Annotated in this window: 66 protein-coding genes and 1 pseudogene (2 of these 67 only partly in view); 43 read left to right on the top strand and 24 right to left on the bottom strand. The window is 68.7% G+C overall.

Annotated elements, in window-relative coordinates; genetic code table 11:
• Window positions 1–233, top strand: the 3' portion of a protein-coding gene (locus tag BW733_RS12265; RefSeq protein ID WP_077350846.1) for a type III PLP-dependent enzyme domain-containing protein. 1,171 nt of this gene lie to the left of the window's left edge; 233 of the gene's 1,404 nt are visible here — the last part of the coding sequence; its start codon lies off the left edge, out of view; it ends in the stop codon at window positions 231–233.
• Window positions 234–239: 6 nt separating this feature from the next.
• Here BW733_RS12265 and BW733_RS12270 read toward each other — a convergent pair whose 3' ends face one another.
• Window positions 240–1,322 carry an NADH:flavin oxidoreductase/NADH oxidase gene (locus BW733_RS12270; protein WP_077350848.1) on the bottom strand — a complete coding sequence of 361 codons (1,083 nt, stop codon included), beginning with the start codon at window positions 1,320–1,322 and terminating at the stop codon, window positions 240–242.
• A gap of 210 nt (window positions 1,323–1,532) precedes the next feature.
• On the opposite strand from BW733_RS12270, the gene BW733_RS12275 reads away from it, so the two are divergent.
• Window positions 1,533–1,922, top strand: a complete 390-nt coding sequence (locus BW733_RS12275) for a hypothetical protein (protein WP_202970200.1) — start codon at window positions 1,533–1,535, stop codon at window positions 1,920–1,922.
• Between the two features lie 9 nt (window positions 1,923–1,931).
• Here the strand turns inward: BW733_RS12275 and BW733_RS12280 are convergent, their stop codons facing one another.
• Together BW733_RS12280 and BW733_RS12285 are read right to left on the bottom strand one after the other, a co-directional pair.
• Window positions 1,932–2,543 carry an NAD(P)-dependent oxidoreductase gene (locus BW733_RS12280; RefSeq protein WP_161490228.1) on the bottom strand — a complete coding sequence of 204 codons (612 nt, stop codon included), beginning with the start codon at window positions 2,541–2,543 and terminating at the stop codon, window positions 1,932–1,934.
• Window positions 2,544–2,589: 46 nt separating this feature from the next.
• On the bottom strand, window positions 2,590–2,853 hold the full coding sequence (locus BW733_RS12285; protein WP_152024697.1) for a hypothetical protein: 264 nt from the start codon (window positions 2,851–2,853) through the stop codon (window positions 2,590–2,592).
• A 194-nt stretch (window positions 2,854–3,047) separates the two neighbouring features.
• Between BW733_RS12285 and BW733_RS12290 the strand changes: the two genes are divergently transcribed.
• Both BW733_RS12290 and BW733_RS12295 read left to right on the top strand, forming a co-directional pair.
• Window positions 3,048–3,680 carry an MATE family efflux transporter gene (locus tag BW733_RS12290; RefSeq protein WP_161490229.1) on the top strand — a complete coding sequence of 211 codons (633 nt, stop codon included), beginning with the start codon at window positions 3,048–3,050 and terminating at the stop codon, window positions 3,678–3,680.
• Window positions 3,614–4,435, top strand: coding sequence for an MATE family efflux transporter (locus BW733_RS12295; RefSeq protein WP_077350856.1), 822 nt, complete (start codon window positions 3,614–3,616; stop codon window positions 4,433–4,435). Before BW733_RS12290 ends, BW733_RS12295 begins: the two co-directional genes overlap by 67 nt.
• A 368-nt stretch (window positions 4,436–4,803) precedes the next feature.
• Here the strand turns inward: BW733_RS12295 and BW733_RS12300 are convergent, their stop codons facing one another.
• A complete protein-coding gene (locus tag BW733_RS12300; protein WP_152024698.1) occupies window positions 4,804–5,124 on the bottom strand; it encodes a DUF6176 family protein in 321 nt (106 codons plus the stop codon).
• 180 nt (window positions 5,125–5,304) lie between these two features.
• Between BW733_RS12300 and BW733_RS12305 the strand changes: the two genes are divergently transcribed.
• Window positions 5,305–5,859, top strand: a complete 555-nt coding sequence (locus BW733_RS12305; protein WP_077350860.1) for a hypothetical protein — start codon at window positions 5,305–5,307, stop codon at window positions 5,857–5,859.
• Here the strand turns inward: BW733_RS12305 and nhaA are convergent, their stop codons facing one another.
• Window positions 5,860–7,098, bottom strand: a complete 1,239-nt coding sequence (gene nhaA, locus BW733_RS12310) for a Na+/H+ antiporter NhaA (protein WP_152024699.1) — start codon at window positions 7,096–7,098, stop codon at window positions 5,860–5,862.
• A 217-nt stretch (window positions 7,099–7,315) separates the two neighbouring features.
• On the opposite strand from nhaA, the gene BW733_RS12320 reads away from it, so the two are divergent.
• The 5 genes and pseudogenes from BW733_RS12320 (at window position 7,316) to BW733_RS12340 (ending at window position 12,199) form a co-directional block, all read left to right on the top strand.
• Window positions 7,316–8,572: an integrase catalytic domain-containing protein gene (locus tag BW733_RS12320; RefSeq protein WP_152024700.1), complete on the top strand. Its 1,257-nt coding sequence runs from the start codon at window positions 7,316–7,318 to the stop codon at window positions 8,570–8,572.
• A gap of 155 nt (window positions 8,573–8,727) precedes the next feature.
• Window positions 8,728–9,615: pseudogene (locus BW733_RS12325) on the top strand (ISL3 family transposase); the annotation flags it as partial.
• A gap of 60 nt (window positions 9,616–9,675) precedes the next feature.
• Entirely contained in the window at window positions 9,676–10,929 is a 1,254-nt protein-coding gene (gene istA, locus BW733_RS12330; RefSeq protein ID WP_077350864.1) for an IS21 family transposase, read from the top strand.
• Window positions 10,929–11,699 carry an IS21-like element helper ATPase IstB gene (gene istB / locus BW733_RS12335; protein ID WP_077350866.1) on the top strand — a complete coding sequence of 257 codons (771 nt, stop codon included), beginning with the start codon at window positions 10,929–10,931 and terminating at the stop codon, window positions 11,697–11,699. The genes istA and istB overlap by 1 nt, the downstream gene beginning before the upstream one ends.
• Window positions 11,700–11,767: 68 nt before the next feature.
• The gene (locus tag BW733_RS12340; protein WP_161490231.1) at window positions 11,768–12,199 is read left to right on the top strand and encodes a transposase; all 432 of its coding nucleotides are present in this window, start codon (window positions 11,768–11,770) and stop codon (window positions 12,197–12,199) included.
• A 68-nt stretch (window positions 12,200–12,267) separates the two neighbouring features.
• On the opposite strand, the gene BW733_RS12345 is transcribed toward BW733_RS12340, so the two are convergent.
• Window positions 12,268–13,281, bottom strand: a complete 1,014-nt coding sequence (locus BW733_RS12345; protein WP_077350747.1) for a tyrosine-type recombinase/integrase — start codon at window positions 13,279–13,281, stop codon at window positions 12,268–12,270.
• Between the two features lie 376 nt (window positions 13,282–13,657).
• Between BW733_RS12345 and BW733_RS12350 the strand changes: the two genes are divergently transcribed.
• A complete protein-coding gene (locus BW733_RS12350) occupies window positions 13,658–14,392 on the top strand; it encodes a class I SAM-dependent methyltransferase (RefSeq protein WP_077350870.1) in 735 nt (244 codons plus the stop codon).
• Here BW733_RS12350 and BW733_RS12355 read toward each other — a convergent pair.
• Both BW733_RS12355 and BW733_RS12360 read right to left on the bottom strand, forming a co-directional pair.
• Entirely contained in the window at window positions 14,389–14,982 is a 594-nt protein-coding gene (locus BW733_RS12355) for a hypothetical protein (RefSeq protein WP_077350872.1), read from the bottom strand. The two genes, BW733_RS12350 and BW733_RS12355, sit on opposite strands and share 4 nt — an antisense overlap.
• A gap of 3 nt (window positions 14,983–14,985) precedes the next feature.
• Entirely contained in the window at window positions 14,986–15,306 is a 321-nt protein-coding gene (locus tag BW733_RS12360; protein WP_077350874.1) for a putative quinol monooxygenase, read from the bottom strand.
• Window positions 15,307–15,435: 129 nt separating this feature from the next.
• Here BW733_RS12360 and BW733_RS12365 point away from each other — a divergent pair, with 129 nt between their 5' ends.
• Window positions 15,436–15,621: a DUF6191 domain-containing protein gene (locus tag BW733_RS12365; RefSeq protein WP_077350876.1), complete on the top strand. Its 186-nt coding sequence runs from the start codon at window positions 15,436–15,438 to the stop codon at window positions 15,619–15,621.
• Here the strand turns inward: BW733_RS12365 and BW733_RS12370 are convergent, their stop codons facing one another.
• Both BW733_RS12370 and BW733_RS18635 read right to left on the bottom strand, forming a co-directional pair.
• Complete coding sequence (locus BW733_RS12370; protein ID WP_077350878.1) at window positions 15,622–17,565, bottom strand: DUF2207 family protein; 1,944 nt, start codon at window positions 17,563–17,565, stop codon at window positions 15,622–15,624.
• A 33-nt stretch (window positions 17,566–17,598) separates the two neighbouring features.
• On the bottom strand, window positions 17,599–18,057 hold the full coding sequence (locus tag BW733_RS18635; protein ID WP_179947116.1) for a hypothetical protein: 459 nt from the start codon (window positions 18,055–18,057) through the stop codon (window positions 17,599–17,601).
• Window positions 18,058–18,107: 50 nt separating this feature from the next.
• Between BW733_RS18635 and BW733_RS12385 the strand changes: the two genes are divergently transcribed.
• The 5 genes from BW733_RS12385 (at window position 18,108) to BW733_RS12410 (ending at window position 24,763) form a co-directional block, all read left to right on the top strand.
• Window positions 18,108–18,986 (top strand): ParA family protein, encoded by an 879-nt coding sequence (locus BW733_RS12385; protein ID WP_077350884.1) that lies wholly within the window; start codon window positions 18,108–18,110, stop codon window positions 18,984–18,986.
• A complete protein-coding gene (locus BW733_RS12390) occupies window positions 18,983–19,282 on the top strand; it encodes a hypothetical protein (protein WP_077350886.1) in 300 nt (99 codons plus the stop codon). The genes BW733_RS12385 and BW733_RS12390 overlap by 4 nt, the downstream gene beginning before the upstream one ends.
• Before the next feature lie 1,001 nt (window positions 19,283–20,283).
• Window positions 20,284–21,213 carry a glycosyltransferase 87 family protein gene (locus BW733_RS12400; protein WP_237268184.1) on the top strand — a complete coding sequence of 310 codons (930 nt, stop codon included), beginning with the start codon at window positions 20,284–20,286 and terminating at the stop codon, window positions 21,211–21,213.
• A 185-nt stretch (window positions 21,214–21,398) separates the two neighbouring features.
• Window positions 21,399–23,063: an ATP-binding cassette domain-containing protein gene (locus BW733_RS12405; protein ID WP_077350892.1), complete on the top strand. Its 1,665-nt coding sequence runs from the start codon at window positions 21,399–21,401 to the stop codon at window positions 23,061–23,063.
• Window positions 23,060–24,763, top strand: a complete 1,704-nt coding sequence (locus BW733_RS12410) for an amino acid ABC transporter ATP-binding/permease protein (protein ID WP_077350894.1) — start codon at window positions 23,060–23,062, stop codon at window positions 24,761–24,763. Before BW733_RS12405 ends, BW733_RS12410 begins: the two co-directional genes overlap by 4 nt.
• Before the next feature lie 3 nt (window positions 24,764–24,766).
• Here BW733_RS12410 and BW733_RS12415 read toward each other — a convergent pair whose 3' ends face one another.
• On the bottom strand, window positions 24,767–25,159 hold the full coding sequence (locus BW733_RS12415) for a hypothetical protein (RefSeq protein ID WP_077350896.1): 393 nt from the start codon (window positions 25,157–25,159) through the stop codon (window positions 24,767–24,769).
• Window positions 25,160–25,234: 75 nt separating this feature from the next.
• On the opposite strand from BW733_RS12415, the gene BW733_RS12420 reads away from it, so the two are divergent.
• The 5 genes from BW733_RS12420 to BW733_RS12440 all read left to right on the top strand — a co-directional run bounded on the left by BW733_RS12420 (window position 25,235) and on the right by BW733_RS12440 (window position 28,476).
• Window positions 25,235–25,591: an ArsR/SmtB family transcription factor gene (locus BW733_RS12420; protein WP_077350898.1), complete on the top strand. Its 357-nt coding sequence runs from the start codon at window positions 25,235–25,237 to the stop codon at window positions 25,589–25,591.
• A 2-nt stretch (window positions 25,592–25,593) separates the two neighbouring features.
• Complete coding sequence (locus BW733_RS12425; protein ID WP_077350900.1) at window positions 25,594–26,520, top strand: cation diffusion facilitator family transporter; 927 nt, start codon at window positions 25,594–25,596, stop codon at window positions 26,518–26,520.
• Between the two features lie 65 nt (window positions 26,521–26,585).
• Window positions 26,586–26,810 carry an AbrB/MazE/SpoVT family DNA-binding domain-containing protein gene (locus tag BW733_RS12430; RefSeq protein ID WP_077350902.1) on the top strand — a complete coding sequence of 75 codons (225 nt, stop codon included), beginning with the start codon at window positions 26,586–26,588 and terminating at the stop codon, window positions 26,808–26,810.
• Window positions 26,807–27,724 carry an ABC transporter ATP-binding protein gene (locus BW733_RS12435; RefSeq protein WP_077350904.1) on the top strand — a complete coding sequence of 306 codons (918 nt, stop codon included), beginning with the start codon at window positions 26,807–26,809 and terminating at the stop codon, window positions 27,722–27,724. The genes BW733_RS12430 and BW733_RS12435 overlap by 4 nt, the downstream gene beginning before the upstream one ends.
• Window positions 27,724–28,476 carry an ABC transporter permease gene (locus tag BW733_RS12440; RefSeq protein WP_077350906.1) on the top strand — a complete coding sequence of 251 codons (753 nt, stop codon included), beginning with the start codon at window positions 27,724–27,726 and terminating at the stop codon, window positions 28,474–28,476. Before BW733_RS12435 ends, BW733_RS12440 begins: the two co-directional genes overlap by 1 nt.
• Here the strand turns inward: BW733_RS12440 and BW733_RS19505 are convergent.
• Window positions 28,473–28,832, bottom strand: a complete 360-nt coding sequence (locus BW733_RS19505; RefSeq protein WP_237268185.1) for an ROK family protein — start codon at window positions 28,830–28,832, stop codon at window positions 28,473–28,475. The genes BW733_RS12440 and BW733_RS19505 overlap by 4 nt on opposite strands.
• Window positions 28,833–28,907: 75 nt before the next feature.
• Between BW733_RS19505 and BW733_RS20240 the strand changes: the two genes are divergently transcribed.
• The 8 genes from BW733_RS20240 (at window position 28,908) to BW733_RS12480 (ending at window position 33,275) form a co-directional block, all read left to right on the top strand.
• On the top strand, window positions 28,908–29,120 hold the full coding sequence (locus BW733_RS20240; RefSeq protein ID WP_335755080.1) for a DUF1905 domain-containing protein: 213 nt from the start codon (window positions 28,908–28,910) through the stop codon (window positions 29,118–29,120).
• 91 nt (window positions 29,121–29,211) lie between these two features.
• A complete protein-coding gene (locus BW733_RS19060; protein WP_202970201.1) occupies window positions 29,212–29,445 on the top strand; it encodes a DUF1905 domain-containing protein in 234 nt (77 codons plus the stop codon).
• The gene (locus BW733_RS19065) at window positions 29,433–29,654 is read left to right on the top strand and encodes a YdeI/OmpD-associated family protein (RefSeq protein ID WP_202970202.1); all 222 of its coding nucleotides are present in this window, start codon (window positions 29,433–29,435) and stop codon (window positions 29,652–29,654) included. The genes BW733_RS19060 and BW733_RS19065 overlap by 13 nt, the downstream gene beginning before the upstream one ends.
• Window positions 29,655–29,723: 69 nt before the next feature.
• A complete protein-coding gene (gene cysE, locus BW733_RS19845) occupies window positions 29,724–30,545 on the top strand; it encodes a serine O-acetyltransferase (protein ID WP_077350910.1) in 822 nt (273 codons plus the stop codon).
• The gene (locus BW733_RS12465; RefSeq protein ID WP_077350912.1) at window positions 30,536–31,342 is read left to right on the top strand and encodes a phosphotransferase; all 807 of its coding nucleotides are present in this window, start codon (window positions 30,536–30,538) and stop codon (window positions 31,340–31,342) included. Before cysE ends, BW733_RS12465 begins: the two co-directional genes overlap by 10 nt.
• Window positions 31,343–31,381: 39 nt before the next feature.
• A complete protein-coding gene (locus BW733_RS12470; RefSeq protein ID WP_202970203.1) occupies window positions 31,382–31,855 on the top strand; it encodes a CBS domain-containing protein in 474 nt (157 codons plus the stop codon).
• The gene (locus tag BW733_RS12475; protein ID WP_077350914.1) at window positions 31,852–32,790 is read left to right on the top strand and encodes a GNAT family N-acetyltransferase; all 939 of its coding nucleotides are present in this window, start codon (window positions 31,852–31,854) and stop codon (window positions 32,788–32,790) included. The genes BW733_RS12470 and BW733_RS12475 overlap by 4 nt, the downstream gene beginning before the upstream one ends.
• A 23-nt stretch (window positions 32,791–32,813) precedes the next feature.
• A complete protein-coding gene (locus BW733_RS12480; RefSeq protein ID WP_077350916.1) occupies window positions 32,814–33,275 on the top strand; it encodes a methyltransferase family protein in 462 nt (153 codons plus the stop codon).
• 93 nt (window positions 33,276–33,368) lie between these two features.
• Here the strand turns inward: BW733_RS12480 and BW733_RS12485 are convergent, their stop codons facing one another.
• The 3 genes from BW733_RS12485 to BW733_RS12495 all read right to left on the bottom strand — a co-directional run bounded on the left by BW733_RS12485 (window position 33,369) and on the right by BW733_RS12495 (window position 34,877).
• On the bottom strand, window positions 33,369–33,641 hold the full coding sequence (locus BW733_RS12485; protein ID WP_077350918.1) for a DUF7218 family protein: 273 nt from the start codon (window positions 33,639–33,641) through the stop codon (window positions 33,369–33,371).
• Window positions 33,642–33,924: 283 nt separating this feature from the next.
• The gene (locus tag BW733_RS12490) at window positions 33,925–34,185 is read right to left on the bottom strand and encodes a hypothetical protein (protein ID WP_152024701.1); all 261 of its coding nucleotides are present in this window, start codon (window positions 34,183–34,185) and stop codon (window positions 33,925–33,927) included.
• Between the two features lie 128 nt (window positions 34,186–34,313).
• Entirely contained in the window at window positions 34,314–34,877 is a 564-nt protein-coding gene (locus BW733_RS12495; RefSeq protein ID WP_077350922.1) for an isochorismatase family protein, read from the bottom strand.
• A gap of 91 nt (window positions 34,878–34,968) precedes the next feature.
• Here BW733_RS12495 and BW733_RS12500 point away from each other — a divergent pair, with 91 nt between their 5' ends.
• From BW733_RS12500 to BW733_RS12510, 3 genes are all read left to right on the top strand, one after another.
• Window positions 34,969–35,373 (top strand): NUDIX hydrolase, encoded by a 405-nt coding sequence (locus BW733_RS12500; RefSeq protein WP_237268186.1) that lies wholly within the window; start codon window positions 34,969–34,971, stop codon window positions 35,371–35,373.
• Window positions 35,374–35,474: 101 nt separating this feature from the next.
• Window positions 35,475–36,560, top strand: a complete 1,086-nt coding sequence (locus BW733_RS12505) for an S-(hydroxymethyl)mycothiol dehydrogenase (RefSeq protein WP_077350926.1) — start codon at window positions 35,475–35,477, stop codon at window positions 36,558–36,560.
• Entirely contained in the window at window positions 36,557–37,162 is a 606-nt protein-coding gene (locus tag BW733_RS12510) for an MBL fold metallo-hydrolase (protein WP_077350928.1), read from the top strand. Before BW733_RS12505 ends, BW733_RS12510 begins: the two co-directional genes overlap by 4 nt.
• 9 nt (window positions 37,163–37,171) lie before the next feature.
• Here BW733_RS12510 and BW733_RS12515 read toward each other — a convergent pair whose 3' ends face one another.
• Window positions 37,172–37,906 carry an aldose epimerase family protein gene (locus tag BW733_RS12515; protein WP_161490232.1) on the bottom strand — a complete coding sequence of 245 codons (735 nt, stop codon included), beginning with the start codon at window positions 37,904–37,906 and terminating at the stop codon, window positions 37,172–37,174.
• 237 nt (window positions 37,907–38,143) lie between these two features.
• Between BW733_RS12515 and BW733_RS12520 the strand changes: the two genes are divergently transcribed.
• The 8 genes from BW733_RS12520 (at window position 38,144) to dapC (ending at window position 46,634) form a co-directional block, all read left to right on the top strand.
• Window positions 38,144–38,638: a GNAT family N-acetyltransferase gene (locus BW733_RS12520; RefSeq protein ID WP_077350932.1), complete on the top strand. Its 495-nt coding sequence runs from the start codon at window positions 38,144–38,146 to the stop codon at window positions 38,636–38,638.
• A gap of 48 nt (window positions 38,639–38,686) precedes the next feature.
• Entirely contained in the window at window positions 38,687–39,190 is a 504-nt protein-coding gene (locus BW733_RS12525) for a phosphoribosyltransferase (protein ID WP_077350934.1), read from the top strand.
• Window positions 39,190–39,402, top strand: coding sequence for a hypothetical protein (locus BW733_RS12530; RefSeq protein WP_077350936.1), 213 nt, complete (start codon window positions 39,190–39,192; stop codon window positions 39,400–39,402). The genes BW733_RS12525 and BW733_RS12530 overlap by 1 nt, the downstream gene beginning before the upstream one ends.
• Window positions 39,403–39,481: 79 nt before the next feature.
• Entirely contained in the window at window positions 39,482–41,539 is a 2,058-nt protein-coding gene (gene tkt, locus BW733_RS12535) for a transketolase (RefSeq protein ID WP_077350938.1), read from the top strand.
• Between the two features lie 159 nt (window positions 41,540–41,698).
• Window positions 41,699–43,375 carry a signal peptide peptidase SppA gene (gene sppA / locus BW733_RS12540; protein ID WP_077350940.1) on the top strand — a complete coding sequence of 559 codons (1,677 nt, stop codon included), beginning with the start codon at window positions 41,699–41,701 and terminating at the stop codon, window positions 43,373–43,375.
• A 79-nt stretch (window positions 43,376–43,454) separates the two neighbouring features.
• Window positions 43,455–45,152 carry a VanW family protein gene (locus tag BW733_RS12545; protein ID WP_077350942.1) on the top strand — a complete coding sequence of 566 codons (1,698 nt, stop codon included), beginning with the start codon at window positions 43,455–43,457 and terminating at the stop codon, window positions 45,150–45,152.
• 68 nt (window positions 45,153–45,220) lie between these two features.
• Window positions 45,221–45,541 carry a ferredoxin gene (gene fdxA, locus BW733_RS12550; protein ID WP_077350944.1) on the top strand — a complete coding sequence of 107 codons (321 nt, stop codon included), beginning with the start codon at window positions 45,221–45,223 and terminating at the stop codon, window positions 45,539–45,541.
• Window position 45,542: 1 nt separating this feature from the next.
• Window positions 45,543–46,634, top strand: coding sequence for a succinyldiaminopimelate transaminase (gene dapC, locus BW733_RS12555; protein ID WP_077350946.1), 1,092 nt, complete (start codon window positions 45,543–45,545; stop codon window positions 46,632–46,634).
• 331 nt (window positions 46,635–46,965) lie between these two features.
• On the opposite strand, the gene BW733_RS18640 is transcribed toward dapC, so the two are convergent.
• The 8 genes from BW733_RS18640 to BW733_RS12590 form a co-directional block, all read right to left on the bottom strand.
• Window positions 46,966–47,286 (bottom strand): hypothetical protein, encoded by a 321-nt coding sequence (locus BW733_RS18640; RefSeq protein ID WP_161490233.1) that lies wholly within the window; start codon window positions 47,284–47,286, stop codon window positions 46,966–46,968.
• Window positions 47,287–47,438: 152 nt separating this feature from the next.
• Complete coding sequence (locus BW733_RS17945) at window positions 47,439–48,275, bottom strand: hypothetical protein (RefSeq protein ID WP_152024703.1); 837 nt, start codon at window positions 48,273–48,275, stop codon at window positions 47,439–47,441.
• On the bottom strand, window positions 48,275–49,207 hold the full coding sequence (gene dapD, locus BW733_RS12565) for a 2,3,4,5-tetrahydropyridine-2,6-dicarboxylate N-succinyltransferase (RefSeq protein ID WP_077350948.1): 933 nt from the start codon (window positions 49,205–49,207) through the stop codon (window positions 48,275–48,277). The genes BW733_RS17945 and dapD overlap by 1 nt, the downstream gene beginning before the upstream one ends.
• Before the next feature lie 20 nt (window positions 49,208–49,227).
• Window positions 49,228–49,719: a WXG100-like domain-containing protein gene (locus tag BW733_RS12570; protein WP_077350950.1), complete on the bottom strand. Its 492-nt coding sequence runs from the start codon at window positions 49,717–49,719 to the stop codon at window positions 49,228–49,230.
• A gap of 1 nt (window position 49,720) precedes the next feature.
• Complete coding sequence (locus tag BW733_RS12575) at window positions 49,721–50,044, bottom strand: hypothetical protein (protein WP_077350952.1); 324 nt, start codon at window positions 50,042–50,044, stop codon at window positions 49,721–49,723.
• A 1-nt stretch (window position 50,045) separates the two neighbouring features.
• Entirely contained in the window at window positions 50,046–50,441 is a 396-nt protein-coding gene (locus tag BW733_RS12580; protein WP_077350954.1) for a YbaB/EbfC family nucleoid-associated protein, read from the bottom strand.
• A gap of 11 nt (window positions 50,442–50,452) precedes the next feature.
• Window positions 50,453–50,884, bottom strand: coding sequence for a YrhA family protein (locus BW733_RS12585; RefSeq protein ID WP_152024704.1), 432 nt, complete (start codon window positions 50,882–50,884; stop codon window positions 50,453–50,455).
• 10 nt (window positions 50,885–50,894) lie between these two features.
• Window positions 50,895–51,734 carry a hypothetical protein gene (locus tag BW733_RS12590; RefSeq protein WP_152024705.1) on the bottom strand — a complete coding sequence of 280 codons (840 nt, stop codon included), beginning with the start codon at window positions 51,732–51,734 and terminating at the stop codon, window positions 50,895–50,897.
• A gap of 162 nt (window positions 51,735–51,896) precedes the next feature.
• Between BW733_RS12590 and trhO the strand changes: the two genes are divergently transcribed.
• Together trhO and BW733_RS12600 are read left to right on the top strand one after the other, a co-directional pair.
• Window positions 51,897–52,832: an oxygen-dependent tRNA uridine(34) hydroxylase TrhO gene (gene trhO, locus BW733_RS12595; protein ID WP_077350960.1), complete on the top strand. Its 936-nt coding sequence runs from the start codon at window positions 51,897–51,899 to the stop codon at window positions 52,830–52,832.
• On the top strand, window positions 52,829–53,937 hold the 5' portion of the coding sequence (locus BW733_RS12600; RefSeq protein WP_077350962.1) for a circularly permuted type 2 ATP-grasp protein. The gene runs 463 nt beyond the window's last position; only the first 1,109 of its 1,572 coding nucleotides appear in the window; the start codon lies at window positions 52,829–52,831; the stop codon falls past the right edge of the window. Before trhO ends, BW733_RS12600 begins: the two co-directional genes overlap by 4 nt.

Raw genomic sequence — 53,937 nt, forward strand, 5'->3', positions numbered from 1 at the left:
GGCAGGTCGACGACGCCTTCCTGGTCGGGGCCTACTGCATCGAGGAGGAGCTGCTGCTGCGCCGCAGGCTCAGCTTCCCGCAGGGCGTCTCGCGCAACGACACCGTCGCGTTCCTCAACACCGGCGGCTACCTGATGCACATCCTCGAGAGCGCCTCCCACCAGTTGCCGCTCGCCAGGAACCTGGTGCACACGGGCGAAGGTTGGAGGCTCGACGACATCGACGCGGGCTGATCCCGCTCAGTAGGCCCGTGCGTAGGCGGGCGGGATCGGGGGCTCGGGGTGACGGAGGATCTGCGCGGCGCGGATCGGGAAGTTCGGGTCGCGCATCGTCTGGCGGCCGAGCAGCACCACGTCTGCCTGGCCGGTCACCAAGATCTGCTCCGCCTGGAAGGGCTCGTTGATCATGCCGACCGCCGCAGTCGGGACCCCGGTGCGGTGCCGGATCTCCGACGCGAACGGCACCTGGTAGCCCGGCCCGGAGGGAATCTGGGCGATCACGTTGCCTCCGGTGGTGACGTCGATCAGGTCGACGCCACGCTCCTTCAGCCACGAGACGAACTGGACGGTGTCGTCGATGGTGAGGCCGCCGTCGGTCCAGTCGGTCGCCGACAGCCGGACAAGGACGGGAACCGCGTCGCCGACCTCTGATCGGACCGCGTCGGTGACCTCGAGCAGCAGGCGCGCCCGGTTCTCCAGCGAGCCGCCGTACGAGTCGGTGCGCTGGTTGCTCAGCGGGGAGAGGAACTCGTGCAGCAGGTAGCCGTGGGCGCCGTGCACCTCAACCATGTCGAAGCCGGCCTCGATGGCGCGGCGGGCCGCCGCGCGGAAGGCGGCGACGACGCCGTCGATCCCCGCCTGATCGAGGGCCCGGGGCACGGCGAGGCCAGGGAAGGCGATCGCGGACGGGGCGACGGTCTCCCAGCCGCCGTCTTCCGGCGCGAGGCTGCCGTGGCGGTCCGTTCCCCATGGTCCCCACTCGGGCCAGACGCCGCCCTTGCGGCCAGCGTGGGCGAGCTGGATCGCCGCCTTCGCCCCCATGGAGTGCATGAACGAGACGATCGGCGCGAGCGCGTCGCGCTGCTCGTCGTTCCAGAGGCCGAGGTCCTTGGGGGAGATCCGCCCCTCGGGCGTCACGCCGGTGGCCTCGACGATGACCACGCCCGCGCCGCCACGGGCAAGGCCCCCGAGATGGACCATGTGCCAGTCGGTGGCCACGCCGTCGTGCTTGAGGACCGAGTACTGGCACATGGGTGGAATCCAGATCCGGTTGCGCGCCGTCACGCCACGCAGCGTGATGGGCTCGAACAGCTTCTGGGTCATGTCTTTTCTCCCGTCGTCGGTACGGCCGAAACCGTACTGCGCTCGACGGCGGACAACAAGAACGGTCCGTGCAGGACAGAGTCACCCATCCTCGGGCAGCGACGTGGTGCCAAGAGTGTGCCGGTACGCGTCGGCCCGCCTGGGTGGCGTAGCGCGTGGACATGTCCACCCCGACCGGTAACCTCCCACGATCCGCGGATCGGTGGTGATGTGGTCACGCTGGGGGCCGACGATGCGGGCGAGATCATGACCCTGCAACGGGCCGCCTACGTGACCGAGGCGATCCTGCACGACGACCTCGCGCTGCCGCCACTCACCCAGACCCTCGATGAGCGGAGCGACGAACTGGCGGATCCGGCCGTGACCGCGCTCGGGAGGCTGGTGGTCGCGCCCGACCTGCAGGGCCGGGGCTCGGCACACGGCTCCAGGGCGCTGTCGAAGAACACCTGCCCGGGTCGGTCACGACGGTCGAGCTCTTCACGGGTGGGAGGCGCGAACCTGCGCCTCTACGCACGCCTTGACTACGCCGAGACGCACCGTCGCCCGGGCGGCGCCTACAGCCTTGTGTTCATGTCGGAGGCGAGGCGCGCGAGGCACTGACTCCGCGGATCAGTTGCTGATGCCGACGGCGCGGCCCACCATCGAGTCCTCGGTCAGCAGCTCCAGCAGGTAGGCGGCGAGGTCACGGCGGCTGACGGAGCCGCCGAGGCGTCCCTCCTCGCGCTTCTCGTAGGCCTTCCAGTTGCCCGTCGGTTCCTTGTCCGTCAGCCCGGTGGGCCGGACGACGGTCCAGTCGAGACCGGAGTCGAAGACGGCCCGTTCCTGCTCGTTGTGATCCGCGAGCGGCTTGGCGAGAAGGAGCTTCGTGATGAGGCCGAGCAGGCCGGGTAGCTGGGCGGCCGAGCCACCCGCTCCGAGCGAGGACTGCACGATCAGGCGCCGGGTCCCGGCCCCCTGCATGGCCTTGGTGACCGCCCGGGTGACGGCCGCCCGGTGGTTGCTGACGCCTTTCGCGCCTCCGACGGTCACGACGACGGCGTCGGCCCCGGTCACCGCATCAGCGGCGACGGTGGGGTCGGTCGCGTCGCCGGCGATGATCCGGTCCGCGCTCGGCGCGGTCCCTCCGCGGGTGACGACGGTGACGTGGTGGCCTGCCGCGCGGGCGAGCGACGCCAGTTCGGCGCCGCTGCCCTGCGAGCCGCCGATGAGGGTGATCTTCACGATGCTCCAGAGGTGTGAGGGTGGAACCTGGAAAGCCTAGCCACGATCAGGCCGCTTCGACAGGGGTGCCGGTGTCGGGCGTCGTCGTGCGACGCAGCCGTGGTCCGACGAACCAGAGGATCAGCCCAGCTAGGGCCCAGGCGCTCAACACGACGAGCGAGGTGCCACCGCCAGCCCCGCCGAAGTAGGCCGCCGACCGCACGAGCGTGCCCGCGGCGCCGGGCGGAAGCAGTTGGCCGACCATGGCGACGCCGGCAGGCAGCCACTGCGAGCCCGTGGCGATGCCTGCGAACGGGGTGCCGACGAACATCATGGTCTTCGCGGCGAGGAGCCGTCAGGCGCAGTCGAAGGCAGATGGTGGTGACCGGCCACGATCGACGGCGACCCCGAATTGCAGTCCGCGGGCAAAGGCGTAAGCTAATGGGTCGGTCCGCACCAAGATGCGGTGAACCGCACTTCCCCCACACATCACATCCAGCTTTGTCTGAGCGCGCGAGAAATCCCATGACCAACAACCTGACCGTCGGTTCGCCGACCCGCGTGATTGTCGCCTTCACCCTTCCCCTTCTCATCGGCAACCTGTTCCAGCAGGTGTACCAGTTCACCGACGCCGCCGTCGTCGGTCGCATGGTCGGAGTCGACGCCCTCGCGGCGGTGGGCGCCACCGGCAGCCTCATGTTCCTGCTCCTCGGGTTCACCTTCGGTGCCTCCGGTGGTCTCGCGATCCCGATCGCGAAGGCTTTCGGCGCGGGCGACATGGCGGCGCTTCGGCGCTACTTCGCCAACCCGATCGTGGTCGCCGCCGCCATCGCCGTGGTGATCACCGCGGTCGGCGTGTTCGGCGCCAGGTGGCTGCTCACCGTGATGCAGACGCCCGCCGAGCTGATGGCCGACGCCGAGGCCTTCCTGGTGATCTCCTTCTGGGGCACGCCGATCGTGATGGCCTACAACCTCCTCGCCGCCGTCATCCGCGCGCTCGGCGACAGCCGGACCCCGCTGTACTTCCTGATCCTCAGCTGCGTGCTCAACGTGATCCTCGTCGTGGCTTCATCGGCGGCTTCGGCTGGGGAGTGCCCGGCGCGGCGCTGGCCACCGTCCTGGCGCAGGCCGTCTCGGTCGCGCTGTGCATCGTGCTGATCTGGCGCCGGATGCCGCAGCTACGGCTGACCCGCGCCGACTGGCGCTCGCAGCCGGGCGAGATGGGCGAGACCGTGCGACCCGGCCTGGCCATGGGCTTCCAGATGTCGGTGATCGCCATCGGCGCCGTCGTGCTCCAGTACGCCATCAACGGGCTCGGCTCGGAGGCGGTTGCCGCGTTCACGGCCGCCATGCGGGTCGACCAGATCGCCGTCGCCCCGCTCAGCTCGTTCGGCGTCGCCCTGACCACCTACGTCGCGCAGAACCGCGGTGCGGGGCAGTGGGCGCGGATCAGGATCGGCGTGTGGCGCACCAGCGTCGTCACCTGGTTCCTGGCCATCGTGCTCGGCGGCGTGATCATCCTGCTCGGCAGCCCCATCGTGCGGCTGTTTGTCGGGGACGGAGAGCCCGGCGTCGTCGCCTATGCCCACGACTACCTGATCGTGCAGGGCGCGCTGTACCCGATCCTCGCGTCGCTTTTCGTGCTGCGCTACGCGATCCAGGGCCTCGGCGCGACCGCCGTGCCGACCTTCGCGGGTTTCATGGAGTTGGTCTTCCGCTCGGTCGCGGGCCTCGTGCTCGTCGCCCCGCTCGGCTTCCTCGGCATCGCGCTCGCGGCTCCGCTTGCCTGGGTGGGCGCCCTCATCCCGGTCGCGTTCTCGTGGTTCGCCTGGCGTCGGGCGCTGATGGGTGAGCCAGACGGCGCCCCGGAGCCGACGCCGGTCAGGCGCCTGCGCCTCGCCCGGGCCAGCTGATCCGGCGCCTGCGCCTCGCCCGGCCAGTTGACCCGGGCCCCGGTGTGGCTCGGGTTGGGTTCCGGGATGAGCACCTTTCCGGACTCGTTCTCCGCTGAGCGGTATCGACTGCAGACAACGCTGGACCCAGCGCATCGAACCCGGAAAAGTGCTCATCGCAGCAGCCCGGGCGCGCGACAGGGGCGGTTCGACGTGGGCTGTTAGCTTTGGCCGGGACGACAGGAGCATCCATGACGCAGAACCAGCCGGATCAGCCCAACGGCAACGGACGCATCACCTTGCTGATCATCCTCGGTGTGTGCCTGGTCACGGCCGTCGTCATGGTGGTCACGGCGCTCAGCCTCTGACCACGCTCAGCCGCAGTGGCATCAGATCGCCCAACGTCGCCTGGAGCCACGGATGATGTGCGCGGATCGACGAGATGAGCTCCAGCCGGGCAGACCCGCGGTGTCGACGTCGACGCGCTCAAGACAGCGACGGCGCGACGGCTTCCAGCGTGTCGGCCCCGCATGGATCTTCGCGGCCATCGCCGCGGCCTCCTGGTTCAGGAACGTGGCCTCGAAGGCCATCCCCTCCTGCGGCAGCGTTGCGAGGCACTCGTCGTAGCGGTCGTGCAGCATCCGCATACACTCGTCGAACGAGGCCTCCCGCCCGTCGAGGAGCCGCGCCCGACTCAACTGGAGCGACATCCCCTCCGGCACCGAGGCGGGATCGGCCAGCCAGGGAACGAGGAATCGACGGGTGTGAAGGGGATCTGCTCCATGAGGCTGGACGGTAGCGGATATGGCATCGCCGCGGTGAAGTGGCCGAATCCATGCCACGGTGGAGGGAAAGGCGTCGTCAGCGCCGCCGGATGGAAGGAGTCGACGATGCTCGCTGAGTTTCCCGCCAATCAGGCCTTCACGGTCGCGTGGTTCGGGCTGATGACACTGGTCTGGTTCGGGTGGGCGCAGGAGGACCCACCGACAAAGGCCCGGCTGTGGCTCGGGATCGGATCCGTGCTCGGGCTCGCGCTCGCCGGCTTCTTCGGCCCGGCCGTCGTCACCCGGTGGAGTGACGGGAACATCATCGACGGCGCCACCGGGCCGGTCTTCGCCGTGGTCACCGTCATCGAGGTGCTCGCCGCGCTGCTCGGATCGATCTGGCTGCACCGCACGGGAAAGGGCCGCTGGATCGCCTGGTGGATCGCCATGGTGGTTGCTCTCCACTTCATCCCGCTCGGCCTCATCGTGCTCGGCGACCTGTCCGTGGTCATCCTCGGCTGCGTCCAGGCCGCGATGCTGCTGGCCATCATCCCTTCGCTCAAGCGTCAGAGCGGCACGACGAGCCGGGTCGTCGGCCCCATGATGGGCGCGACGCTGCTGATCTTCGGGCTCGCCGGAGCCATGGCCTACGCGGCGCGCTGGGGCCTTCCGCCCTGGTGATCAGGGGATCGGCTCGATGTCGACGTCGGGGATGCCGTCCTCGTTCATGTCGGCGGAGCGCTTCAGCCTCGCCGACCAACGCAGCGCGATCGCGCCGAGCACCGCGGAGATCAGCGAACCGGCCAGGATCGCGAACTTCGCGGCCGCCGTGTGGGCGCCGTCGGGGAACGACAGTTCGGCGATCAGCAGCGACACCGTGAAGCCGATGCCGGTCAACAGGCCGACGGGCAGCAGGTCGCGCAACCCGATCGCGTCGGGCAGCCGCAGCGGGGTGAGCTTCGTGACAAGCGCCGTCGTGCCCATCACGCCGACGACCTTTCCGAAGACGAGCCCGAGGATGATCGCCAGCAGCACGGGCTGCCGCAGGACAGCGAGGGGCCCGTCACCGTCGACCAGATTCACCCCCGCCGCGAAGAAGGCGAAGATCGGGACCACGAGGCCCGACGAGAACGGCTGGATCTTCTCGACGAAGCTGTGCGTGCGCGAGTGCGCCTCGCCGTGCACGGGGCGGGCCGGGACGACAAGGCCGAGCAGCACACCCGCGATGGTGGCGTGCACGCCCGACTCGTGCATGAACGCCCACGCGACAAGCGCCACCGGGACGAGCAGCCACCAACGGGTGGTGCGCATGCGGGCAAGGACGGCGAACACGACAACACAGGCGACGGAGGCAAGCAGCCACAGCGGCGAGATGGAATCGGTGTAGAAGACCGCGATCACGACGATGGCCAGCAGGTCGTCGACGACGGCGAGGGTGAGCAGGAACACGCGCAGCGCCCGGGGGAGTCCACGCCCGAAGACGGCGAGCACCGCCACGGCGAAGGCGATGTCGGTCGCCGTCGGGATCGCCCAGCCATCGAGCGCGGCCGTGTCGCCGGACGCGGAGATCACCGCGAAGTAGACCAGTGCAGGAACGGCCATGCCACCGACCGCGGCGGACACCGGGACGGCCGCGAGCCGCGGGTTGCGCAGGCTGCCTGCGACGATCTCCTGCTTCAGTTCGAAACCCACGACGAGGAAGAAGATCGCGAGCAGCCCGTCGGCCGCCCACTGGCTGAGCGTCAGATCGAGGTGCAGCGGCGAAGACGGGCCGACCGTGAGCGCCGACAGGTCGGCATAGGCCCCGCGCCAGGGGGAGTTCGCCCAGATCAGCGCGATGGCCGCGGCGATCAGGAGCAGGACGCCGGCGACGGTCTCCCTTGACACGAAATCGCGCAGGCGGGTGAGAGGTGTGGTCATGGGTGCCTTTCTGGTCATCCCCATCGGTGTGTCGACGGGCGCCGACCAGACTTCCCGGCACACCGTCGGCCAGTTTACAGCTCAGACACGCCTGATCCCACATCCCGACGACACTCATACATAGTCCCCGCGAACGAAGGGGCCGTACCTCACATACTTTTCCCCGGGAAACAGTGACCGGCCACGATGGGGTGTGGAGGTTGGAGAGAAGCTGTCGATGGCAGCCCGAGTCGAGATCACGAAGAAGTACGCCAAGGCCTATGCCGCGGCCCCGAAGAAGGGCAAGTCCCAGATCCTCGACCACGTGGTCGAGATCACCGGCTGGAACCGTGACCATGCCCGCCAGCAGTTGGTGGCCCGGTTGAAACAGGCCCCGGGACGGGCCACCGCGACGGTCGCGGTGATCGATCGGCGCAAGACCAAGGCGTGTAAGTACTCCTACGACGCCAGGCTGATCCTGCAGCGGGTATGGGCGGCCTCGGGGGGCAGCTGCGGGCAGTACCTCGCCGCATCCATGAGCGATCTGATCGATGCGATGGAAGCCGAAGGCGAACTGGTGCCTAGCCAGGACCGTTACAGCGCCGAGGTCAGGGCCGAGCTGGAATCGATGTCGGCGGCCACGATCGACCGGTACCTCGCACCGGCGCGGGCGAAGGACCCGATCCGAGGAAAGACCGCCACCAAGCCCGGCAGCCTGCTACGAAACTCGATCACCGTGCGTAAAGCCGGTGACGAGGTCGAAGCCGAACCCGGGTTCTTCGAAGTCGACACCGTGGCCCACTGCGGCCCCACGCTGAAGGGCGAGTTCGCCCGCAGCGTGAACTTCACCGACATGCACATCGGCTGGAGCTTCACCTACTCCATCCGCAACAACGCCCACCTCCACATCCGGACCGCGTTCGACCACTTCATCGCCCAGGTCCCGTTCGCGGTCACCGGGATCGATTGTGACAACGGCTCGGAGTTCATCAACCACGACCTGATCGGCTGGGCCGGCCAACGAGAGGTGTTCTTCACCCGGTCGCGGCCTTACAAGAAAAACGATCAAGCCACCATCGAATCGAAGAACAACCATCTCGTGCGCCGCTACGGCTTCTACCACCGCTACGACACCGCCACCGAACTCGCGTTACTCAACCAGCTATGGCCGCTGGTCAACGACCGGCTCAACTTCTTCACCCCCACGAAGAAACCCGAAGGCTGGGCCACCGACACCGTAGGGCGCCGCAAACGCCTCTACGACAAGCCACGCTCCCCCTACCAGAGGCTCCTGGCCGCCGGGGTCCTCAACCCCGCCCAGGAAACAGAACTAGCCGCCTACAAGGCCACCCTCAAACCCGTCGCAATGCAACGACGCATCACCGAGATCCAACAGGAGCTCACCCGACTCGCAGGCCGAAAGACAGCCCGTCTCGAACAACACATCGCATGGAAGGCACCCGACCCCGCCGGCCTCAAAACCCGGGCCAGCTAACCCGGCTCTTCACAGAAGGCAGTGGGTTGAAGGGGAGCGTTTGAGCGACTGCTGACCCGGGGCCCTGCAGCGTTGGTGGGGCCGGGGTGGGGTGGGGGCCCTCGGGTTGGCAGGATGAAGGTGTCTACGCCTCATCTGATCACCCAAGGGCCCTTATGCGAAACGCTACCCCACCTTCCCTTGACATGTTCTGCCGGCTCGACCGTCTCGGGCTGACCGTGACCGCGCAACGGGTCGAACCCGACCACACGGTCCTGCGCTGCCGGCCCACCACCGCGCCCGCGCCATGCCTCGGCTGCGGCGAGCGCGGAATCCGCCACGACTCGGTACTACGGCGCCTGGCGCACGTGCCGTACGGCTGGAAGCCCACAATCCTGGAGATCGTCGTTCCCCGCTACCGCTGCCTGGAATGCCGCCGGATCTGGCGACACGACATCCGGGCCGCAGCTCCGTCGAAGGGGAAACTCTCCCGCGACGCGATCATGATGGCGGTCAAGTCCATCGTGGTTGACCGCATGTCGATCGCGAGGGTCGCAGCCAATCTCGCAGTGGCGTGGAACACGGCCTGCGACGCGATCCTGGCCGCCGGCGCCGAGCTGCTCATCGACACCCCAGGCCGGCTGGATGGGGTCACCGCGATCGGGGTGGATGAGCACGTGTGGCGCCATACCCGCCGCGGCGACAAGTACGTCACCGTGATCATCGATCTTACTCCGACAAGGACCGGAACCGGCCCTTCGCGGTTACTGGCCGTGATCGAGGGCCGATCCAAGCAGGTGTTCAAGGACTGGCTCGAGGCCCGGACGCAGGCGTTTCGAGACTCGGTGGAGGTGGTCGCGATGGACGGGTTCACCGGCTACAAGTCAGCCGCCGTCGAAGCGATCGACACCGTCGTCACCGTGATGGATCCCTACCATGTCGTGGCACTGGTCGGCGACAAACTCGACCAGTGCCGGCAACGCATCCAACAGGAGACCCTGGGGCATCGTGGCCGTTCCGGGGACCCGCTCTACGGCATCCGACGCGTCGCCCGTGTCGATGCCGCATGAATACTGACCCCCAGGTGCCGAGCGAAAGTTGACCCCCTCGGTCAGAGTGAGGGAGTGATCAGCGTGGAGGATTGGGCCGAGATCAGACGGCTCCACAAGTCGGAGAAGATGGCGATCAAGGCGATCGCCCGCCAGTTGGGGGTGGCGAGGAACACGGTGCGGGCGGCGTTGTCCTCGGATGGTCCCCCGAAGTATGAGCGTGCTCCTGCGGGGTCGGTGGTGGATGCGTTCGAGCCACAGATCCGGGCGTTGCTGTCGAGGACGCCGACGATGCCGGCCACGGTGATCGCGGAGCGGATCGGGTGGACGCGGTCGGCATCGGTGCTGCGGGCCAAGGTCGCCGAGCTGCGGCCGTTGTTCGCGCCGCCGGATCCGGCCGATCGGACCGAGTACCAGCCTGGAGAGATCGTGCAGTGTGATCTGTGGTTCCCACCCAAGATCGTGCGGGTCGCTGCGGATGTTTGGACCGCGCCGCCGGTGCTGACCATGGTGGCGGCGTGGTCGGGGTTCATCGCCGCGGTGCTGCTGCCGTCCCGGACCACTGGGGATCTGCTGGCGGGGATGTGGCAGCTTCTGTCTGGCAGCTTCGGTGGAGTGCCGAAGACGCTGGTGTGGGACAACGAGTCCGGTATCGGTCAGCATCGCCGCCTCACAGTGGCTGCGCGGGCGTTCGCTGGGACGTTGGGGACCCGCATCTTCCAGACCAGGCCCCGGGATCCGGAGGCCAAGGGGGTGGTGGAACGCGCCAACGGGTTCCTGCAGACCTCGTTCCTCCCGGGTCGCGAGTTCGGGTCCCCGGCCGAGTTCAACACCCAACTCGCAGCATGGTTGCCCAAAGCGAACCAGCGGTTGCTGCGTCGCACTGGCGCCAGACCCGCGGACCGGCTCGCTGCAGACGCAGCGGCGATGGGTGTGTTGCCGCCGGTGCCGCCTGCGGTCGGGTTCACCGACCGGATCAGGTTGGGGCGTGACTACTACGTGCGGGTGATGGGCAACGACTACTCCGTGGACCCGGCCGCCATCGGACGCTTCGTCGACATCACCTGCGATCTGGAGCACGTCACGGTCAGCTGCGCCGGGACCGTGGTGGCCGAGCATGAGCGGTGCTGGGACCTTCGGCGCACGATCACCGACCCAGCCCATGTCGCGGCCGCCAAGCAGCTGCGCGCAGCCTTCCAGTCCCGCAACACCCCGACCACCGGGAGGGTGGAGCCAAGCCATCAGGTCGGGATGCGGTCGCTGAGTGACTACGACGCACTGTTCAACCTGAACACTGCCCCCGCGCAGTCGGTGAAGGAGGTGGCGTGATGACCACCGGCAAGGACGTCGCAGCCGAGATCGCGTTCCTGGCGCGGGAGCTGAAGACCCCGGTGATCACCGAGACCTTCACCACGCTGGGTGACCAGGCACGCGAGGCCGGCTGGTCCCACGAGGAATACCTCGCCGCGGTCCTGGGCCGGCAGGTCGCATCCCGCACCGCCAACGGCACCAGGATGAGGATTTCGGCAGCCCACTTCCCGCAGGTCAAGACCATGCAGGACTTCGTCTTCGACCACATCCCCGCCGCCACGCGCGACGTGGTCGCGCACCTGGGAACCTGCACCTTCATCGCGAAACGGGAGAACGTGGTCCTGCTGGGACCACCCGGGACCGGCAAAACCCACCTGGCGATCGCATTGGGCATCAAGGCCGCCGAAGCGTCCTACCCAGTGTTGTTCGACTCCGCCACCGGCTGGATCCACCGGCTGGCCCAAGCCCACACCAAAGGCAGCCTCGAACGAGAACTACGACGACTGAACCGCTATCGACTGCTCATCATCGACGAAGTCGGATACCTGCCCCTGGACGCCGCCGCAGCAGCGTTGTTCTTCCAACTCGTCGCCTCCCGCTACGAGACCGGCTCGATCATCGTGACCTCGAACCTGCCCTTCAGCCGCTGGGGAGAGACCCTCGGCGACGACGTCGTCGCAGCAGCCACCATCGACCGGCTCGTCCACCACGCCCACGTCATCGGCCTGGACGGCGACTCCTACCGAACCCGCGCACACCGCGACACCATCAACCAGCAAACCAAGTAACCAACCAACAAACCCACCGAGAGGGGTCAATTTTCAATCAGCACAGGGGGGTCAGTTTTGGCCCGGCGTTGACAGCCCGGACCCGCGCCGCGCTGCTCACCGAGAAACAGCAGCACCGCCTCCTGAAAGTCCTCACCGACGAGCGTCACGCCGCCTTCGAAGCCACCTGGAGCGTCTATCAGGACGTCATCTCCGCCTACCAAGCCGACGACCCCACCGAGGGCAAGGCGATCATGACCCGGCTCATCGACAGCCTCCAGAGCGGAGTCCCAGCCGGCCTCAACGAGCTCAGATCACTGGGCAAAACCCTGTACCGCCGACGCGACGACATCCTCGCGATCTTCGACCACCCCGGCACGTCCAACGGCCCCAGCGAAGCGATCAACGGCCTGCTGGAACACCTCCGCGGGACAGCCAGAGGGTTCCGCAACATCGTCAACTACGTCGCTTATGCGGAATTCCGCATAAGCTATGGTATGTCGACCTCGGGGTTATGTTGACCGACGTCGTGGGGTGCCTGTTCCAGTGCGGGTTGGGGCCTGAGCCGATCAACATAACCGTGCGGGGTTCAGCGGTTCTTGAGGAACGCGATGAGAGCGTCCGAGGCTTGGTAGCGGGCCGGTGGCCGCTCATCGACGGCGGGGACGCGTTCCAGGGTTCGTCGTTTGAGTTCGAGGTCGGCGTGGAGGTAGATCTGCGTGGTCTGGATGTTCGAGTGCCCGAGCCAGAGCGCGATGCTCGCGGTGTCGATCCCGGCGTGCAGCAGGCTCATTGCGCAAGTGTGCCGCAGCGTGTGGGGCGTGACGTTCTTCTCGGCCAAGGAAGAACACCGTCCGACCGCGGCAGCGGTATGACGGGCGATGAGCTTGCCGACCGCAGCCCTGGTCAGTGGCGTCCCGGCGTGGGTCGGGAACAGTGGCCCGTCCGGTACGGGTGGAAGCTCGCCGAACCAGGCGTTGAGGAGTTGGACGGTGTTCTTCTGGAGTGGGATCACGCGTTGCTTGCGGCCCTTGCCGATGCATTCGAGCTGGCTGTGCGGGCCGATCTGGATGCTGTCGATGTGCAGGCTGGTCAGCTCGCTGACGCGGAGTCCGGTTTGGATGCCCAGGTGCAGCAGGAGCCGGTCTCGGCGCCCGAGCCAGGTGCCGGTGTCCGGGGCTGCGATGAGGGCTTCGGCTTCGGCAGCGGTCAGGAACGACACGAGGGTGGTCTTGGTGCGTTTCGCGGGGATCGCGAGGACTTGGCTGATCGTTGCGATCGCGTCGGGTGCCCGGTAGCTGGCGTAGCTGAAGAACGACCGCAGCGCGGCCCGGCGGGCGTTGCGGGTCGCGGCGGAGTTGCCGCGCTCGGTTTCCAGATGCTGGAGGAATCCGCCGATCAGGTCCGCGTCCAGATCGGCCAGGGTCAACGCCGACGGGGCGATCCCGGTGGCCTGCTGGGCGTAGGTCAGCAGGAGCCGGAACGTGTCGGCGTAGGCAGCAGCGGTGCCCTCTTGCGTGGACCGTTCCCGCAGCAGCCACGCTTCGAACTCGTCCAGCACGTCCCGCGCGTCAGCGCGGCACTGATCACGATGAATCACCATCTTGGTCCTCCTGACCCGAAGCCAGGCGATCCCAACGATCGCCCGGTCAGATCAAGCGAACCCCGACCCGAGCATTCATCGTTATGTTGACCGGATCAGGCCCCAACCCGCACTGGAACAGGCACCCCACGACGTCGGTCAACATAACCCCGAGGTCGACATACCACCGCCCGATGCCTACTCGACGCGGGCGGGTTCAAACCCATGATCCACTCACTTCTGTGAAGAGCCGCTAACCCTTGTTTTCGCGGGGAAAAATATCTGAGGTAAGGCCTACCATTTCGCGGGGACTTGACAGTGAGGTACCACGCATCCGAACGGTCCCCGCTGCGTGGCAGGCATCGACTCCGGCCCACCGGCTGACTAGCCTCGATCCATGCCCGATCCGATCTCCGACGACGCGAGGCTGGCCGCCGTCTACGACCCGCTCGACCCCGACCGCTCCGATCTCGACGCCTACGCCGCCATGGTCGAGGAGTTCGGGGCACGACGGGTGCTCGACATCGGCTGCGGAACCGGCACCTTCGCGACGCTGCTCGCCGGAGGAGGCCTCGAAGTGGTCGGCGTCGATCCTGCCGCGTCATCGCTGCAGGTCGCCCGAGGCAAGCCCGACGCTGAAAAGGTCCGCTGGGTGCACGGAGTCGCCGCTGACGCGCTCCCGCTCCGGGTGGACCTCGCGTTCATGACGGCCAACGTCGCACAGGTGTTCCTCACCGACGAGGAGTGGGACCACACGCTGCGGGCCGCCCGCGCGGCGCTGGTCCCGGGCGGTCGGCTGATCTTCGAGACAAGGGTTCCCGAGCGGCGCGCCTGGGAGTCGTGGACGCGGGAGAACACCAGGCAGGTCGTGGACGTCGCGCATGAGGGGCCCGTCGAGGACTGGGTCCAGGTGACGGGGGTCGACGGTGAGCTCGTCAGCTTCGAGTCGCCGACGATCTTCCACCGCGACGGCGTGCGCATCGACTCCACGAGCGTGCTGAGGTTCCGGCCGCGCGAGGCCGTCGAGGCGTCACTGACCGCCGCGGGGCTCGTCGTGGACGAGGTCAGGGATGCGCCCGACCGGCCGGGCCGGGAGCACGTCTTCATCGCGCGCCGCCCCTTCGACGCCTAGAGCGTGAACGTCGTGTCGGACTTCCGGGGCGAGTAGGCGAGGACGTAGTCGGAGTCCTCGCCAGGTTCCCGGCGGCCGATCACATGGAGGGAGCCCATCCGCACCGAGCGGGCGAAGGAGCGAAGGGCCTTCACCCCGAGGTCGACGTCGACCACCGGGCAGAACCAGTTGACCACGACGCCGTCGGGCAGCCCCGGCGGGGTGCCTCCGACGTCGTTGCCGTCGCACTCGCCGACCCCGCGCCACCGCAGGTACCCGTCGAGCGCGTCCCACATCCCCGTGAAGAGACGCTCATCCTCCGGGTGGGACAGGTCGGCGGTGAAGGCCCAGTGCTGCAGCACCACCCAGCCGCGTTCCTCGTCCGGGATCTCGCTGAAGCCGTCGGCACGGGCAGCTGCCTCGAACCGCTCCAGGACCTGCTGCGCGGTCGCTCCGTCGGCTGACTTCCTGCCGGTCGGCCGGACGGGTTGCCTGCCGGTGGTGCCGACCCGCCCGGAGTGCTCGATCACCCCACCACTGATGGTCCAGGCCTCCCGGTAGAGCAGCCTGTCCTCGTCGTCGCGGCGGTAGAGGGTGGGGGTCGCGGCCACGGCTCAGTCGACCCTGAACTCGCCGAGCTCGTCCCACTTGTCGCCCGCCATGACGACGTTGCGCACCTTCGGAGTCTCCGTCAGATACTGCGGCAGGTCGGCCTGGGCCTTGCGGAAGTGGTCGCTGGTGACGTGGGCCTCGGCGGCGTCCTCCTTGAACGCCTCGATCAGGACATAGGTGTCGGGCTCGTCAAGGCTGCGCGACCACTCGAAGAAGATGTTGCCCGGCTCTGCCCGTGTCGCCTCGGTGAACTCTCTCGTCAGCTCCGGCCACTGTTCGGCGTGCTCGGGCTTCACCTTCCACTTGACGCAGATGAAGATCATGGGGTGCTCCTCTCGTGGGTTTCGCCCAGCCTACCCGGGGTGGGGGTGGTGCGTGGTCGCTTCGACCCTGGCTGCGCCGGCGGCGGCCGAGGTAGGGTCGAAGGACCGGACGACACGAGGGGGAGTCACGTGAGCGACTTCATGTCCATCTTCCACGGCGGGATGGAACACGTCCGCAGGCAGCGCGACCTGGACAAGGTGTTGATCGTCGAGGCGGAGCGCGGGGGAGACGGCCCGAAGCCGCTCGACCTGGACTCCGGCGTGGTCGAACTCGTCATGCCCTCGAAGCAGGACGACCCGGAGGATCAGGGCTGATCACCAGCTGCGACCGCCACCGCCGCCGCGTCCTCCACCGCTCCTGCCGCCGCCCCGGGAACCGCCTCGCCGCGAACCGCCTGAGCGACGGCCGGACCCCGCGTTCTTCGCCATGGACTCGAGTCCCTTGCCCAGCGAGCGCCCCGCCCCGGAGAGCGTGTTGCGGCCGGACCACAGGGAGCGCCTGGTGGAGCGTCTCGTCGAAGAGAAGGAGGCGAGCAGCCGGCCGAGGTCGAGCGAGGCGTCCCTGAGGCTCCACACCGAGCCCTGAGCGCCGAGACCCGACGCCACCAACTCAGCCCAGGAGGCCTCCATGCCGAAGATCACCGCGTAGGGGAGCAGACGCTCGTACAGCGCGATCCTCGAGCCGTCACCGTGGCGCTCCCGCGGCGCGGTCCTGATGCCCTGCAGCCATGCGATCCGGTCCTGCTCCGCCATGGACATGAACCGCTCCAGCCCGCGCAGCTCGTCCCTGACCTGCCTGCCCTTCGGGGTCAGCTTTCCGAGACCGGGCAGCAGGAAGACCGAGGCGATGAGCAGGAGGGCGCCCGCAACAGGGGAGACCCAGATCAGCCAGCGCGGCAGCTCGCCGGGCAGGTAGAGCGCGAAGGTGGTGAAGAAGGTGAGCACGAGCAGCCCGAGGTAGGCGTTCAGGAACCACCTGCCCGACCCGCCCGTGGCACGCCGGAGCCCGAGTCGCGCGATGATGTTTCGCCGGTGCTGCTCGATCGCGTCGTCGGGCACGTGGAGGGGGTCGATCCTGCCCGAAGGGAAGTAGCCCATCAGGAAGGCCCTGCGGTCGGGGTCCGCGATCTCGCGCAGGCCCTGCACCTCGATCGACTCCCGGAATCTCCGCTCCTCCCGCTCAGACAGGCCGGTGTGTGGGCCGGCAGGTGCGTAGGAATCCTCGACGGCTCCGGTCGTCGCGATCACCGCCTGACGCTCGAGCACGGCGTCGAGCAGTTCAGCGGTCGGCCCACGCTCCGGCGTTCCCCAGACGTCGGCCGCGGCCATCGGCGAGATCCCTGCGGGCGGTTCGAAGCGCACCTCGACGGTGTCGCTCGCGGAACGCGGGCGGGCGGCCCGCCTCCGCAGGAGCGCGACGAGGAGGAAGACCAGCCCGTAGACCACGGGCAGCGCGAACCAGACCCAGGTCGAGGTGGAGACGGTGCGCGGGGTGTCGGCGTCGGCGAACGTGTCGGGGGCGAACCCGACGGCGTAGGTGAGGCCCTCGAACGCCTCGAGCGGCCGGGTAGCGGTGGCCGTGACCACCGTGGCCTCACCCGTCTCGTCCACGCGGAGTTCGCACGTCTGCTCGGAGTCCTGCCCGCCCTGGTAACACGCCGCGTCTCCGTTCAGGCGGTCGGCCAGGGACTGCGGGACGGTGACGCTCGCCTCGACCGAGTCGAAACTGGTCGCCCATTGATTGCCGTTGACGTTGATGTAGATCTCCTGGCCGCCTGCGATGTTGAGCGGCACGTCGGTCAGGACGTAGCTGATCCGGTAGGCGTGGGGGCCGGGCAGCAGGGCCGTGTACGCGTCGCCGATCCGGATCGAGGCCAGCCCCGCCTCCTCGGTGACCTCGTGGGGAACCTGGCCCCAGGCGGGCGGGTCGGTCGGCAGCGACAGATCGTCCGCCTCCACCTCGACCGCCTCGAGACGGCTCGAGTGGCCCGCGTGGTCCAGGGGGATGTCGCGGATGATGCCGTGCCGGTCGGAGCCCGAGAAGCTGACCACGATGGTCTCGGTGATCCGCAGGTCGGCGCCCCCGTCATCGGTGGGCACCACCTCGTGTTCGGCGGTGAAGCTGTGCCCCTCGAGTTGGCGGTCGACGCTGGCGTCCGGTTCGTCCGCGAGGAAGTTGCCGGCGAAGAGCGAGCAGCCGATCACGACGGCGAGCACGCCGAGGACCCATCCGATCCAACTCCAGACGTTTCGCCACATGGGACAGAGGGTAGGGCGAGGCCGGGCCAGGTGTCACCAGCTCGAGCCGCCGCCTCCGCCCATGCCGCCGCCGCTGCTTCCCCCTCCGCCGGAGCCGCCCGAGGACCAACCTCCGCCGCCCCCTCCACCGGACCAGCCGGATCCGCCGGAGCCGTCGTTGCTCCCGGAGAAGGTGTCGCTCAGCGCGGTACCCGCGCTGCTGAACCCGTCGGAGACGCGGTGGTTGACGTCCATCATCGTCTGCGTGCCGTCGATGGAGCGGTAGCCGTTGTGACTGAGCGACGCGGACAGGTCGCTGAGCGGCATCGCCGTCAGCAGCGCAGCCAGCGGGGCGGCCTCAGGCAGGCGCGCGTCGTGCACCTCGCCGATCACCTTCGTCCACCTGTCCTCCAAGCCGAAGATCAGCGCGTAGGGCAGCAGCGGTTCGTACAGCGTGACCAGCGTGGCGTCGCCATGCTCACGCGCGGCGCCGACTGGGCGTGCTGCAGCCACGCGATCCTGTCCTGCTCAGACATCGACATGAAGTTGTGCAGCCCTCGCAGATGCGGGTACTCCTGATCGACGCCGACCCGCAGGGCAACCTCACCTCCGTGGCGGCCGCCGAACCCGTCGAGGAAGACCAGGCCGGCCTGGCCGACGTCCTCAGCGACAAGACCACAGATCAGATCCGAGACGTAGCAGTGGCGGGGATCTGGCCCGGCATGGACCTAGTCCCGACCGCAGGCGCCACCCTGGGCGCCGTGCGAGACGAACTGATCATCGCCGGCGCAGGCAGAGAGTCCCGACTCAAGACCGCGCTCGCGGCCGTCGTCGACGACTACGACCTCGTGCTCCTCGACTGCGCACCAAGCCTCGATCAGCTCGCCGTGAACGCGCTGGTCGCCGCACACGGCGTGCTCGTGGTGACCGAGGCCAAGCTCTTTGCCGCCAATGGTCTGGGACAGCTGCTCACGACGATCGCGGCCGTGAGGGACTACTACAACCCTCAGCTGAAGGTGACCGGGGTTCTGGTCAACCGCCTCGAGGAGCGAACCGTTAGCAGCGCAGTCTGGCTCGACGAGCTCCACGAAGCAGCCACCACCAACGGACTCACGGTGCTGACTCCGATCCCCAAGCGAGTCGTGACCGCTGACGCGGCCGAAGCCGCCCGCGGTCTCGACGAGTGGGGAACAGCCGACGCCGTCACCATCGGCACGATCTACACCGACCACCTGCACGCCATCGAAGGAGCACTGTCGGTCAAGATGACCGTGGCGGCCGAGGTCGCGAAGGCGTTCAACGAGCGCCAGGAGCAGGAGGCGCAGGCGCCCGACATGCCGGCAGCGCGTTCGAGGCTCGGGCCGGCGCGATGTGGCGGGAGGCGTACACCCTGGCGCAGGCCCACTTCGCCGCCGAGCGAAAAGGGTGGGAGGGACAGGTGAAGGCGGCCCAGGGCGAGGCTGCGGAGTTGGCCGCCGACCTCGACGAGGTAGAGACTCAGCGCGACGCGGCACAGCAGGCAGGAGCCGAGGCTGCCCAGCGCGTCGACGAGCTGCGGGGTCGGCTCGACCGGACCGAGGGACAGGCCGAGGACCGCAAAGCAGAGGCCGAGCGGCTGCGCGATGAGCTGCGCGATCTGAGAGCCCAGCTGGACCAAGAGCGCACGCGCGCCGATCGTGCCGAGGCCCGCGCCGAAGCCCTGATCGAGCTGCGATCGCCAGAGCCAGAGCAGGAGTGACCGTGGGCTCATGACGTCATCTACGGGGCTCTAGTAGTAGCCGCCATCTGCCTGACACTTCTCGGCGCGGTTGCGCTGTCCGTGTCATTCCGCGCGAGCAGCTCGGCTGCCGTCGTTATCGCTACAACGCTCGCTGGTGTCGGAGCTACCAGCAGCCTCGTGCTGGCCGAGATGCTGACGTCCTACGACGACGACGCATCATATGCCGTTGGCGATCCGCAATCATGACGGGGACGTCCTGGCCTATGTGGGGAGGCAGTCACGGAGCAGACGATCTTCGGGCCCTTTGAACCCGTTCCCGGCGCGGACATGCGATCAGCTTGAGAAGACATGGCTGCCCACGAACTGGGCTGAGATGGCGACCCATGCAGTTCCCGAGAAGGAACAGGGCGGCACCGAGGGATCCGACGTGCCAGAGATCGGGTGCTACATCAGCACCTTCCCAGAGCCGATCATCGTCCCCGCCGAGGCCGTGGACGGTTCAGCTCGCGCTTGGCGGTCGCTTCGATCCGCAGCGCCATACCTAGCCGTGTCGGTGCTCGCGTCGCTCGCGCTCGGGATAGGTCTCGCGCGCAGAACGTGACGCTCACGACACGCCCATGCCATATCCGGCGACAGTCGCTCAATGATCCCGGGCTATCGTAGTTCCGGATGGCGCTGGGAGCCAGCATCCCTCGACATGTCACCATGATCAGCAGAGGAAGTGCAGGGAGTTCATGACGACAGAGGTTCCCACCCCCCATGCCGTGAGCCCGAGTAGCCATCCCGCACGTTCTGTTACAGGATGGCTCCTTGCTTTTGTCGTAACCGCGTTGATTCTCTGGCTTGCGGATCCAGTTGGACTCGATCTAAAGGTCTACCGTGAAGGAGCACGCACCCTCTTGGCCTCTGGGGACCTCTACGCACCAATCCTTGGTCCGGTAGGGGACCCGGGGTTGCCATTTACGTACCCACCGATTGCGGCTGTTCTCTTCGTTCCGCTTCTTGCTTTGCCGTTCACTGTGTCCTTCATTGTCTTGACTGCAGCAACCGTCGCGTTGACCCATTTTGTTGTATGTGACGTTGCAGTACGAGTTGGCTGGCTAGGTCAGTTCTCTAGATCGGCATGGCTCCTGACCCCCTTGGTTTTAGCCACGGCACCATTTCTCGACACGCTGACCTATGGCCAGATCAATGTCGTGCTTATGGCAGTGTGTTATTTGGCGTCGACCCGATGCAGGAATCAATGGGGGTTTGGACTCGCAGTTGGTTTAACAGCCGCGGTCAAACTCACGCCTCTGGCTTTGCTTCTGTTGCCTTTGGTGCTTTGGCGTTGGATCACCATCGTTGCGGCGGGCCTGTCATTCGTTGTGCCGCAAATCGTTACGCTGGTGACGTTGCCGAGGCTCACGACAGGGTACTGGGGAAGCGTTATCTGGGAGCCGTCACGGGTGGGCAATTTGGCCTACGTCGACAACCTTTCGCTTCGGGGCATTGTGGAGCGCGTAGGCGCGTCAGCATGGGTGTGGATCTTGGCAGTGGTTCTCACCGTCGGCTTAGCCGCCATGGCGATCCAACGACGACGGCACGCGAGGCCTGCCGCTCTTCTGGGGTTCGCTGCGGGGTGTATGGTGCTGATCTCACCCGTCACGTGGGTTCACCATCTCGTATGGTGGCCACACATCGCCGCTACATGGACTGCAGACACCCCGCGGCGGCCCATCACAGTCGTCACCGTGCTTTTCACGATGTATCTGGCCGTCAGCCCTAAACACATTCTCGACTGGCTTTCATTGTCCCCAGGCTCTGCCTTCGGTCAACTGCTAGCCTCTGCCCCTGGGATTCTGGTTTTGATCGGCACGATCCTAAGTGTTCTCTTGATCTCGCCGAACATGAGTCGCGCTGGTCTGACCAGTGAAGGTCAGACCAGCGCGACTCTGCAGAAGGGATAGACGACGATCAGGATCCACGAGCGCGTGGTGAGCCTGGGGGAGCGGGGAGTCAGCATCGTCTTCCATCGCAGGGGGTGAGGTCACGCCATCCTAGGGGGCACTCACAGGCGACACCGGCGCGATGGGTGGCCAAGGGGTGGCCCACCCGTTGGCCCTGCTCAGCGCGACCAGGGTAGGTTCGACCGGTGACGACAGGCAGAGGACACGGGGCACACGGGGCGAAGATCCCGCTGGATGATGAGGTCCGCGCTGCAGGTCCGTCGTGGCTCCCTGGTGCAGCGCTCGCGCTGGTCGAGGCTACCGCCGTCGCGCTGCTGATCATCCAGGCCGGCTGGGCGCTCGACGACGTGGCCTCCGGCCGCCTGATCGGCGGCCCCCGCATCGCTGGCCTCGTGGCCGCCTCGATCATCGCGACCCTCTGCGCAGGCGCGGCTCCCTGGCTCGCCCAGAGCTCCGCCGCCCGCACGGAGAAGGGGCTCCGCAGGCTCGTCGTCGCAGCTGCGTTCCGGCTCGGCGTCACCGGGACGAGGGGCAGGGCCGGTGAGCTGCTCTCGCTCGCGGGGCACGCCGTCGAGAAGGCGGCGCACTACCGGGCCGCCTTCATCGGGCCGATGGTCGGCGCGCTCGCCTCCCCGCTGCTCGTGCTGCTCATCATGGGGATCACCATCGACTGGCCGACCGCCGGATGGCTGACGCTCCTGCTGCTGATCGTGCCGCTCGCCGTCGGGGGATTCCGACGTGTCATGCGCCCCATCGGGGCCTCCTACCGGCGCACGCAGGGGCAGCTGACCGCTGGCTTCCTCGAGTCGATCCAGGCGCTCGGCACCCTCGTCTACGCCCGTGCGGCAGATCGGGCGGCCGCCGACCTGGCGCGCCGCGGCGAACGGCACCGGCGCTCCGTGATGCGGCTGCTCGCGGGCAACCAGCTCCTCATCCTCGTCGTCGACGCCGCCTTCTCGCTCGCGGTGACGGCGGCCTCGGCCGGGCTCGCGCTCACCCGACTGCGGGGCGGGGCGATCACGCTTGGCGAGGCGGTCGCCGTGGTGTTGCTGGCCGTGCTGGTCACCGGGCCCGCGGACGTGTTCGGCTCCTTCTTCTACATCGGCATCGGTGGCCGCGCGGCGCAGAGCCAGTTGAGTGCCCACGCCGCCCGGGCGCGCGCGGCGTCGCACGTTATCGGGGAGCGTGAGGTCGGCGGCTCCGCCGCGGTCGAGCTCGACGGCGTGACCCTCGGATGGCCAGGCGCTGCCCCCGTGCTGACCGACTTCTCGCTGCGGATCGAGGAGGGGGAGCGGGTCGCCATCGTCGGCCCGAGCGGCGTGGGCAAGTCCACGCTGAGTGCCCTCCTGCAGGCCCATCTGACACCCGCCGCAGGCGCCGCGAGCGTCGCAGGCCTCGACATCGCGGCGAGCGATCCCGACCTCGTCCGCGCGAGGCTCGCCGTGCTCGAACAGCGGGCGCATCTGTTCCTCGGCTCCATCGCCGAGAACCTCCGGCTCGCCGACCCCGAGGCCGACGATGCACGACTGTGGGAGGCACTCGCCCTCGCGGGCATGGACGACGAGGTGCGCCGCATGCCCGGCGGCCTCGACGCCCAGGTCGGCGAACATGGCTCGAGGCTCTCGGGAGGCCAGGCGCAGCGCCTCGCCATCGCACGGGCCGCGCTGCGCGACGCGCCCGTCCTGATCCTCGACGAGCCCACCTCGCAGGTCGACCTGGGCGCGGAGGCAGAGATCCTCGCGGCGCTCGACCGGCTGGCCGCAGGCCGCACCGTCGTGATGATCGCCCACCGGCCCGGCGCCATCCTCGCCGCCGACCGGGTGGTCGAGCTGGGAGGGGTGCCCGCATGAGCGGCAGGCTCGACCACACACGCTGGCTGATCGGCCACACCCGTCGGCTCCTCGCGCCCCTCGGGATTGCTGTGGCCGCGAGCGTCGTCGGCAAGGCGCTCGGCGTCGCGCTGCTCGTCGTTTCCGTCTGGGCGCTGACCCGCATGGCGGCGGGAGCCGACCTCTCCGTGGCGGGTATGATCGGCCTGCTCGTCGGCATCGCGCTCGTCAAGGCCCTGCTGCGCTACCTCGAGCACTACGCCGGCCACTACGTGGCGTTCACCTCGCTGCAGCGGCTCCGGGAACTGTTCTTCGAGAGCCTCGTCCCGCAGGCCCCGGCCGCCACCCAGGGCGAGGCCGGTGCCGACCTGACCGAACGGGCGACCCGTGACATCGACCGGATCGAGGTGTTCTTCGCCCACACGCTGCCGCCGATGGTCGCCGCGGTCGTCGTCCCGGCCGGTTACGTGGCCTGGCTCGCCCTCGCGGTCGACGGGGCGAGCGCCGTCGTGGTCGGCCTCTTCGCCGCGGCGGCCCTCCTGCTTCCCGCGCTCGCGGCGCGCGGCTCGTGGTCGAACGCCAGACGGGTGGCCAGGCGGCGCGGCGCGATCGCCGCCCACGTCGCCGACGACGTCCAGGGACTTCCCGAGGTGCTGTCCATGGGGGCCGGACAGCGACGCCTCGAGACCCTCGCCGACCACGACGACGACCTCATCGCGGCGAGGACTCGCGCCGGCCTCGGGACCGGGCTCCGCTCGGCCGGTGCCACCGCGCTGAGGGCCGCAGGGCTGATCGCGGTGCTGCTCGTCGCGCAGCCCTCCATCGACGCCATGGCCCTGGGACTTGCGGTGTCGATCGCGCTGTGGGGGCCGACCCGTGGCGTCGACGACTTCGTCACCGGGCTCGACTCGGCCTTCGCGGCCACGGCGCGGGTCCGGGAGATCGTCGACCGGCCCGCCCTGATCACCCAGGCCGACGAGCCGCAGGGGCTTCCGCAGCGCAGCGACGTCGTCCTCGACCGCGTCAGGTTCGCCTACCCGGGCACGGCCCGTAGCGTGCTGGACGATGTGTCGCTGCGTTTCGACCAGGCGACGTGGAGCTACCTCGTCGGCGTCTCGGGGAGCGGGAAGTCGAGCGTCGCAGGCCTGGTCATGCGCGGCTGGGACCCGCAGGGTGGGGCCGTCACGCTGGGCGGCGTCAGCGTCGACCGGCTCCCGTTGGACGCCCTGCGCGAACGGGTGGGGTTCGTCGCCCAACGGCCGACGCTGCTCAGGGGCACCATCGCCGAGAACCTACGGCTCGCGCGCCCGGACGCGTCCGACGAGACGCTGTGGGAGGCGCTTCGCGCCGTCGCGCTTGAGGAGTGGGTCGACTCGCTCCCTGGCGGCCTCGAGCACCGGGTCTCGGCCCGCGGTGTCAACGTCTCGGGAGGTCAGTTGCAGCGCCTCGCGCTCGCCCGGGCGCTGGTCGCCGAGCCCCAGGTGCTGATCCTCGACGAGGCGCTCAGCCAGCTCGACGGCCCCACCCTCGTCCTGGTGCGGGAGCGGTTGGCCGCCTCGCTGAGGGGCCTGACCGTCATCGAGATCAGCCACCGGGCGGACCTGATCCCCGACGACGCGCAGGTGTGGGTGGTCGACGCCGGACGGGTCGTCGCCCAGGGCAGAGTGGGCATGCTGAGGGCCACCGACGGGCCGTTCGCGCGGTTGGAGGCGCGAGGCTGAGCCTCAGTCGTCGAGGCGCAGCGTCACATCCGAGCCGGCGTCGAGGGTCACGGTCGACAGTCTCAGCTCGTCACCGGGCGCCAGGTCGAAGCTCGTGGACGGCTTGTCCGCGGCCTGCTCCTCGTCGTGGTGCCCGCGCGCCATGGGCTGGTTGAACTCGAGCGTGACGGCGTCGTCCCGCACCGCCGAGACGGTGATCGTGAGGTGGCCCACGTTGCTGGGCAGCGTGACGTTGCTCCCCTCGACGGCGTCGATCGAGGCGCCACCCTCCTGGCTGACGGCGCCGCTGCGGCTGTTCCACGTCTGCGTCTCCACGCTCACCGTGCGAGGGGAGGGCTGCTGACAGCCGGACAGCACCGCGAGGGCGGACAGGGCGACGAAGAGGGTTCTGAGCATGGTCCATTCTGCGCCGACAGATGCGTCCGGCGAGGTGGTTCCCCATATATCGCCCAAAAGCGATACCATCGTTGCATGACGATCAATGCCCAGGTCCTCGACCGCGCGGACACGGAGGTCTATGCCAGGCTGTTCCACGCGCTCTCCGATCCGACCCGGCTGGCCGTGCTGCAGCACCTCGCCCTCGGCGAGCACCGCGTGCGCGACCTCGTCGAACACCTCGACTTCGCCCAGTCGACCGTCAGCAAGCACCTGAGCTGCCTGCTCGAGTGCGGGCTGATCGCGCTGCGGATGGAGGGCCGCGCCTCCTGGTACTCGTTGGCCGACGCCGAGGATCTCTCCGGGCTGCTCCGGGCCGCCGAGCATCTGCTCGCGGCGACCGGGTCGCAGGTGAGGCTCTGCTCGCAGCTCATGCGCCCGGAGGTGGGGTGAGCATGGCGCACGAGCATCACCACGCCGCGCCCGCGACCGCCGACCATCGCAGGCGGCTTCTGCTCGTGGTCGCGATCACGGGCGTCATCGTGGTCGCGCAGTTGGTCGGCTCCGTGCTCACCGGAAGCCTCGCCCTGCTCACGGACACGGTCCATGCCGTCGCCGACCTCTCGGGCCTAGTCGTCGCGCTGATCGCCGCCACCTTGATGCTCCGCCCGGCCAATGACCGCCGCACGTGGGGCTTCCGCCGCGTCGAGGTGATCGCCGCACTCGGCCAGGCCGTGCTGCTCCTCGTGGTCGGCGCCTACGCCGTCGTCGAGGGCGTGCAGCGGCTGTTCGCGCCACCGGAGGTGCCCGCCGGGGAGCTGCTGGTCTTCGGCGTGATCGGCCTCGCCGCCAACCTGGTCGGGCTCGTCGTGCTGCACGGAAGCCGTGAGGCGAACCTCAACCTGCGGGCCGCGTTCCTCGAGGTGCTCAACGACGCCCTCGGCTCGCTCGGCGTCATCGTTGCCGCCGTCGTCATCTGGGCGACCGGGTTCCAGCGGGCGGACGCGCTCGCAGGCCTGTTCATCGCCGCCCTGATCCTGCCGCGTGCGTTCGTGATCCTGCGCGAGACCACCCGTGTGCTGATGGAGTTCACCCCGGAGGGGCTCGACCTCGACGAGGTGCGCCGTCACCTGAGCGAGGTAGACCACGTCGTTGAGGTGCACGACCTGCACGCCTCGACCGTCGCCACCGGACTCCCGGTGCTGACGGCGCACGTCGTCCTCGCCGACGAGTGCTTCGTCGACGGCCACGCCCAGGAGATCCTGCGCGATGTCCAGGGTTGTGTCGCCGAGCACTTCGAGGTCGATCACACGACCTTCCAGTTGGAGGCCCAGGGCTTCCATGTGGACGTCGAGGCCTGTTCCGTGCCGCGCACCGGGTGACCCCTGTAAGGCACTCGCCGCTATGAGGTAGGATTAGTTTTACTTTTCCTACCAAGGAGGTCCAGATGCCGATCGAGAGGCTGCCGGAACTACCCGGCAAGTTCGCCGCGAGCGTGAAGGTCGGGCCGAAGGGTCAGATCGTGATCCCCAAGGGCGCCCGCGACCTGTTCGGGATCAACCCCGGCGACACCGTCCTGATCCTCGCCGATGTCGAGCAGGGCATCGCGATCCTGCCCGGAGGCGCGCTCGACCAGCTCCTCGCCGCGGCGTTCCCCAAGGACGATGCGTGAACGCGGTCGACGTGCGCGCCGTGACGCGCCAGTTTCCGGGGGTCCGCGCTCTCGACGCTGTCGATCTGAGCGTGGAGGAGGGGGAGATCTTCGGCCTGCTCGGGCCTAACGGCTCGGGAAAGACCACGCTGTTCAACTGCCTGCAGGGGCTCGACCGACCCACCTCCGGCACGGTCTCCGTGCTCGGCCTCGATCCGCAGTCCGACCTGGAGGCGCTGACCCTGCGGATGGGGGTCCAGCTCCAGTCGGCCAGCGCCATCCCGCGCCTCACCGTGCGCGAGGTGCTGCGCCTGTTCGCCTCGTTCTATCCGGACTCCCTCGACATCGACGACCTGCTGCGTGAACTCGGCCTCGAGTCGAAGGCGGGCTCGCGGCTCGAGCGGCTCTCCGGTGGCCAGCGGCAGCGCGTCTACATCGCCCTCGCCATGGTCAACGACCCCGAGCTGCTGTTCTTCGACGAGCTCACCAGCGCCGTTGACCCGCAGGCGCGGCTCGCGATCTGGGACATCCTCCGCGGCCTGCGCGCCAAGGGGCACACCATCATGCTGACCTCCCATTCGATGGAGGAGGCCCAGGCGCTCTGCGACCGGATCGCCATCATCGACGCCGGACGCATCATCGCGCTCGGCACCCCTGTGGAGTTGATCGCCAGGCAGGGAGGCGAGCGCCTGCTCAGCCTCGCGGCGGATCCATCACCCGACCCGGGGCTGCTCGAAGGGATCGACGGCGTCTCCTCCGTCCGCCTCGCCGAGGGGCATGTCCAGATCGCCGGCTCCGGAAACTTCGCCCCCGCGGTGCTCTCCCGGCTGGCGAACCTCGGCACCAGCGTCACGGAGATGACGCTGCACGAGCCCGACCTCGAAGACGTCTTCGTCGCCCTGACCGGGCGCGAGATGCGCGATGGAGAACAGTGATGCGTGGCTACCGACGACTGACCGGATCGCTCGCCCTCTCGCAACTGCGCGAGCCCGTGGGCTTCTTCTTCACCCTGATCTTCGCCCCCGCCCTCGTGGTGGTGCTCGGCCTGATCTTCGGCAACGAGCCGAATCCTGACTTCGGCGGGGTCGGCTACATCACCAAGACCCTGCCCGCCTTCGCCTCGCTCGTGCTCGCCATCACCGGGGTGATGGTGATGCCGCAACAGCAGCTCCAACTGCGCGAGACGGGTGCGCTCACCAGGCTCCGCGTCACTCCGCTCAAGCCGTCCACCTGGATCGCGGCCGACCTCACCGTCAACTTCGTGCTCGGCATGCTCGGCATGGTGCTCGCTCTGGCCGTCGGCGTCATCGGCTTCGGCGTCGATCTGCCCCAGCGCATCGGCTCGGTGCTTGCGGCCTCGGCGCTGGGCCTTGTCGCCTTCCTTGCGCTTGGATACCTGCTGGCCGCCGTCTACCCGTCGGTCGGGGCGTCGGTCGGCATCGGCAACGTCCTGATGATCCTGCTGATGATGACCTCGGGAGCGTTCGTCCCGCTCGCGGTGCTCCCTGAGGGCGTGCAGAGGGTGATCGCCTTCTCGCCCATCCACCACTTCGTCGAGCTGACCTCCGGGCTCTGGAACGGCGGGACCTGGGGAGAGCACCTCGACGCCGTGCTCGTCCTCGTTGGGATGACCGTTGTCTGCGGGGCCCTCGGCGTGTGGCTGTTCCGCTGGGCGCCGAAGCGCTAGGCGGACCCGGCCGCGGCCAGGTCGAGGGTGTCGATGGCGAGCCTCGCGGCACCGAGCAGGATCGCGTCGGCACCCGTCGCGGCCGCCTCGATGCGCAGCGTCTGGGTGACCAGGGGGTGGCAGTTCGCGTAGACCCGGCTGCGCACCGCGGCCAGGAAGGGTTCCGACGAGCTCATCGATCCGGTGAGGAAGACGGCGTGCGGGTTGAAGAAGTTGACCACGCCTGAGAGGACCTGGCCGAGGTACGTGCCCGCCGTGCGGACCAGTCGGGTGGCGATAGCGTCGGCGTCCCTGGCGAGCGCGAGCGCCTCGGCGGTGGTCGTGACGTCATAGCCGGCCTCGCGCAGCTGACGCACCACACCTGCGCCTCCAGCCCTGACCGGCGGCGCGGTTCGCGCCCGTGCCTCCCGGGCCGGGTGCACACTTGTCGGGTGGAACTGGAGTTCGACGGAGAGATCATTCAATGGCGCGGCCCCGCGCCGTTCCTCTTCGTCCCCCTCAGCGAGGAGGCCGCCGGGGTGGTGGGCGACTCGGCGGCCATCCTGAGCTATGGCTGGGGCTGCATCCCGGTCGAGGCCGTCATCGGTGGCACCAGTTTCACCACCTCCTCAGCCCGCGCGACGGTGGCTACCTGCTGCCGGTGAAGGTCGCCGTCCAGCGGGCAGAGGGGATCGGCCGGGGCGACAGCGTCCACGCGAGCATCCACCTCGAACGACGAGTCTGGCCGGAGGACACATGGCACTGGAACCGCACACGACGATCGAACCGACCGCCCCGGAGGGGGCCATCATCCTCACCGACGCCCAGGTCGCCGAACTGTCCACGGCGAAGACGCCACCGGTGGTCGTGACCATCGGCGAACGCTCGGCGAGACTGCGGGTCGCCCGGATGAGAGGGGTGCTCTGCATCGGCATGAGCAAGGCAGTCCGTGCGCAACTCGGCGTCGAGGCGACGGGGTGGATGCCGTGATCGCCCTCGACGACGCGGAGCGCACCGTCGACGTCCCGGCCGACCTGGCAGCGGCGCTCGACGCCGACGCCCAACTCAGGGCAGCCTTCGCGGCGCTCAGCGACACCAGGCGCAAGGAGATCGCGGCCGGGGTGGCGGGCGCGAAGCGCGACGAGACAAGGCGCCGCAGGATCGAGGCGGAGATCGCCGACCTGCGTCAGGTTCGCTGACAGCGGAGCGGGGTGGAGGTGCCGGGCCAGGCTGGGTAGCCTGAGTTCGTCTGACGCCAAGGAGGGCCCATGGATCCCGCACTCATCGTTCCCGACGACAAGGTCTGGGAGTCGATCAAGTCGGAGTGCGCCCTCGCGGCGGCCAACGAGCCGCTGCTTGCGGGTTTCCTGCACGCCACCGTGCTCAGCCAGCCCGACATCGAGGAGTCGCTGAGCTATCTGCTCGCGAGCAAGCTCGAGAACTCGACGCTTCCCGCACTCGGCCTGCGCGACATCTTCTTCGACGTGCTGCAGGAGGACGAGTGCATCCAGCGCGCGATCCTCGCGGACCTGCAGGCCGTCGTCTCCCGCGATCCCGCCTGCCCCGGCTACGCGAACCCGCTGCTCTACTTCAAGGGATTCCAGGCCATCCAGGCCTACCGGGTGGCGCACTTCTACTGGAGCCACGACCGCAAGGCGCTCGCCTGGTACCTGCAGAGCAGGATCTCCGAGGTCTGGGCCGTCGACATCCACCCTGGCGCGAGGCTGGGCAAGGGCATCATGTTCGACCATGCCACCAGCGTCGTGATCGGTGAGACCGCCGTCGTCGAGGACGACTTCTCGATGCTGCACGAGGTAACGCTCGGCGGCTCCGGCAAGGAGGGCGGCGACCGGCACCCGAAGATCGGCCGCGGCGTGATGATCGGTGCGGGAGCCAAGATCCTCGGCAACATCCGGATCGGCGACTGCGCGAAGATCGGTGCGGGTTCCGTCGTGCTCAAGGACGTCCCCGAGCACACGACGGTCGCAGGCGTCCCCGCCAAGGTCGTCAACGTCCCCGCCACGTCGCTTCCGGCGTTCGACATGAACCAGAACTTCGAGGCGCTCGACGCGTTCGACCCGTGCATCTGAACGAGATCCCGCTCCCAGGTGGCGACGTCACCGAGGGCGTGGTCAGGGTGGGCGACACCGTCCGTCGGCCGCTCGGCGAACACAGCCCTACGGTCCACGCCGTGCTGCGCCACCTGGAGTCGGTCGGCTTCGACGGGGCGCCACGCCTGCACGGCACAGACGAGAAGGGGCGTGAGATCGTCTCGTTCATCGAGGGCGAGGTCGCCGCTCGCCCATGGCCCGCGTGGGTCGGGGACCTCGAGCGGGGCAGGTCCGTCGCCCGCCTGCTGCGCCGCCTCGATGACGCGATGCTCGCCTTCGGCCTGCCCTTCGGCTCCGGCGCTGGCCCGCGCCCCGCGGGCTCGCCCGAGCCGGTGGGGCCGCCTCCCGAGTTAATCGGGCACCGCGACATCACGCCGGAGAACACGGTCTTCCGCGACGGGGAGGCGTTCGCGCTGATCGATTTCGACCTCGCCCGTCCCTCGTCCCGGGTGGACGAGGTCGCCAACCTGCTCCAGTGGTGGGGAGGGTGGCAGGCGCCGGGGGACCGCGACCCGGCCTTCGACGGCGTCGACGTGGCCCGCAGGGCACGCGACCTGGTCGACGCCTACGGCCTCTCCGGTGAAGAGCGTCAATGGATCGTCCCGGTGTCGATCTCGGTGGCCGACCGGAGCTGGTACTCGATGCGCGAGCGTGCCGAACGGCTCGGCGGCGGCTGGCGAAGGATGTGGGACGAGGGGGTCGGCGACTCGATCCGCCGGCGCGGTGCATGGCTGCGGGCCGACGCGGGCCTGCTGGCAGGCGCGCTCATCGGCTGATCCCGGCGCAGACTCCGCCGCGCGGAGTTTGTGTCAGGCATGAGGATCACAGATGTCATCAACCACAAGGGCAGCTCAGTGGTCACGGCCGGTCCCGACCAGGACCTGGCCCACCTCGTGAGGCTGCTGACCGAGCACAACATCGGTGCCGTCGTCATCGCCGGTCCCGACGGCTCCGTCGCCGGGATCGCGGGGGAGCGCGACGTCGTGCGGGCGCTCGCCGCGTACGGCTCAGAGGCGCTCAGCCATCCGATCTCCGACGTCATGGCGGCCGAGGTCCGCACCGTCGCGATGGACGACGACCTGACCGACGTCGCCGCGTCGATGACCGAACTGCGGGTCAGACACATGCCGGTGCTCGTCGACAGCCAGCTCGCAGCGATCGTCTCCATCGGCGACATCGTCAAAGAGCCACATCGACGACCTGCAGAGCGAGACGGAGTACCTGACCAACTACGTGCACGGGCGACCTGTCCCCACGTGACCTGTCTCTCTGACAGGATCGACGGATGAGCGAACTGCGCTGGATGCATCTGAACAAGGACGTCGTACAGCCCTGGGCCGAGCTGACAAACCTGTTGGCGAAGGTCGACGGGACCGAGGAGTACTACGAACCCGAGGACCTGGCTGAGGAGCTGGAGGAGACGGGGATGGACCCGGCTCAGGACACCTGGACCGTGTGGGACGGGGACCGGCTGGTCGCCTTCGGCCAGCTGCGGGTCGGCTTCACCACCCAGGAGGACGACACCGTCCGCTGCCAGCTCGACGGTGGCGTGCACCCCGACTGGCGTAGGCGCGGCATCGGCCGTGAGCTGATGGACAAGATGGAGCAGCGGGCCCGCGACCTGAACCAGGAGCGCAACCCGGGTCTTCCCGGCACCCTGCGCGCCGGCGGCGGCCTCGAGGGTTCGAGCGCGCGCAGCATGCTGCACGCGCGCGGCTACGAGGAGGCGCGCTACTTCATCCTGATGGAGCGCCCGATGCCCGGGGATCCGCTCGAGGTCGACGGGGAGGAGTTCGCCTCGCCGACCGTCGAGGACGAGGAGGCGGTGCGGATCGCGCACAACGCGGCCTTCGAGGACCACTGGGGCACCGCTCCGATGACGCCCGAGCGGTGGCACGACTTCTACGCAGGCCGCCCGATGCGTCCGCAGTTCTCGTCCATCTCCCGACGCGACGACGGCGCGGTCGACGCCTACGTGCTGATCAGCCAGTACCTCGACGATGAGCTGTACGTCGACCTCGTCGGCACCATCCGTGAGGCGAGGGGAACGGGCCTTGCCAGCCGCGCGATGGCCCGCAGCATCGAGCTGGCCCGCGGGGCGGAGGGGATCAAGGTGCTCGGCCTCGACGTCGACTCCGAGAGCCCCACCGGCGCCACCCGCGTCTACGAGCGGCTCGGCTTCGTGGAGAAGCACGTGACCGCTGCCATGACCCGACCACTGTGACCCGCCGAACCCGAGGAGCAGCCATGCACATCCCACCACCGGTACCCTTCGCGGCGGCCTGGCTCACCCAGCGCCTCCTCTCGAGGAGGAAGAAGGGTGCCCCGGAGAGGAAGGTGCCCGCGGTGGCGAAGCTGGCCGCCGTCGGGGTCGCGGGGGTCTCGGCCACGATGATGGCGGGGACCTTCGCGCAGTACCGGCTTGGCGACACGACGGTCGACCCGATCCGGCCCGACCGCACGAGCGCGCTCATCGTCACCGGCCCGAACCGGATCACGCGCAACCCGATCTACGTCGGCTTCGCCGGCCTGCTCACGGCGCATGCGTTGTGGAGGGGATCGGTGTCGTCGCTGCTCCCTGTCGCCGGGTTCATGGCGGCCGTCACGCCGCAGATCGAGCAGGAGGAGGACGCGCTGATGACGAGCTTCGGCCGCGGCTACGCCCGCTACGTCAAGCGCGTCCCGCGCTGGCTCGGTCGCCTCGGCTGAGCCGTCAGGCTCCGGGGGCCGAACGTCGACGACCTCTGCGTCCACGGGCGCAGAGGTCGAGGTGTTGAGGGCCGTTGTCCGGCCAGGCGTCGGTCAGTGGTTGCGCAGTGCCTTGATCAGCTCGGACTTGTTCATCGTGGACCGGCCCTCAATGCCGATCTCGGCGGCACGCTTGCGCAGTTCCGGGACCGTGCGGTCCTCGTAGTCCTCTGCGGTCGCGCCCTTGTGCCCGACGGCGCTTCTCGAGGTGGCGGCCGCCGCGTTCGCGATGCGGGCCGACTTCTCCTTCGAGTTGCCCTCCTCGCGGAGCGTCTCGTACAGCTCCTTGTCCTTCACACTCGGACCAGGGTCTCTCCTACCAGGCATGATGCCTCCTTCCGGATGTCTTCGACCCTACGCCGGGACCCTTCCGCGCCGAAGCGGTTCCCGGAAACGCCGACGCGACGAAGGAGGGCGTCGCGCCGCCGCGGGTCGGGGTGGCGGTCAGTGGTCGTGGTCGTGGCCGTCCGCGGCCTCTCCCGTGACGACCGCGAGTTCGACAGGAGTGACGGAGAGCTTGTGCTTCGCCGTGACCTCGAGTCTCCGCGACGACCTCGTCACCGCGCTCGACCTGCAGGGTCGAGCGCGACTCCTCGGTGCCCTGCGCGAGTTAGAACGATCCTTCGTCGAGCTTCAGCGCGACGCCGTGGTGCGGGGCGTCCGCGGAGAAGGCCCGGGCGGCCGCGTCGGGGTCGGCGATCTTCGCGGAGTCGACCACCTGGTTGGAGCCGTCGCCGTCGCCGAAGAGGACGGTGCGGCCCTCGTGCACCACGACGTGGCCGGCCTTCGGAGCCTGGTAGGTCACCTCGGTCAGGTGGGGTTCGCCCGCGAAGTGGTGCGAGTGGTCGCGGTGTGGCTCGGCCGTCAACACGCCGTCGAAGAGGCGGAACTGGTCGCCCTGGGGGTGACCATCACGTGGCGTCCGTCCCCGGCGTCGTTGAGCCGCAGGAACCCGTCGAGTTCGGTCGTGGCCACGGGACATCGGTGGGGTGGGCGCGGTCAGGCCCAGGCGACCCGGTCCCCGGCGAGGTCGGCCTCGACCGCGGCGAAGCTGTCCGGGTGGACCGCGGCCGTCAGGTTCGACAGGACCGTCGTCTCGAAGCCCTCGAGTGCCGCGTCGCGGGCGGTCGCCCGCACGCAGTAGTCCGTGGCGATGCCGACGACGTCGACCTCGGTGATCGCGTTCCTGCCGAGCCAGGCAGCGAGCCGCTCTCCCCCCTCGGCGCCGCCGATGCTGCCCTCGAAGCCCGAATAGGCGGCCTCGTAGGAACCCTTGTCGAACACCGCGTCGAAGCCGTATCCCCGGAGATCGGGATGGAGTTCCTGGCCAGGGGTGCCGACCACGCAGTGGGGTGGCCAGGTGTCGACGAAGTCGGGCTGGTCCGAGAAGTGGGTGCCCGGGTCGATGTGGTGGTCCCTCGTCGCGACGACGGCGTCGTAGCCGTGGTCGCCGGCGAGCAGTTCCGCGACCTCGGCGGCCACGCGGTTGCCGCCCTCGACGCCGAGGGCGCCTCCCTCGCAGAAGTCGACCTGCACGTCGACGACGATCAGTGCCTTGCCCATGGATCAGCCTCCCGGTTCGGTTCCGGCCAGCTTAGGGGGTGGCCGGGGTGTCGGTTGCCGCGGTTCGTGGCGTGACAGTAGCGTCGGGGCCGTGACCAGCCTGATCCATGTCTCCGCCGTCGTCCTGCGCGACGCCGAGGGGCGCGTGCTGATGGTGCGCAAGCGCGGGACCGGCATGTGGATGAACCCGGGAGGCAAACCGGAGGCCGGGGAGGACGGGGCCGCCTGCGGGGCGCGGGAGGTGGCCGAGGAGCTCGGGCTGATCCTCGATCCGGCCAGGCTCGAGTTCATGGGCAAACACCGGGCGGCCGCGGCCAACGAGCCCGACCATGTCGTCGTGTCGCAGTCCTACCTGTGGCCCGAGGCCGTCGATCCGGACGTGCACCCCGCCGCCGAGATCGAGGCCGTCCGCTGGGTCGACCCGACCCGCCTCGACGACGCGAGCCTCGCCCCGCTGTTCGTCGAGGCGATCGCGCCCCTGCTGGACCGACCGTAGAGCCGGGCACCGATCGCCGTTTCCCCACCAGGTCGGTCACCGGCCCCGCCCGGACCCCGCCAAACCTCCACAATGCCCGACATCGCCACTATGGTGAGGCTATGCAGGTAGTCAAAGGCATCGTCGCCCGCGCAAAGGGCGAGCCGGTCACTCTCGAAGACATCCAGGTTCCAGATCCGGGGCCAGGTGAGGCCGTCGTCGCCATCCAGGCGTGCGGCGTGTGCCACACCGACCTCCACTACCGGGAGGGCGGCATCTCCGATGACTTCCCCTTCCTGCTCGGCCACGAGGCGGCAGGGGTGGTCGAGTCGGTCGGCGCGGGTGTGACCAACGTCGCGCCGGGAGACTACGTCGTGCTGAACTGGCGCGCGGTGTGCGGCGACTGCCGCGCCTGTCGACGCGGCCAGCCGCAGTACTGTTTCGCCACGTTCAACGCCGAGCAGAAGATGACGCTGACCGACGGCACCGAACTCTCGCCCGCCCTCGGCATCGGCGCCTTCATCGAGAAGACGCTCGTCCACGCGGGCCAGTGCACGAAGGTCGACCCGGAGGCGCGCCCGGCTGCCGCTGGCCTGCTCGGCTGCGGCGTCATGGCGGGCATCGGCGCGGCGATCAACACCGGAGAGGTCACCCTCGGCAAGAGCGTCGCAGTGATCGGCTGCGGAGGGGTCGGCTGCGCCGCCATCGCCGGGGCCGCCCTCGCAGCTGCGAGCCGGATCATCGCCGTCGACGTCGACGACAAGAAGCTCGAATGGGCCAAGGGGCTCGGCGCCACCCACACTGTCAACTCCAAGAGTGAGGACGCCGTCGAGGCCATCCAGAAGCTCACCGGCGGGTTCGGGGCCGACGTGGTTATCGACGCCGTCGGCATCCCAGAGACGTGGAAGCAGGCCTTCTATGCCCGCGACCTCGCGGGAACCGTCGTGCTCGTCGGCGTCCCAAGACCCGACGTCAGCATCCCCGAGATCCCACTGCTCGACGTGTTCGGCCGCGGAGGTGCGCTCAAGTCGAGCTGGTACGGCGACTGCCTGCCCTCGCGAGACTTCCCCATGCTGATCGATCTCTACCTCCGGGGCAGGCTCGACCTCGACGCCTTCGTCACAGAGGAGATCGGCATCGGCGACGTCGAGAGCGCCTTCGAGAAGATGCACCACGGTGAGGTGCTGCGCTCGGTGGTGATCCTGTGACGCTCAACCACATCGTCACCGCAGGCACCTTCTCGCTCGACGGGGAGACATTCGACGTCGAAAACAACGTCTGGCTCGTCGGCGACGACCGCGAGGTCATCGTCATCGACGCACCGCACGACGTGGAGGCCATCCTCGCCGCCGTCGACGGTCGGAAGGTGCAGGCCATCGTGTGCACCCATGCCCACGACGACCACGTCCGCTACGCCACCGACCTGGCCGACCGCACCGGAGCCCCCGTCTGGCTGCACCCGGGCGACGAGCCGGTCTGGAACCTCACCCACCCCGACCGGATGTGGGACCAGGACCTCGAGGACGGCCAGGAGTTCACCGTCGGCCCGGTCACGCTGCAGGTCCTCCACACGCCGGGACACTCGCCGGGCTCGGTCAGCCTCTACTCGCCGACGCTCGGCTGTGTCTTCACCGGCGACACGCTCTTCAAAGGCGGACCCGGCGCGACCGGGCGCTCCTTCAGCAGCCGGCCCCTGATCGAGGAGTCGATCCGGTCGAGGCTCTTCGCGCTGCCCGACGACACCGTCGTGCACCCGGGCCACGGGGACGACACGACGATCGGCGCGGAGGCGGAGGCGCTCGGGCGCTGACGCGGGGGCTCAGCCCGCGATGATCGACAGCCGCAGCAGGTGGCTCGATCCCGCCGGGATCGTCAGGGCGCCCGACTTCACGTCTCCGTACTCCACGCAGACGAAGTCGGCCCATTCCTCGCCCGGCACCTGGTCGTTGCCGGGCCCCGGATTCCAGACGATGACCGAGTTGGCGCCCTGGCCGGCCAGCCGCAGCGCCGACGAGCCGTCGGCGATGGTGGTCGAGGGAGCCTCTGTGTAGACGCGGTCCACGTACCGCGCCACCGCGAGGGGGTCCTCCCCGACGCCGTCGAGACCGTTCGAGAAGTCGTGGTACGCCACGCCGCCCAGGCCCGTCACCTGCGTGCGCGCGGTGTCGGTGAGCAGATAGGGGTGCAGCGCCATCTCGACGACCGCGTCGCGGCTGGGGCTCGCGATGGTCAGGCCGATCGTCAGCGTCGTGGCGTCGGCCACCACGTCGAGTTCGTAGCGCAGGTCGGCCGGAAACCGGTCGGCCCAGGGCAGGTGGCTCATCACCTGCGCATCGGTGACCAGCACGATGTGGGCCCTTCCCTCGTCGGCGGTCACCTCGAGGGTCCGCCACCGCACCTTCGGGGTGAGGCCGTGGATGAACGGGACGCCACCGTTGCCCACGCCGAACCGGGGCGCGCAGACGGGGATGCCTCCGTGCCACATCCGCTCGGCGCCGACCACCGCGTCGGAGGCGGTGTACAGACGCTCCCGCCCGCCGGGGCGCCAGGACACGACGGTCGCTCCGATCTCCTCGACGCCGAAGGCTCCCCACCCTCCGGTGAGCAGGTGCAGGCCGTCAGGGTCACGTCGTGTGGCATGGCGAGATCCTAAGGTGCACCGTGTGCCGAGGTCGGCTCAAGGGCAGTGCACGGACGCGGGGCGTCGACCACGGTCGCGACGTCGTGCGACCGCGGTCCACGGCGCACCCGCGCGCGCAGTCAGGCCTCGTCGCGCACTTACGATGGGGCCATGCCGACGATCCGTCCCGCCCAGCACGCCGACATCCCGGCGATCACGGAGATCTACAACGAGGCGGGAGTCGGCACGACCGCGTCCTACGCGCTCGAACCCGTGTCCGTCGCGGACCGGAGGGCCTGGTTCGAACGGCTCTCCGCGGGCAACTTCCCGGTGCTCGTGGTCGAGGAGGAGGGGATCGCCACCGGATTCGCCAGCTACGGCCCCTTCCGACACCTCGGCGGGTACGCCCACACGGTCGAGCACAGCGTCTACATCGGCTCGGGATACAGGGCAGCCGGCCTCGGCCGGATGCTGATGAACGCGCTGATCGACATCGCCCGCGGAAACGGCGTGCACGCCATGGTCGGCGTCATCGACGGCGGAAACGCCCAGTCGATCGCCTTCCACGAGAAGCTGGGCTTCGAGGTCTCCGGCAGGCTGCCCCAGGTCGGTCGCAAGTTCGACCGGTGGCTCGATGTCGTGTTCGTCACCCTCGTCTTCTCCTGATTCCGGGCCGCCAGCGCCGGTTGTCGGGGCGGCATTAGGATGGGGCGCATGGCTTACCACGCTGACGCGACCGACCTGACGGACAAGGAAATTCTGACCTGGGAGGGTTTCGGGGCCGCCTCGCGTGACCTGTCCCAGGCGGTCGTCGACACGGGCTTCGACCCGCAGTGCATCATCGCGGTCGCCCGCGGCGGGCTGACCCTCGCCGGAGCCATGACCTACGCGCTGGGAGTGAAGCTCACCGACGCCATCAACGTCGAGTTCTACACCGACGTCAACGAGACCCTCCCCGACCCGGTGCTGCTTGCCCCGATGCTCGACACCGATTCCATCGCCGGGCAGCGCATCCTCGTGGTCGACGACGTGGCCGACTCCGGTCGCACCCTCGGCCTCGTGATCAAGCTGCTGCGTGGTTTCGGTGCGGAGGTCCGTTCCGCGGTGCTGTACGCGAAGCCGCGCACCGTCGTGCAGCCCGACTTCATCTGGAAGTCCACCGACCAGTGGATCGTCTTCCCCTGGTCGGATCAGCCCCCGGCACAGCGAGGTGAGTGATGGCAGAGACCCGCAAGTTCGACCCGACCGACGCCACCAACGACGTGCAGAAGCAGGTGCGTGAGGCGCTCGGTGAGACAGTCCGGCCCGTCGACCCCGGCTCCCGTCGCGAGGCAGCCGACTCGCCGGACACCCCCGCGGAGGTTCCCGGAGCGGCCGTCGTCGACTTCGACGCGAGCTCGTTCCTGTACTACGAACCCGACGGCTCCTAGGCGTGGGCCCCGCAAACGACCACAAGACCTGAGCGGTAGGCTGTCGCCAGCCGCAGCAACAAAGTAGTTAGGAATAACTGTGTCTCTTGAGTGGACCGAACAGGACGCTCGCGCTGTCGACACGGCACGCATCCTCGCCGTCGACGCTGTCGAGAAGACCGGAAACGGACACCCGGGTACCCCCGTCTCGCTGGCCCCGGTGGCCTACCTTCTGTACCAGAAGGTCATGAACATCGACCCCACCGACTCCAAGTGGATCGGCCGCGACCGCTTCGTGCTCTCGGCCGGACACGCCTCGATGGTGCAGTACGCCCAGCTCTACCTCGGCGGCCTCGGCCTCGAGCTCGACGACATCTCGTCGCTGCGCACCTGGGGATCGAAGACCCCCGGCCACCCCGAGTACCGGCACACCGAGTTCGTCGAGTGCACCACCGGCCCGCTCGGCTCGGGCATCTCGAACGCCGTCGGCATGGCGATGGCCGCCCGTCGTGAGCACGGCCTGTACGACCCCGAGAAGCCGGTCGGCGAGTCGGTCTTCGACCACTTCGTCTACGTCGTCGCCGGCGACGGCTGCCTGCAGGAGGGCATCTCGTCCGAGGCCTCCTCGCTCGCGGGCACGCAGGAGCTCGGCAACCTCGTCATGATCTACGACGACAACCGGATCACCATCGAGGGCGAGACCAAGATCTCGTTCAACGAGGATGTCGACGCCCGCTACGAGTCCTACGGCTGGCACGTCCAGCACGTCGACTGGACCAACGGCGGTACCGAGTACAAGGAAGACATCCAGGCGCTCTACGACGCCATCGAGGCGGCGAAGGCCGTCACGGACAAGCCGAGCTACATCCGCCTGACCACCGTCATCGGCTGGCCGCTGCCCAACAAGCAGGGCTCGCACTCAGTGCACGGCTCGAAGATCGGCGGCGAGGAGATCGCGGCGCTCAAGGAACTGCTCGGTTTCGAGCAGGAGCCGTTCGCCATCAACAACGACGTCGTCGACGCCTCGCGCAAGGCCCTCGCCGAGCGCGGAAGGGCCGCGCGCGAGGCATGGGACGCCAAGTTCGCCGAGTGGGTCTCCTCCAACCCCGAAGGGGCGGCGCTGCTGCAGCGCGTCCAGGCGGGCAAGCTGCCGGAGGACCTGAAGCTGCCCGTCTTCGAGGAGGGCAAGAAGTCGACCCGCGCCGCCTCCGGCGAGGTCCTCTCCGAGCTCGCCGACCAGCTGCCCGAGCTGTGGGGCGGCTCCGCCGACCTCGCGGGCTCGAACAACACCACGATGAAGGGCGAACCGTCCTTCCTGCCCGAGAACCGGGTCACGAAGGACTGGCCGGGCAACCCGTTCGGACGCACGCTGCACTTCGGCATCCGCGAGCACGCCATGGGCGGCATCGTCAACGGCATCAACCTCTCGGGCCTGACCCGCGCCTACGGCGGCACCTTCCTGGTGTTCTCCGACTACATGCGCCCCGCCGTCCGCCTCGCCGCCATGATGAAGCTCGACTCGATCTTCGTCTGGACCCACGACTCCGTTGGAGTCGGCGAGGACGGCCCGACGCACCAGCCGATCGAGCACCTCGCCGCGCTGCGCGCCATCCCCGGCCTCGACGTCGTCCGCCCGTCGGACGCCAACGAGACCTCGGTGGCTTGGGGCGAGATCCTGCGCCGCACCGACCGCCCCGCCGGTCTCATCCTGTCGCGCCAGGACCTGCGCACCATCCCGCGCGGCGACCGTTACGCCTCCGCCGAGGGTGTGGCCCAGGGGGCCTACGTCGTCAGCGAGGCTGACGGTGACGCGAAGCTGATCCTGATCGCCACCGGCTCCGAGGTGTCCGTTGCGCTCGACGCGCAGGACAAGCTTCAGTCCGAGGGCATTGCCACGCGCGTCGTGTCGATGCCGTGCCAGGAATGGTTCGACGAGCAGAGCGACGAGTACAAGGAGTCGGTGCTGCCGGCTGCCGTCACCGCTCGCGTGAGCATCGAGGCAGGCGTCTCAATGGGGTGGGCCAAGTACATCGGCCCGAAGGGTGCCTCCATCTCGATCGAGCACTTCGGTGAGTCCGCCTCCGGCGAGAAGCTCTTCGAGGAGTTCGGCTACACCGCGGACAACGTGGTGGCCACCGCGAAGTCGATCCTCGACTGACCGGCCGCGACCGGGGCCCTTCCCTTCGGGGAGGGCCCCTTTCGCGTCCACACCGACGCCGACCTGTCGGGCAGCGACCAAGGTCGACAGTTCGCGGACGGAGGTCGCTCTGGTCGTCGCCACCTCCGTGCGGGGTTGAGCCGTCCGTACTCTTGGAACATGGGTATCAGCGACATTCTCAGCAAAGTCACCGGTGACAAACCGATCGTGTTGGAACTCGACATGGCGCGCGGCGTCCTCGTTTCCCGCCCCTCGAACCCGCTGCAGGCGCTGCAGCTGATCAACTCGACAAGCCTCGCCTCGCTCCGCGACCACCTCCGCACCGCCGCCGACGACGACCGGGTGGTGGGCCTCATCGTGCACGCCGTCCCGTCGTCGACCACCATCGCCCACGTGGAGGAGATCGCCGAGCTGATCGAGGAGTTCGGGGCCAAGAAGAAGACCATGGCGTGGGCCGAGTCGTTCGGCGAACTGACCCATGGGCTTGGCGCCTACCATCTCGCGACCGCTGCCCGGGAGATCTGGCTGCAGCCGACCGGCGCGGTGTGCATCGAGGGTCTCGAGATGAGCATGACGCTGCTCAAGGGCCTGCTCAACAAGGTCGGGGTCGAGCCGCAGTTCGGGCAGCGCCACGAGTACAAGACCGCAGCCAACACCTATGCCGCGGACCACATCACCGAGCCGCAGCGCGAGATGACCGCGCGCCTCGGCCAGTCGGTCGTCGAGTCGCTCGTCTCCGACATCGCGCGGCGCCGCAAGCTCTCCACCGAGGCCGTCTGGGAGGCCGTCAACGACGCCCCCGTCGAGCCGGAGCGGGCCCTCGAGATCGGGCTGATCGACAAGATCGGCTACCGCGATGAGGCCTATGCCGCGGTGCTGAAGGCCTGGCAGGTCGACCCCGAGTCCCTGCTGTTCGCCCACCGCTACTCGAACAAGGCCGAGCTGGCAAAGAAGCTCCGCCTGAAGGGCCCGAAGATCGGGCTCGTGCAGCTGCGTGGCGGCATCGTCACCGGACGCGGTGCCCGCTCCGCGCTCGGCGGTCAGAACGCAGGCGCCGACGTGATCGACGAGCAGCTCCGCAGCGCCCTGCGCGACGACGATGTCAAGGCCGTGGTGTTCTCGATCGACTCTCCCGGCGGTTCCGCCGTCGCATCCGACTTCATCCGACGCTCTGTGCTGCGCCTGCGCGAGGCTGGCAAGCCGGTCGTCGCGCACATGGAGTCGGTCGCAGCGTCGGGCGGCTACTACGTCGCGATGCCTGCAGACGAGATCGTCGCCCAGGCCACCACGCTGACCGGTTCGATCGGCGTGCTCGCGGGCAAGATGGTCACCGAGGGGCTCTACGACAAGCTCGGCCTGGTGCGCGAGACGATCAACGTCGGCGCGGCCGCAGGCACCTTCTCCAGCGCGCACGAGTTCACCGAGGCGGACTGGGAGCGACTCAACCGCTTCCTCGACCGGGTCTATCTCGACTTCACCACGTTCGCCGCCCACGACCGCGGCATGGACTACGACGACCTCGAGAAGCTCGCCCGTGGCCGGGTCTGGACGGGCGCAGACGCCAAGGAGCGGGGCCTCGTCGACCACCTCGGAGGCCAGAACCTCGCCGTCGAGCGGGCCTGTGCGCTGGCGGGCGTCGACCCCCGACGGACCCGGCTCGCCACCATGGGGGAGCCGGGCCTTGTCGCGCTGCTGAAGCCCGCCACCTCTTCGGAGTCGGCGATGGGCGGCGCGAAGCTGCCGAGCCTCGAGTCGGAGTTCGCGACGTTCGCCGCGAGGCTCGGGGTCAAGGCCCCCGGGGTGCTGACCATGCCCTGGTCGGTCCGTCTGTCGTGAGCGCCGCCGTTTGGGGACGGAGGGTCCATTACGTAGCATTGATCTGGTTTGCGCCCGAAATGGCGGATGAGGGGTGAAAGTGAGCAAGACCAAGAAGATCGTTGCCGGAGTGCTCGGTGGCGTCGTCGTCGTTCTCGGCGGCGCCTATGTCGTGTCGTACTTCGTGGCGGGCAACCAGGTCCCCGCGAAGGCATCGGTCGACGGAGTCTCCATCGGCGGCATGGCTCCCGAGCTGGCGGTCGAGAAGCTGCGCACCGAGCTCGGCCCGAAGGTCGATGAGGCGATCACGCTCAGCGCGGGCGACCGCAGCGCGACGATCACCCCGGCAGACGCGGGTCTCACCGCCAACTACGACGAGACCGTCGCCCACGCGGGCGGGGGATTCAGCTGGAACCCGGCCGACATCCTGCACTCGCTCACCGGCGGCGGCGAGGTCGACCTCGTCCGCGAGGTGGACGAGGTCAAGCTGAAGAGCGCCGTCGAGTCGCAGGCCGCGGCCTTCGCCGTCGAGGGCGTCGACGCCACCGTGAAGTTCGACGCAGGAAAGGTCGTGCGCACCGAGGCGACCAACGCCGAGGCGCTCAACGTCGACAAGTCCACCGAGGCCGTCTCCAGCGCCTTCACCCAGGGTCAGGGCCACGCAATCGCGGCCATCGACTCCACCGATCCCGCCGTCACCGACGCCATGGTCGACGAGGTCGTGACCACCTTCGCCGATCCGCTCGTCAGCGGACCCGTTGTGCTGACGCACAACGACACAAGGATGGAGATCAGCCCCGCGGCGCTTGCCGAGGCGGCCACCTTCACCCAGAAGGACGGCAAGCTGGTCGGGTCCCTCGACGCCGAGAAACTGTTCGAGTCGACGGCAGAGGCGCAGAAGGCGCTGAAGCTCAGGTCTGCGAAGGACGCCTCGTTCGCGCTGAACGGCGCGGCCGTCAAGGTCGTCCCCGCCGTCGTCGGCGAGGAACTGTCGAAGGAGTCCTTCGTCGAGTCGGTGCAGAAGGCCGCCACCGCCACCGGTGCCGGGCGCACCACACCGGTGAAGGTTGAGACGAAGCAGCCCGGGTACACCACGGAGAAGGCCAACAGCCTCGGCGCGTTCACCATCATCGGCAAGTTCCACACGAACTACCCGCACGCCGCCTACCGCAACACCAACCTCGGCCGCGCGGCGGAGCTGGTCAACGGAACCGTGCTCATGCCCGGCGAGATCTTCTCCCTCAACGACGCACTCGGGGAGCGCACAACAGCCAACGGCTTTGTCGACGGCTACGTGATCAACGGTGGACGACTGGTCAAGGAGTCCGGGGGCGGCATCTCCCAGGCGGCCACGACTCTGTTCAACGCCGGATTCTTCGCAGGCTACAAGGACATCGAGCACAAGCCGCACAGCCTGTACTTCCCGCGCTACCCGGCCGGTCGCGAGTCGACGATCTACTACGGATCCCTCGACATGCGGTTCCAGAACGACACCGAGTACCCCGCGGTCATCCGCGGCTACATCGACAAGTCTGCCTCCGGCAAGCAGGGCACGCTGACCTTCGAGATCTGGTCCAAGCCGACCTGGGAGAAGGTCACCTCGACCGACATCGTGAAGTCCGACTACTACTCGGGAAGCACGCGCACGATCAAGGGAGACGCCAGCTGCGAGGCCCAGGCGCCCATCCAGGGCTTCACCGCCTCCTGGACCCGCCAGTTCTGGAAGGGCGGCAAGGTCGTCAAGAGCGAGCCCGCCTCGTGGAAGTACAACGCGGGCGACCGCATCGTCTGCGAATAACGCCCCTGTGTGCCTCCGCGTGAATCGGCGCTAAGCTAACAAACGCAAGCCCTCTGAAGGAGAAAAAAGTGACGTACATCATCGGTCTGCCATGCGTTGACGTGAAGGATCGGGCCTGCGTCGAAGAGTGTCCCGTTGACTGCATCTACGAGGGCAACCGGATGCTCTACATCCACCCTGAGGAGTGCGTCGACTGCGGCGCCTGCGAGCCGGTGTGTCCCGTCGAGGCCATCTACTACGAGGACGACGTCCCCGAGGACCAGGCCGAGTTCTACGACGTGAACGTCCAGTTCTTCGACGAGATCGGCTCGCCCGGCGGCGCCGCGAAGCTCGGCGTCATCGACAAGGATCACCCGGTCGTCGAGGCGCTTCCGCCCCAGGCCCAGTGACATGGGGCTGAGCTCCCGCCTGCCCGATTTTCCCTGGGACACGCTGAGCGAGGCCAAGCGGATCGCATCCGAACACCCCGACGGCATCGTCGACCTCTCGGTCGGCACGCCGGTCGACCCGACGCCGCAGGTGGCTGTCGACGCGCTCACCGCCGCCGGACAGGCCCCTGGCTACCCGACGGTGTGGGGCGCCCCCGCCACCCGCAAGGCGATCATCGACTACCTCGCCTCGCGTTGGCGAAGTGTCGAGCTCACCGACGAATGCGTGCTCCCGGTCGTCGGCACGAAGGAGCTCGTCGCCTGGCTGCCGACACTGCTCGGGCTGGGGGTGAGCGACGCCGTCGTCTTCCCCGAGTGCGCCTACCCCACCTACGAGGTCGGCGCGCTCACCGCGCACGCGCGCCCCGTTGCCTCAGACGACCCCGCCACGATCCCCGATGACGCCAGGCTGATCTGGATCAATTCGCCCGCCAACCCGAGCGGGCGGATCCTCGGCCTCGACGAGCTGCGCGCCTTCGTCGCCGCAGCGAGGGAGCGCGGCGCGGTGCTCGCCAGCGACGAGTGCTACGGCGAGTTCGCCTGGGAAGCCGAACCGGTCTCCGTGCTCGATCCGAGGGTCAACGACGGCGACCTCACGGGCCTGCTTGCCCTGCACTCGCTGTCCAAGCGGTCGAACGCTGCCGGCTACCGCGCCGGCTTTGTGGCAGGCGATCCGGCGATCGTGCAGGAGCTCGTCGCCGTCCGCAAGCATCTGGGGATGATCGTTCCCGCCCCGATCCAGGCCGCGATGGTGGCCATGCTCGGCGACTGTGACCACGTCGATGCCCAGCGCGGCCGCTACATCGCGCGGCGCGCGAGCCTGCGCCCTGCCCTCGAGGCCGCAGGCTTCCGGATCGACGACTCGGAGGGCTCGCTCTACCTGTGGGCCACACGCGACGAGCCCTGTCGCGACACGGTCGCCTGGCTTGCGGAGCGTGGCATCCTCGCCGCCCCCGGCGACTTCTACGGCCCGAAGGCCGCGCGGCACGTACGGATCGCGCTGACCGCGACCGACGAACGCATCGCGGCCGCAGCCGCGCGGCTCACGGCCTGAGCGAGGCGGGTCGGGCGCCTTCCCGGCTCAGGCGACGCCGAGCGTCGACTCGCGCAGCGTCAGCTCCCATGGAACGTTGACCCGTTCGCCTGGCGCCTCGCTGCGGCCGCCGGTGGAGCATCCCCTCGGTTGAACCTCACACGGTGGGAGGGCCGATCATGGGGTCATGGACAAGGTTGACCTGCGGCGTGAGATCGCCTCCTACACCGCACCGCGTGGCCGCTTCGAGGTGGTCACGCGGTGCGGTGTAGTACCTGATGATCGACGGGCACGGCGATCCGAACACCGCCTCCGCCTACCGGGAGGCCCTTGAGACGCTGTACCCGATGGCCTACGGCCTGAGGTTCCACAGCGCGCGGGTCCTCGGCAGGGACCACGCCGTGATGCCGCTCGAGGGGCTGTGGTGGGCCGACGCCATGGACTCGTTCACGCAGGCGCGCGACAAGTCACGCTGGTCGTGGACGCTCATATCCTCGTGCCCGCCTGGATGGACGAGGCGGCCTACGAGACGGTGCGAGCCGAGGTCGCGGCGAAGGGCAACGCGCCGGCCCTCGACCTGCTGCGAAGAGCCGAACTCGACGAGGGACTCGTCGTGCAGACGCTGCACATCGGGTCCTACGACGACGAGGGTCCGGTGCTGGCGCGGATGCATCACGAGTTCATCCGCAACAGGGGCTCACCATGTCGGGCCGCCACCACGAGATCTACCTGGGCGACCCGCGACGCACCGCCCCGGAACGGCTCAGGACGATCCTGCCCCGGTGCGCGCCGGCTGAGACAAGGATCAGGCTCGGCGGCGGTGGCTCAGCTACCGCCGAGGGTGACGACGGCCGTCGATGCCGGTGCGGGGGTCTTCGCCTCGTGCCATCCCTGCCTGGTGTGCTCCCATTCACGGTCGCCGACCACGACGGAGGTCACGCCGCCGTCGTAGCTGTTGGCGACCATCTGCTGCGCGGCGGCCCACAAGGTGGTGTCATCGGCCGCCGTGATCATGAGCTTCGAGCCCTCGGTTGCGGTGGTGACGGCGTCGCCGAAGGTGGCCAGCACCCGCTCGAAGGCGGCCTCGTCGGCCGTCGGGGCCTCCTCGAAGCTCAGACACGAAAACGTCTCCGGCGCCGACCCGCGCAGGGCCCCCGCGATGGCACGGGCGTTGGCCTCGTGCTTGCGGTATGCCTCGGGGAAGCCGCTGCGCTGCACCTTCTGCGCCATGTCGTTGACGTCGGTGCTCTCCCAGTTGTCGAACTTGACCAGTTCCTCGTAGAACCGGTTCGAGGAGTACCAGGGATCCATGATCTCCTCCTCCGTGCCCCAGCCGTAGGAGGGGCGCTGCTGGAAGAGGCCGAGCGAGTCGCGGTCGCCGTAGTCGAGGTTGCGCAACGCCGACTCCTGGTAGGCGGTGGCGATCGCCACGACCGCCGCCTGTTCCGGGAGCCCACGCTCGACGGAGACGGCGACGATGATCGACGCGTTGCGGGCCTGCTCCTGGGAGAGGGTCGTTGGCTGTTCCTTTCCGGGGACCAGCACCTCGCACTGTTCAGGCGTGAAGCGCTGGTACAGGTACTGGTAGGCCTGCCAGCCGCCGAACCCGAGCGCACCAAGTACGATGACGACGACCAGCGTGACGACCAGAGGCTTGCGCATCAGTTGTTGTGCAGCTCGGAGTTGAGCTCGACCTTCGAACCGCGGCGGTGCAGGACCCGGACATTGCCGTGGACCGAATCGCGCAGGAACAGCAGGTCGTTCTGGCCGCTCAGCTCGCGCGCCTTGACGATCTCGCCCTCGCTGAGCGCAACCTTCGTGCCCGCGGTGACGTAGAGGCCCGCCTCGACCACACAGTCGTTGCCGAGCGAGATACCGACGCCCGAGTTGGCGCCGAGGAGGCAGCGCTCACCCAGCGAGATGACCTCCTGGCCGCCGCCCGAGAGGGTGCCCATGATGGAGGCGCCTCCGCCGACATCGGTGCCGTCGCCGACGACGACCCCGGCCGAGATGCGACCCTCGACCATGGAGGTGCCGAGCGTGCCCGCGTTGAAGTTCACGAAGCCCTCGTGCATGACGGTGGTGCCCTCGGCGAGGTGGGCGCCGAGACGGACGCGGTCGGCGTCGGCGATGCGGACCCCTGCGGGGACGATGTAGTCGACCATGCGGGGGAACTTGTCGATCCCGTAGACGGTCAGCTGCTCACCGCGCGAACGCAGCAGGGTGCGGACCCGGTTGACGTCGCCGATCCGGACGGGGCCGGCGGTCGTCCAGGCATTGTTCGGCAGCACGCCGAAGATGCCGGTGAGGTTCTGGCCGTGCGGCGCGACGAGCCGTGCGCTCAGGAGATGCAGGCGCAGGTACGCGTCCTCGACCGTCTCGGGGGCGGCATCGAGATCGATCTCGACGCGCACCACCTTCGTCTCGACCTGGCGGATCTCATCGACGTGCTGGGCCTCCGCCAGCAGGGACGGGGGCTCGTCGGTGACGTCGTTGCCGAGGCTCGGCTCGGGGTACCAGGCATCCAGGACGGCTCCGGTCGTGTGGACGGTGCCCAGGCCCCAGGCCCAGGCGGTGCGGCTCTCGTTGGTCATAGCGCCGATTCTAGGTGAGATCAGCCGAGAACCTTCTTGGCCGCCATCTCGATGGCCATCTGGACCGCGGACTTGCAGATCGCCTGCGCGGGCGGGATCCAGCCGAGCGAGGCGCCGTAGGTGGCGGGGATGGCCGCGATGGCCGACCAGTACTTGGCGCAGAACACCGACAGGTCGACGATCGAGATGATCTTCAGGACCAGGATGGCGGCGCCGACGACCAGCAGGCAGGTGCCGGTGATCTTGGCCGCCTTCGACAGGTTCTCCGAGACGTCCTTCGGCGAGTTATTCCCCTCGAAGTTCTGGGTGAACGCCGTCTGCGCTGCGCCCTGGTTGTTGTCCTTGACGTAGTCGGCGGCCTTCTGGGTGCTCTCGACCAGCTTGGTCACGGCGTCGGAGAAGCGTTGCCACTTCTGCGCCCACTGCATGATCTCGGTCTCCTTGCCCTCCGGGAAGGTGAAGCCGATCAGCTGCGTGAACATGGTCAGCGCGCCGGGCAGCGTGATGCTCATCTCAGTAGTCCTTCCCGATGAGGGCGGCGAGCGAGCTCGCGGCCTCCGACGTGTTCTGGTACAGCTCGCCGACCTGGCGGAGCGTCTCGGACTGGTCGACCAGCCCGTCGATGAGGCCGTGCACGATCTCGCGGAACGCCTCGATGAACACCTGGTACAGCTGGTTGGCGATCTTGCCGACGGTGTCGTTGGTGCCGAGCGCGTCGAAGTCGGTGACGGAGTCGATCAGTTTGTCGATCTCGTCCTTGATGAACTGGGTGGCCTCCTCAATGATGCCGCCGGCCTTCTTGTAGGACTCGGGGGAGAAGACGATGTCTGTGGACATCTCAGCCCTCCTTCGCGGCAGTCGACTCCATCATCTGGGTCATCAGATCGAGGTAGTCGCTCAGCGTCTTTGTCGCCTCGTCGGCCACCGCGTCCAGTTCGGTGGAGAGGGAGGTCGGATCGGGGGCCTGGGCCTGCATGGCGACCATCAGCGCGTCCGCGTGGGCCTTGAGGCCTGCGTTCATCGCCTGCATCAGGTCGTCGGCGAGTTCGACGCTCGACTTGCGCATCGAGCGGGGGTCGATCACGATGCCGCTGACCTGACCGCCGGTCACACTCACCCTGACCATCTGATCCTCGGAGGTGCCCTCGGCCTCGACGGTGGGGACCTCCACCGCGGGGAGCGGCTTCTCGAGCTCGGCGCCGAGCCGGCTCAGGATGTCTTCGAGTTCGTTCATGGTGTGGATCCTTACTGGGTCGTGGTCAGGACGGCGTCGAACAGCTCGCCGAAGGAGGAGAAGCGGAAGACGGTGTGCCAGCCGTAGCGTGCGACCGCCTTCCACTGGTGCTCGACGGTGTCGTAGGCGAACAGCACGTCGCCGGTCTCACCGACGAAGCGAAGTGGGGTGTCGATGGATTCGACGCCGTGGATCAGGCGCTCGTTCGAGTCGAAGAGCCCAGGCAGGAAACCGTCGGCGTCGTCCTGGTCGCGGGTGCCGTAGACGACGATCCCGTCGAAGTCGAAACCGTTGCTGATCTGGAGCAGATCGGCGTAGTCGGAGGGAAGCGGGATCGTGAACTGGCGCGCGAACGCCGACCCGATCTGCTCGATCTCGGTGTCAGAGGCGCCACCGCGCTGCGGGAAGCCCTGAGCCTCCGCGTAGTCGACCCAGTCACTCATGGTGCGCATCTCAACCCGCCAGAACCGCGGCGCCGCCGAGCACGATGGTCACCTGCTGACCGCCGATCGGGAGCGAGATCAGGGAGACGTTGCCGAACTGCATCGAGAAGATGGTGTCGTTGACGGCGTTGCAGTTGCACTGCGACTGCTGGTTGAGCGGGGCGAGCTGGTAGTGCGACGGGGCCGCCTCGCTGGCAGGCACCTTCTCCATCTGATAGCCGCTCGGCACCCTTCCGTTGCCCGCCTGCGCCAGCTGGTTGTCGTTCATGCCGCCTGCGCGCAGCGCCTCGGCGTCGGCCGCCCGCAGCGCCGCGTTGCGGGCCTCACGCTCGCCGGTGTTCCACATCGCCGCGAGGCGTCGCTCGACGTCGGACGGATCGTAGGTCGCCTTCTCGCAGGTGCAGGCCTGGGTGGTCACGCCGCGGTGCTTGCCGTAGGTGCCGCCTTGGAGCGCTGTGGCCTGCTGGGGCATTTCGCTTGCCCGGGCGCCGCTCGAGCCGGCGTGGGTGCCATAGGTGCCGCCCTGGAGCGCGGTGGCGTGCTGCGGCATTTCGCTTGCCCGGGGGCCGCTCGAGCCGGCGTGGGTGCCGTAGGTGCCGCCCTGGAGCGCGGTTGCCTGCTGCGGCATTTCGCTCGCGCGGGGGCCGGTGTAGCCGGTGTGTGCGCCCAGGTTCTCGTGAGCACGGTCCCGGTCGGATCGGCCGGCGACCTCGGAGGGCACGGCCGAGAGGGCGGGGGTGGGCTGAGAGCCCGACCCCTTGTCCATGGTCTTCTTGATCCACTTGACGAGGAACTTCGCGACCATCTTCGCGAAGATTCCCGTAGTGCCCATCTGGCTTGAGGTACTCACGTAACGGATCCTAAGGACGGTAGGGGTCCAACCGAGCCAGGTCGCCGAGCAATTGGGTACGTGTACCTAGTCGGGTGCTGAGTCCGCGCCGCAGAGCCCGGCCCTCCGCCCGTGCCAGGCGCCCGCAATGGCGCCGCCGGCGCGCTCACTAGACTGCGCGCCATGGCCATCTCCAAGATCCTGCTCTTCTACCGGTTCACACCCCTTGCGGACCCGGAGGCGGTGCGCTGCTGGCAGCAGGAGCTGTGCCTGCGGCTCGGGCTGCGAGGCAGGATCATCGTCTCCCCGCACGGCATCAACGCCACCGTAGGCGGAGACATCGACGCCTGCAAGGCCTACCTCAAGGCCACGAAGGGCTACCCGCCGCTCCGGGAGCTCGACGTCAAGTGGTCCGACGGGACGGGCCTGGACGCCCAGGGGGCGAGCCTGGACTTCCCGCGGCTCAGCGTGAAGCGCCGCAGCGAACTGGTCGCCTTCGGCGTGGCCGACACGCTGCACGTCGACGCGGAGGGCGTGGTGGGCGGTGGCACCCGGCTCACCCCGGAGCAGGTCGACGAACTGGCCGACAGTCGCGACGACGTAGTCTTCTTCGACGGCCGCAACCGCGTCGAGGCGGCCGTCGGACGCTTCGCCGACGCGGTGGTGCCTGAGGTGGACAACACCCACGACTTCGTGAACGAGCTCGACTCGGGGCGCTACGACCATCTCAAGTCGCGCCCGGTCGTGACCTACTGCACCGGTGGCGTGCGCTGCGAGGTGCTGAGCGCCCTGATGGTGGAGCGCGGGTTCGAGGAGGTCTACCAGCTCGACGGCGGCATCGCACGTTACCTCGAGCGCTTCGGGTCGGGGTCCCGCTGGCGTGGCGGCCTCACCGTGTTCGACGGGCGAGAAGTCCTCCTGCCAGAGGGCGCCGAAAACATCGGGGCCTGCCACGCGTGCGGCACCGCGACGTCGCGCCTGCAGAACTGCCACGACCTCGCCTGCCGGGTCCGGCTCGTCACCTGCCCCGCGTGCGGGGTGGAAGGGGTCGGCTGTCTGCAACACCGTCCCGTCCGACAGCCCAGCGACTCCGCGGCCCAATACCCTTGTCTCCCATGAGTGTGCTCTTCGACGACTACCCCCGCGGGCAGGCCGCCTACGACGAGATGGTCGGCCCCGACGGGGTGCGGCCGGCGCTGCGTTCGGTCGCGGCGGAGTTGGACCGGCTCGGCCTCGAAGAGGTGCGTTCGCGCGCCGAGTACCTGAGCTCGGTCTACATCGACCAGGGCGTCACCTTCGACATCGGGGGAGAGGAGCGGCCCTTCCCGCTCGACATCGTGCCGCGGGTGATGCAGGCCGACGAGTTCGCCCACGTCGAGGCGGGCAGCAGGCAGCGGGTCCGCGCCATGGAGGCCTTCCTCGACGACATCTACACCGAGGGAAGGTGTTTCACCGACGGCGTCATCCCGCGCCATGTGGTCGCCTCGTCTCCCCACTTCCACCGACCGGTCGCAGGCCTGATCACCGCCAACGGTGTGCGCGTCCACGTCGCGGGCATCGACCTGATCCGCGGCGACGACGGCGTCTACCGCGTGCTCGAGGACAATGTGCGCAGCCCGTCAGGGGTGTCCTACGTCATGACGAACAGGCGGGCGATGAACTCGGCGCTCCCCGAGGTCGCGGGCAAGCACCGGATCCGGCCGGTCGAGGACTATCCGTCCGAGCTGCTCAAGGCCCTGCGCGCGGCCGCCCCGTCGGGCATCACCGAACCAACGGTCGTCGTGCTCACCCCTGGCGTCTACAACTCGGCCTACTTCGAGCACGCGCTGCTCGCCAGGATGATGGGCGTCGAACTGGTCGAGGGCCGCGACCTCGTCGCGCACGGTGGACGCGTGTCGCTGCGCACCACCCGAGGACTCCGGCCCGTGCACGTCATCTACCGCCGCATCGACGACGAGTTCCTCGACCCCGCCGTCTTCCGAGCCGACTCGCTGCTCGGCTGCGCCGGCCTGCTGAACGCCGCCCGCGCGGGCAACGTCACGATCGCCAACGCCGTCGGCAACGGTGTGGCAGACGACAAGCTCGTCTACACCTATGTGCCCGACCTGATCCGCTTCTACCTCGGCGAGGAACCGATCCTCGCCAGTGTCGACACCTGGCGGCTCGAGGAGCCTGAGGCGCGCGAGGAGGTGCTCGACCGGCTCGATGAGCTCGTGGTCAAGCC

It is taken from the genome of Tessaracoccus flavescens, assembly GCF_001998865.1.
Lineage (GTDB): Bacteria > Actinomycetota > Actinomycetes > Propionibacteriales > Propionibacteriaceae > Arachnia > Arachnia flavescens.

What these genes read in the sequence shown, in the direction of transcription:
- BW733_RS12270 (WP_077350848.1), bottom strand. Translation starts at nt 1,322, where the DNA reads ATGACCCAGAAGCTGTTCGAGCCCATCACGCTGCGTGGCGTGACGGCG.
- BW733_RS12285 (WP_152024697.1), bottom strand. Translation starts at nt 2,853, where the DNA reads ATGTTCGTCGGCACCCCGTTCGCAGGCATCGCCACGGGCTCGCAGTGG.
- BW733_RS12290 (WP_161490229.1), top strand. Translation starts at nt 3,048, where the DNA reads ATGACCAACAACCTGACCGTCGGTTCGCCGACCCGCGTGATTGTCGCC.
- BW733_RS12300 (WP_152024698.1), bottom strand. Translation starts at nt 5,124, where the DNA reads ATGTCGCTCCAGTTGAGTCGGGCGCGGCTCCTCGACGGGCGGGAGGCC.
- BW733_RS12305 (WP_077350860.1), top strand. Translation starts at nt 5,305, where the DNA reads ATGCTCGCTGAGTTTCCCGCCAATCAGGCCTTCACGGTCGCGTGGTTC.
- nhaA (WP_152024699.1), bottom strand. Translation starts at nt 7,098, where the DNA reads ATGACCACACCTCTCACCCGCCTGCGCGATTTCGTGTCAAGGGAGACC.
- BW733_RS12320 (WP_152024700.1), top strand. Translation starts at nt 7,316, where the DNA reads ATGGCAGCCCGAGTCGAGATCACGAAGAAGTACGCCAAGGCCTATGCC.
- istB (WP_077350866.1), top strand. Translation starts at nt 10,929, where the DNA reads ATGACCACCGGCAAGGACGTCGCAGCCGAGATCGCGTTCCTGGCGCGG.
- BW733_RS12345 (WP_077350747.1), bottom strand. Translation starts at nt 13,281, where the DNA reads ATGGTGATTCATCGTGATCAGTGCCGCGCTGACGCGCGGGACGTGCTG.
- BW733_RS12350 (WP_077350870.1), top strand. Translation starts at nt 13,658, where the DNA reads ATGCCCGATCCGATCTCCGACGACGCGAGGCTGGCCGCCGTCTACGAC.
- BW733_RS12360 (WP_077350874.1), bottom strand. Translation starts at nt 15,306, where the DNA reads ATGATCTTCATCTGCGTCAAGTGGAAGGTGAAGCCCGAGCACGCCGAA.
- BW733_RS12370 (WP_077350878.1), bottom strand. Translation starts at nt 17,565, where the DNA reads ATGTGGCGAAACGTCTGGAGTTGGATCGGATGGGTCCTCGGCGTGCTC.
- BW733_RS12385 (WP_077350884.1), top strand. Translation starts at nt 18,108, where the DNA reads ATGCGGGTACTCCTGATCGACGCCGACCCGCAGGGCAACCTCACCTCC.
- BW733_RS12410 (WP_077350894.1), top strand. Translation starts at nt 23,060, where the DNA reads ATGAGCGGCAGGCTCGACCACACACGCTGGCTGATCGGCCACACCCGT.
- BW733_RS12415 (WP_077350896.1), bottom strand. Translation starts at nt 25,159, where the DNA reads ATGCTCAGAACCCTCTTCGTCGCCCTGTCCGCCCTCGCGGTGCTGTCC.
- BW733_RS12420 (WP_077350898.1), top strand. Translation starts at nt 25,235, where the DNA reads ATGACGATCAATGCCCAGGTCCTCGACCGCGCGGACACGGAGGTCTAT.
- BW733_RS12425 (WP_077350900.1), top strand. Translation starts at nt 25,594, where the DNA reads ATGGCGCACGAGCATCACCACGCCGCGCCCGCGACCGCCGACCATCGC.
- BW733_RS12430 (WP_077350902.1), top strand. Translation starts at nt 26,586, where the DNA reads ATGCCGATCGAGAGGCTGCCGGAACTACCCGGCAAGTTCGCCGCGAGC.
- BW733_RS12440 (WP_077350906.1), top strand. Translation starts at nt 27,724, where the DNA reads ATGCGTGGCTACCGACGACTGACCGGATCGCTCGCCCTCTCGCAACTG.
- BW733_RS19060 (WP_202970201.1), top strand. Translation starts at nt 29,212, where the DNA reads ATGGCACTGGAACCGCACACGACGATCGAACCGACCGCCCCGGAGGGG.
- cysE (WP_077350910.1), top strand. Translation starts at nt 29,724, where the DNA reads ATGGATCCCGCACTCATCGTTCCCGACGACAAGGTCTGGGAGTCGATC.
- BW733_RS12470 (WP_202970203.1), top strand. Translation starts at nt 31,382, where the DNA reads ATGAGGATCACAGATGTCATCAACCACAAGGGCAGCTCAGTGGTCACG.
- BW733_RS12475 (WP_077350914.1), top strand. Translation starts at nt 31,852, where the DNA reads ATGAGCGAACTGCGCTGGATGCATCTGAACAAGGACGTCGTACAGCCC.
- BW733_RS12480 (WP_077350916.1), top strand. Translation starts at nt 32,814, where the DNA reads ATGCACATCCCACCACCGGTACCCTTCGCGGCGGCCTGGCTCACCCAG.
- BW733_RS12485 (WP_077350918.1), bottom strand. Translation starts at nt 33,641, where the DNA reads ATGCCTGGTAGGAGAGACCCTGGTCCGAGTGTGAAGGACAAGGAGCTG.
- BW733_RS12495 (WP_077350922.1), bottom strand. Translation starts at nt 34,877, where the DNA reads ATGGGCAAGGCACTGATCGTCGTCGACGTGCAGGTCGACTTCTGCGAG.
- BW733_RS12505 (WP_077350926.1), top strand. Translation starts at nt 35,475, where the DNA reads ATGCAGGTAGTCAAAGGCATCGTCGCCCGCGCAAAGGGCGAGCCGGTC.
- BW733_RS12520 (WP_077350932.1), top strand. Translation starts at nt 38,144, where the DNA reads ATGCCGACGATCCGTCCCGCCCAGCACGCCGACATCCCGGCGATCACG.
- BW733_RS12525 (WP_077350934.1), top strand. Translation starts at nt 38,687, where the DNA reads ATGGCTTACCACGCTGACGCGACCGACCTGACGGACAAGGAAATTCTG.
- BW733_RS12530 (WP_077350936.1), top strand. Translation starts at nt 39,190, where the DNA reads ATGGCAGAGACCCGCAAGTTCGACCCGACCGACGCCACCAACGACGTG.
- sppA (WP_077350940.1), top strand. Translation starts at nt 41,699, where the DNA reads ATGGGTATCAGCGACATTCTCAGCAAAGTCACCGGTGACAAACCGATC.
- dapC (WP_077350946.1), top strand. Translation starts at nt 45,543, where the DNA reads ATGGGGCTGAGCTCCCGCCTGCCCGATTTTCCCTGGGACACGCTGAGC.
- BW733_RS18640 (WP_161490233.1), bottom strand. Translation starts at nt 47,286, where the DNA reads ATGCATCCGCGCCAGCACCGGACCCTCGTCGTCGTAGGACCCGATGTG.
- BW733_RS17945 (WP_152024703.1), bottom strand. Translation starts at nt 48,275, where the DNA reads ATGCGCAAGCCTCTGGTCGTCACGCTGGTCGTCGTCATCGTACTTGGT.
- dapD (WP_077350948.1), bottom strand. Translation starts at nt 49,207, where the DNA reads ATGACCAACGAGAGCCGCACCGCCTGGGCCTGGGGCCTGGGCACCGTC.
- BW733_RS12570 (WP_077350950.1), bottom strand. Translation starts at nt 49,719, where the DNA reads ATGAGCATCACGCTGCCCGGCGCGCTGACCATGTTCACGCAGCTGATC.
- BW733_RS12575 (WP_077350952.1), bottom strand. Translation starts at nt 50,044, where the DNA reads ATGTCCACAGACATCGTCTTCTCCCCCGAGTCCTACAAGAAGGCCGGC.
- BW733_RS12580 (WP_077350954.1), bottom strand. Translation starts at nt 50,441, where the DNA reads ATGAACGAACTCGAAGACATCCTGAGCCGGCTCGGCGCCGAGCTCGAG.
- BW733_RS12585 (WP_152024704.1), bottom strand. Translation starts at nt 50,884, where the DNA reads ATGAGTGACTGGGTCGACTACGCGGAGGCTCAGGGCTTCCCGCAGCGC.
- trhO (WP_077350960.1), top strand. Translation starts at nt 51,897, where the DNA reads ATGGCCATCTCCAAGATCCTGCTCTTCTACCGGTTCACACCCCTTGCG.